We start from the raw sequence: 57,671 nt of genomic DNA, 5'->3' as shown, positions 1-57,671 counted from the left end.
TTAAGCAGTGTCGGTTCCGCCAGACATTGTGGCGCTTCGATAGCGACTTCGCTGCGGATCTTCTTGGCGCGCGCGGGCAGGCTGTTGGCTATCACAACATCATTCACTAAGATTTTCAGATCGACAGCCACGCTCAGCGCGGGCGCATCCGCCAGTTTGCGGTTGTAATCGAGCAGTTGCTCGATGAGCGTTTGCAGGTGACGGCTGCTGCTGTTAAGTATCGCCACTACGTCTTTCTGATCCGGCGTCAGCGGCCCGGCGACTTCATCGGCCAGCAGCTCCGTGCCTTCGCGCATGCTGGCGAGCGGCGTTTTGAGTTCATGGGAAATGTGACGTAGAAATTCGTGGCGCTGTGATTCCAGCCACGCCAGGCGTTCACTCAGCCAGACGATACGCTGCACCAGAGAACGGATTTCGCGCGGGCCTTTAAACCGCGTGACGTCCCCCAGATTACGCCCTTCGCCCAGCCGGTTGATCATTCTCTCCACGCCTTTCACCGGCCCGATAATCATGCGGGTAAACAGCACCACCAGCGCGCCGCTGAGCAGAAACAGCACCAGCGCCTGCCAGCCAAAGAACTGGCCGCGTTCGGCAATCGCACGCTGAAGTTGCTGGCCGCGGGAAAAGACCACTTCACGGGTCGCCTGAACCATTTCGGCATTCGTGCGTGAGAAGTTTTCCAGCCGCGCGGAAGCGTCATTATCCGGTGCGTTATTACGACAGGTAGGTTCGGTCAGTTGCGTCAGCAACGTGCGCAGCGTCTGGTAATAACGTAAATCCGGCAGGACAGAAGCGTGCGCATCCAGCAACTGCGAATATTGTTTATGCTGATTCTGATAAAGGCGGGAAAGCGTCGGATCGTCGAGAACGCAATACTGGCGATAGCTGCGTTCCATTTCCAGCGCGATGCTGGACATGGATTCGCTGCGACGCGCATCGCTTAATGTCGTGCGGTTAATGTGTGCCGCCTGTCGGCTGAGCTGGTCAAGGCTGTCATAAGCCTGCCAGGCCAGCACCAGTAACGGCAACAGGACTAACAGGAACGCCATCAATACCAGCTGGCGTAAAGAACCGGGGAATAAACGTCCTCTTTTCAACGCATTCATCTCATTTTCCGCAGATAAACCATGCTAACTGACAACGGTTTGAACAGCCAGTGTGTCACGGAGATAGTGAAAGAGGATTTGAAAGAAACAGGAAGTATTCGAAGGAGTGGTGTTGCTGGATATCCTGATGGATATCCAGCAAACCGGAAGAGGTGGTGCCTCACTCAACGTGTCGTTCGATGTTTGATAACGTGCTTGCGCAACGATTATCGGTCGGGTGAACGATAGGCACCGTTTCTTTGGCGTCATTCGGGCATTATGAGCATATCAACGCTTTCGCGTGTGCAAGTCATAATCAGGTGAATGAGCAACTGCCAGAATATAGCACAAACCGTGCCAGTTATAACATATAAATTACATTGCACTGATAAATAACAACTTTTATTTATCAGTGCAGATCTCATTCAAAAAATGGCTGCGATCTCTGCATAAAAATCACGCTTGCTGTCGTCATTTCCCAACATGTTTTTTACTTAAATATAAAGTTGTTTTTAATCAGCTGCTTAAATGTCTCCAAATGACGACACACCAAACCGCATCTGTCGCCATTTAATGACATCACGTTATCAGTGATTTATTAAGAGCCTGTCAGTGCTCGCTGAACCCCAGTGAATTCGGGGTGGGTACCGGTTGTTCACAGTCTGCCGGATTGTCTGCTTTCGCCGGGTCACACATCGTGGCCTGCGGTGGCAGGAAGATATGGTCAAGAATGGCACGCGCCGTCGGCCCGGCGACCACGCCATCGCCCCCGCCATTTTCCATAATCAGCGCCATCACCACCGTCGGATGTTTATAGGGCGCAAATGCTGTATAGAAAATATGGTCACGCAAGCGGACAGGCGTCATTTTAGCGTTATAGACCTGATTCTCGCGCAGGCTGAATACCTGAGACGTCCCTGATTTCGCGGCTATCTGATAAGGCGCGGTATGGAAGAGTTTATAACCGGTACCGTTCGGGAAATTCGCCATTCCGAACATACCGTTCTTCACTATTCCCCAGATTGGCGATTTGCCATCGGCAATTTGCTGCGTCGGCGGCATTTTATAGGGCGTGATCACTTTGCCGCTTTTTGAAGAATAGAGCAGATGCGGCGTTTCGAGTTTGCCGTTATTCACCAGCGCGCTGAGCGCACGCACCATCTGGATTGGCGTCGCAACCCAATAACCCTGGCCGATGCCCACCGAAACGGTATCCCCCTGATACCAGCCTTTTTTATGAACCTTCATCTTCCATTCGCGGCTTGGCAGAACGCCATTATATTGCTCGTCGAGATCGATGCCGGTGGACTGCCCGTAACCGAACTTGCTCAGCCAGGTATGAATGCGGTCGATGCCCATTTCATATGCCACCTGATAGAAGAACGTATCGGCGGATTCTTCAATAGCTTTGGTGACATTCAGCAAGCCGTGGCCGGTTTTCAGCCAGTCACGGTAATGACGCTCGGTGCCCGGCAGTGTCCAGGTCGGTGCGCCGAAGAAAGTGGTTTGCGGTGTAATCACCCCTTCAAATAAGGCAGACGTTGCCATGAACGGTTTCACCGTCGAGGCCGGAGGATACAACCCCTGCGTCACGCGGTTAATCAGTGGCAGATCCGGGTTTTTCAGCAACGCGCTGTATTCCTTACTGGAAATTCCGTTCACAAACGGATTCGGATCATAACTCGGGCTCGACACCATCGCTTTGATGCCACCATCCCGCGGATCCATCACAACTACGGCGGCGCGCTGCCCTTTCAGAACTTTTTCGATGTACTGCTGTAAACCAAGATCCAGCGTCAGGTAGATATTTTGCCCGGCCTGCGGTGGCACTTCTTTGAGAAGGCGCACGACGTGCCCGTGGTTATCCACTTCCACTTCCTGATAACCCGTGCGGCCATGCAGAATATTCTCGTAATACTTTTCAACGCCCTGCTTACCGATATCGTGGTCAGCCGCGTAGTTCTCCGAGATCCCTTCTTCATCGAGACGTTTCGCGTCTTTATCGTTGATTTTCGACACATAACCGACGACATGCGCCAGCTCCGCACCGTACGGATAACGCCGCTGCTGATAAGTGCTGATGGAAACACCGGGGAAATCAAACTGGTTCACCGAAAAACGGGCGACTTCGACGTCAGTCAGCGCCAGTTTTAACGGGATCTGCGCAAAGTGACGGCCATGGATCATCGCGTCATGGAAGCTGTCCAGATCGTCCTGCGTCAGATCGACAATGGGTTTCAGGGCATTCAGGGTCGCTTTGAGATCCGGCATTTTACCGGGGATCACCTGAATCTGGTAAAGCGTAATATTTTGCGCCAGCACCACGCCATTGCGGTCCATGATCAGCCCGCGGCTCGGGGCGATCGGCAGCATTTTGATGTCATTCTGATTCGAGCGGGTCTGGTAAAAATCATGCATTCCGACCTGCAGATGATACAGATTGAAGACCAGAGCAGCAGACATTAAGGCCACAACCAGAAACGCGATCACGGCGCGACGAACGAAAAGGACGGACTCGGCGGTATGGTCGCGGATTTCGTCGTTAAGTAAGGCCATAAGCGGGCAAATACCTTTATTGTCTGCTTCTTGAAGCGGGAGAAAAAAAGAAAAATTCGGGGCTGGAAAAGTGCGCAAGGATAGCCCGTCGGGAAACGGGCGACTATAAGAAGTGTGCTAATGAAGTGGCAGGAGTGTTTCTATTTATTTCGCTGTATTCACCTTGCAGTCGCCATACACATAACCTTCGGTTTGCGTCGCAACCACAAAGCTGTCTTTTACGTGGATATACATCAGGTTATCCTGCGCACCGGCTTTCATCGGCTGATTGTCTTTACCGATAATGTCCGTCAGTTCCGGGCTGGTCACCATTTTGCTGCCGTCCGGAGAAAAGCTGAACGTATTCCCGGCGTCATAAACACGCGCATCTTTATTCACCACTTCAGAAACATCATTGCCATCATCGGACTGCGTATGATGCGTTAAAACACATTGATACTGCGTAACAGCCGATGCTGAAAACGACGCCAGCGCCAAGACAACCGCCACACAACCGCCTAACCTGACCATCAGATAAATCCATAAAGTGAGCAAGAGTTCCATGCTATCACTTGGCTGCCCGATGAAAAGAGCCCGCAAAAGATATTTTCACGGGCTAAATACTTTAAGGCAAATTCGGGACTGTACGCGGTTTGATCGGCGATTATTTAGACAAAGCTGAAGCTTCACACAGATGTTCTGCTGACGGTTATCGCTACTGCAACCCTGCCGGAAGGGGGTGGGAATATTCCAAAATTTAACTGAAACAGAAATCTGATAAATGAATGCGTGAGCACTTCGCAGCAAAACTGATGGCTTTGTTCGTTTACTTGTTTTTTGTACTGCTGCCCAGAAAAATCCTGCCTATAATCCGCAGATTGCACTTGAGCAGTTAACAAAGGATTGAGATGAAATCTTTCAAAGTACCCGGAACGGAAATGATCTTACGTTTCCATGAGTTGTCAGGTCTGGGCGTTCCGCTGGTCTTTATCCACGGCCTGGGATGCGCGGCATCCTGCGATTTCCCACGCGTCGCGACCGATGCATCACTGCGCCCGCGCCGTTCGTTCCTGCTGGATTTAGCCGGTTCCGGTTTCAGTGATAAACCACAGGATTTCAGCTACAGCCTGCAGGATCACACGCTGTGCATCATCGCATTACTGGAAAGCCTCGGGGTGCCGCAGGTGAATTTAATCGGCCACAGCATGGGCGGCAGTATTGCCATCATGGTGGCGGCGCAGCGACCTGACCTGATTCAGCGCCTGATTGTTGCCGAGCCGAATCTCGATGCAGGCGGCGGAATATTCAGTCGTGCGGTCGCCGAATATTCAGAAGAAGACTATCTGGCTAAAGGCCACGCGCATCTGATTAATGTCGCCGTACGCAGCAATGATCCTGTCTGGGCAGGATCGATGAGCGTGGCGTCTCCGCTGGCCATTCACCGGCAAGCCGTCGGGCTGGTCAATGGCGAAGCGACGTCGTGGCGCGAACAGCTCTATAACCTGGAAATGCCGGCCACCGTTTTGTTTGGCGAGTTTTCACTGCCGGAACCTGATGTCGCGATTTTACCGCAGCATGGCGTGCATACCGCCGTGGTACCGCAGGCAGGCCATTCGATGATGTGGGAAAATCCCACCGGCGTCGCGGCAGCAATCAACGCGGCGCTGAATGCGGAAGTTTTATAAGGACGTATTACAAATCAGCCATTTCATTCTGATGCTCAAGCAGGTGTGCAAATTGCTTAACCTGTTTGGGCTCAGAAGAAGAACGTAACTGTAGCGCCAGATTGATATTTTCCAGGATGCAGGAACCTTCCACCCGAGGATCCCCGGCGGGTAATCTTCCCTCTGCAACCAGCCAGTCCACCACACTCTTCCAGCGCCAGAGCGGTGAGTTTCCTTTGAGCCGCTGAACAGGATTAGGGAAATTACGGGATCCGCGAGATCCGTCTTTCAATAATGCCACCGACTGGCGGGTCAGCCCGGTCAGCTCCGCAATATCGCTGAGCCCAACCAGCGTCGAATCGACCGACTCGACACGTGCATTCAGGCCCGCGGATTCAATATCCCGGATCGCCGTCAGCACCGCTTTCGCGAATGAAGTGCTTTCCCGGTCAAATTCCAGATAGACCGACGTTCCATAGAAAGAAATCAACGCGTCATCGCAGCCGCTCTCAAAGAGCGCATCTTCCAGTTTTTCTGTATCAGATGTAACGCCTGAAAGCGTCAGCGTGAAGTTAAAAGGTGCCACAAAACCTCGTTGTCCGGATAATTGCTAAAAAGGCGGTTTCCCGCCTTAGTGTTATGTCTTATCAGGAGAACAATGATCAACCCTTCTGATAATTTGCATGGCATGGTTTTCCGGATTTCGCGGGGTAGACCAGATGCTCATCATATGTTCGCGATGTGCAGGAATACCGCAACGAACCCGTCCGAAACAGTGTGAACTGCTGCCGCCAGCGACAAAATGCCAGCCTTTAGAAATGGCATATTCAACGGCTGCGTGAATATGCTTATTAGGATGCGCCTTCATTGGCCTCCTGTGGCTGTAGTATAATCACCCGTTGACATCCGTCAACAGCTATATGCATACGTCCTCATGCACGCCGGAAGTGTATCCCCGCATCAGGGGCGAAAACCTTGAAAAAATGACATCCGGAAAAATAAATATTCCTGCCTGATTTCGCCTTTAAAACTCTCCCGCGACAATCTTCTCCGCTTCCTCTGGCGTCAGCGGATAATCGAAGAACCGGCGGTAGAAATCCTGCGCCGCTTTCACAATATCCAGCGTCTGGAAAAGCTGCGGATGCAGTTTTTGTGCGACCCACTGGATCTGTAATGCCGTTTCCGTGCCGTAGCGATCCCACGGGAAAACGCCTGCCGGATTTCGCCACACACGCCCCGCTTTCACTGCATCCAGCAATGCAAACTGGCTGGCATAAGCGGAGGTTGAGATGTCCCCGGCGCTGGCCGCCAGAATGATCACATCCGGTTGCCACGCCAGCAGCTGCTCGGCAGAAACCGGCTGCATGTTGCCCTTCAGCCCTTCGGCGGCATTCCGGCCACCGGCGACGCGGATCCACTGGTCAATCAGCGTATCGCTGCCATCCACTTTCAGCGGATTAAGTGACTGAATGTGCAGCACCCGCGGGCGTTGCTGTTGGGTCAGATTTACCGTTTTTGCGCTGATGGCCTGAAGATTGTCGTCGAGATAATGAATGTAATCTCCGGCACGCTGCGCCGCCTGAGCCGTTCCCAACACCTGCGCGGTTGTGCGCAGGGAATGTTTCATTGAATCGAAATCGGTAAATTTCATTTCGACAACGGGTAAACCCGCCTGCCGCAAGGCCACTGCATCCCGGTTGCCTGCGCTGACAAACACCACATCCACTTTTTCCGCCAGCAAACTTTCGGCATTAAATGTTGTGCCTTTTACCAACAACGCCTGATTCAGCGAAGGCTGAACGCGGAACATCCACGGCTGGCTTTCCGGATGATTGACCGTCGCCACAATCTTGCCGCCCGCGCCCAGCGTCATCAGCAAAGAATGATGTGCGTACCAGGCGTCGGCGATCCGGTCAGTTTTCGCGGGCAGAATAACCTGATGCCCCGCGTCATCAGTCACTTCACGGATGGCGCTGTAGCCGCTCAGGCTTAACAGGCTCAGCGCACCCGCCAGAATCAAACGTGTCGGTAATTTCATTTTATCCTCAGAACTCGAGCTGCATGGAAACCTGCGCCATACGCGGTGCGCCCAGCTGGGCGGACGCATTGCCCGCGCCGCTGTAGCCGTTCAGGCCGCCCGGCACGATGTTGGTCCAGTAATGGCGGTTAGTCAGGTTGGTCAGGTCAAACCGGAACGTAGTGTTGGTATTGAACAGGCGCGTGCGGTAGCTGCTGCCGGCGTCAAAGACGGCGTAACTACCGACCCAGTTGTCGTTGGCATTGTCTGTCGGACGTTTGCCGACGTAATGCACATTGGTATCCAGATCCAGACCTTCGACGGCTGGCACACTCCAGACGGTCAGCAGGTTTGCAGTCACGCGGGATAACCCGACGATCTGTTTGTTATCGCTGGAAGAGGACGCCGTATCGCGCAGTTTCGGATCGAGGATCGTCACGCCGCCGTAAATATGCACGTCGCGGCTGACGTTGCCGTCGGCCATCAGCTCAAGGCCACGGTTACGCTGATTGCCGTCGTTGGCGAATTCGCCGTCTTCCAGCGTGTACGCAAACGGGCGATCAATCTGGAACAGCGCCGCTGACAGATTGGTCTTGCCGACGCGCAGTTTACTGCCGACTTCAATCTGTTTGCTGCGGTATGGCGCGGTGATTTGCCCGGCGTTGGTCGAGCCAGCCGGCGCCGTGTCGCCCTGCTGCAGGCTGTCAGCATAGGTTGTATAGAGCGTCAGATTTTCAACCGGCTTATACATCAGGCTGGCTGAACCGCTGAAACCGCTGTCGTTCGAATCGCTGGTGCGCTGACGGGTTTTGGCGTAGTTGGCAGAGGTGAGGAAACTTTCGCTGCCCGACACCAGCAGGCTCCATTTTGGCGAGAAGGTCAGCGTGTCGCCGACGGAAAACGCCTGCTGGGTGCTGGTTGCAGAGTGATAACGGTTAGAGAAGTCCGGATAGGTCGGTTCAGGGAAACTTTGCAGATTAGTAATGTTTCCGCTGCCCAGCGTCGCCGTTCCACCGTTGATCGGGTTATAGTTTTTCCACACAAAACCGCGCATACCAAAAGATAAATCATGCTGTAGCCAGCCGGTATTCACTGAACCGTTCAACGTCGCCATATAACTGTTGATCACAAAACGGGTCGCCGTGGCGCTGGATACCGTAGTTTTGTAATCCCCTTTATTGTTGACCAGCGTATTGGTCACCGCCGTCGACTGACGGTCAGCCACCTGATGCAGAAAACCGATATCAGACTGCCAGTTGCCATCAAAATCATGTTTAAGATGAGCGCTGTAAGTGCTGGTGTGGTTGTCATTCCCGGCATACGTTTGCCCCAGGTTACGCTGCGTCGGGTTCATGGCTTTCGGGAAGGCCACACCACTTGCCAGCGCAAACGTGCCCGGCAAGCCTTTATCCTCATAACGGTAATAGCTGAAATTGGTTTCCAGCACGGTTTGATCCGTCAACTGAAAATCCAGCGCCAGACTGGCAAGCTGACGTTTTTTGCGGCTGCCGGAGGTATAGCTGCCGCCCTGATCGTTGAGCAGATTCAGCCGGTAGCGGACACGTTCGCCATCATCAAGCGGACCGCTTAAATCCAGCGCCCCCAGACCGGAAATCCCGGTGCCCATTCCCAGCGTAATGCTGTTTTTAGTGGTATATCCCGGGCGTTTGGAAACGAAGTTAAACATCCCTGCCGGGTTTGCCGGGCCGTATAGCGATCCCGCCAGCCCGTTCAGCACTTCAATCTGCTGGAACTGCTCGACCGGATAATCTGTGGTGGAGACGACGTTCAGGCCGTCGATCATAGAATTTTGCACCACACTGCCCTGGATCCCGCGCGTCTGCGGACGGGCACCATCACCCTGTACGGACGGCAGATATTTATAAACGTCTTTGACGCTTTTTACCTGCTGGCGGGTAATGATACTTTCCGGCACAGAATGCACGGAGTACGGCGTATTCAGCACATCACGTTTGCCCAGAACGCCGACGGTCGCGGTTTGTGAATCTGAGGCCGAAGGGTCACCCGCCGCCGTTCCCGCATTTTTCGCATTGCCATTCACAGTTATCGTGTCGGACGTTACTGCGCCCAGCGCAGAACCTGCAGACAACAGAAGACCACAGGCGCCAGCCACTAACGGCGCTTTTATTTTTCTTTGCATTTGTAATCAATCCCTTAAGGAATAAAAAAACGATGTCCGCTGTTCAGGTCGATTTGTTGTACCTGTGCCTGATAAATGCGGGAAATCAGCGCGCTGTCCACGACATCGGGCGGCGCACCGTCGGCTATCAGCCGACCTTCATGCAGCACCAATGCCCGGCTGGCGGCCATCAGTGCGTGTTCGGGTTGATGTGTAATCATCAGCAACGTGTAGCCCTGCGAGGCGAGTGTTTTCAGTTGCGAAAGCAGATGCAGCTGATGGCCGTAATCAAGGCCATTCACCGGTTCATCAAGCAAAATCACCGGTGTGTCCTGCACTAATGCGCGGGTGATCAGCACGCGCTGGCGCTCACCGCCGGAAAGATGGGTGTAAATCCGCGAGGCCAGATGCGTAATACCGCTCTCTTCAAATGCATTTTCAACGCGGGAAATGTCCTGTGGCGAAGGGCTGCGAGCCAGGCCGTTCACCGGCAACCTGCCCTGCATCACGACCTGCCAGGCGGTAAACGGAAAATGCGGCTGATGATGTTGCGGCACATAAGCGATATGCCGGGCGATTTCACGGCGTTTCATGGTTTCCAGCGGTTTTCCCGCCAGCCGGAGACTGCCGCTTTCCGGTGATAACAGCCGCAAAAGCAGTTTCAGCAGCGTGCTTTTCCCGGCACCGTTAGCGCCGAGCAGCGCCACGCATTCCCCGGCATAAAGATTAAACGAGATATCGCTGAGCAGCGGGCGCTGAGGCAGTGAATAGCAGAGATTGCGGGCGGAGATAATCATAGCCAGCCCCGGCGGACGTATTTCAGCAAAGTAATAAACGCCAGCGCGCCGAGCAATTCGGTAATAATCCCCAGCGGGATTTCCCCCGGTGCCAGCGTGCGTGCCATCCCGTCACAGAGCAGCAAAAAACAGCCGCCGAGGCACACCGAAACCGGTAACAGCCAGACGTTACTCGCGCCCACCAGCAGCCGTGCCAGATGTGGGATCAGCAAACCGACCCAGCCGACCATGCCCGCAATGCTGACGGTCAGGGCAGATATCAGCGTCGCCAGCACGATAATGCCGTAGCGATAAAAACGAACCGGAATACCGAGGCTGTAGGCTTCATCTTCGCTGAGCGTCATGACGTCCAGCACCCGTCCGAACCCCGCGAGCAGCGCAATCGCGATAACCAGCACCGGCGCGGTCACCCATAGCGCGTGATTATCTACCGCACTCAGACTGCCCAACATCCAGTAAACAATGGTAGGCAGCTGATCCTGCGGATCGGCGACATATTTGACGATCGACAGCAATCCGGTGAACAACGCATTACTGATAATGCCGCCCAGAATCAGCATAAGAATGGACGGTGAAGCAAACAGGCTGGCAATCGCCACGCCCAGCATGACCGCCAGTAAACCGGCCACGCAGGCCAGCGCGGGGATCCACAAACCGTTCAGCCCGGCCACAATGCTGAGCGACGCACCAAACGCGCAGCCGCTCAGCACGCCGAGTAAACCGGGCGACACCAGAGGATTGCGGAATACGGCCTGATAAGCCGCGCCGGAAACGGATAAACCGGCACCGACCAGCACTGCAGCCAGAATGCGCGGCAGCCGAGAATCGAAAATGATGTTGTGCAACAGCCCATATCGCGGTGCTGATGCATCTGCGTGGAAAAAACCAATCAGCTCAGCAAATGAAATCGGATATCGGCCAATCGTCAGTGAATACATGATTCCGCCCAGTAACAGCAGCAGGCTGAGAATAAAAATCCGCGATGGCGTCAGAATACGGGCACGCTGAAAATGTGACGCGCCCGCCCGTTCCGCTGAAGAAGTCATTTAATTAGCACTGAAAGTAAAAAGTGGAAGTGCCGGAAGGGTACGACCAAATGACCGTGAGCACAACGTTATGTACCAAATGATACAACGAAAGGTTTGTAACAAAACTTGTGAGAATGCACGAAAAGGTTAATTGAAGGATTAGTGATCCAGATCAACTAAAATCCGCGCCCCGCAAGGGCTGCAGCCACGTTTTAAGTCCAATTTTAGGGCGTTTTTGGCGCAAAAATGGCGACTCATACCTCGTGAGATGCATTTCATTCCACAACTCATGCATCTCACGCCGCAAATGAACTGCGTTTATTCGCGGGGACTATCATAGCGACAGTTAATTGAATCTACTTCGCTCGGGAGAACCCGCTATGAGTGACAAATCTGGCATGCAGAACACCAACCGTACCCGCTGGCTGACACTGGTCGGTACCATTCTTACTCAGCTTGCTCTGGGTTCCGTTTACACCTGGAGCCTGTTCAACGGTCAGTTGTCCGAGAAGCTGGGCGAACCTATCAGCCGCGTGGCACTGACTTTCGGGATCCTGAGCCTGTGTCTGGCCCTCGCCTCTTCTGTCGCCGGTAAACTTCAGGAGCGTTTCGGTGTACGTACCGTGACCATCGCCGCCGGTTTACTGATGGCCGCCGGGTTCTTCCTGACCGCGCATTCTGACAATGTGATCATGTTGTACATCAGCGCCGGTGTGCTGGTCGGCCTGGCGGATGGCGCCGGTTACCTGCTGACACTGACCAACTGCGTAAAATGGTTCCCTGAACGTAAAGGTCTGATTTCTGCCTGTTCAATCGGGGCTTACGGTCTGGGCAGCCTGTTATTCAAATTCGTTTGCGGGCATTTACTGGCAACCGAAGGCCTGCAAAACACCTTCATGATTTGGGGTGGCGTGGCGATGGTGATGGTGATTGTTGGTGCGATGATGATGAAAGATGCGCCGAAACAGCAAACCGCCGATGTGACCCGCGAAGAAAACAGCCTGAACGACAACAGCAACGACAACCGAGATTTCACGCTGGCTGAAGCGGTGCGCGCTCCGCAATACTGGATGCTGGCGCTGATGTTCCTGACAGCCTGCATGAGCGGTTTGTACGTGATTGGTGTGGCAAAAGATATCGGCCAGAGCCTGGTTAAACTGGACGCACTGACCGCCGCGAACGCCGTAACCGTGATAGCGATTGCTAACCTGAGCGGCCGTCTGGTTCTGGGTGTTCTGTCTGACAAAATGCAGCGTATCCGCGTTATCTCCATCGCGCAGATTGTTTCCCTGGCCGGTATGAGCATGATGTTGTTCACCCACATGAACGAAACAATGTTCTTCATCTCCGTTGCCTGTGTGGCCTTCAGCTTCGGCGGCACCATCACCGTGTATCCTTCACTGGTCAGCGATTTCTTCGGCCTGAATAACATGACCAAAAACTACGGCCTGCTGTATCTCGGCTTCGGTATCGGCAGCATCTTCGCCTCTCTGGTGGCGTCTCTGTTCGGCGGCTTCGCGGTAACGTTCAGCATCATTACCGCACTATTGATCGTATCACTGGTTCTTTCTGCCACGATTCGCTTACCGAATAAATCAGAAGCCGGTCATAATACGCTCCAGCACGTGTAAAGCAGCAGCTGTACGCATCATAAATGATGAACGGGAGCATAATTTGCTCCCGTTTCTTATGAGTAAAGCATATAAAGCCGGCTGCTGATTCACGAAAACCCTATGAACAAATGTGAACAGACCGGACACCCGTTAATGAAACGCACCACCCTCGCTCTTTTCAGTCTTATGCTGGCGATGACCGCCATGAACAGTTTCGCCGTGTCTTACCCTTCCAGCGCACAGGAAGTGGCTTCTGAACTGAGCCGCAAAGCCAGCGAAAGCGGTTCCCGCCCGTCCACCACACTCGACTCCGGCGCGCACAGCAAACTGACTGCCCGCAGCGACTACCTGAAATAAGATCACAAAATCCGCCCGTACTCCGGTAAAGTGTCTAAAATTAGAACAGATAATTATCCATACGGATTATATGTTTGTTATAATCACGGCTCGAAACCGATCATTCGGGCGATTTATTCCGCAACACGCACAAGGAGTGTGAAATGAAGGCAACAGCATTTTGGTTAATCATGGCGGGCGGTTCTGTCGGAATCGGCTACGTGATGGCACTGATGATGGAACTTTTCTAATCCAGCAACGTTGAACACCACGGATAAATAAGGACATTTTATGGCATTTTACAGCCCCAAACGCATCATCCTCTACACCGCTGCGGCGATTGCGCTGCTGGTCATCGTCGGCCTGGTCACTTACTTCACCGTCGGCCACTTAGGCGCTTAACGCCTTTCCAAGGTTTTGCCCTGCCCGGTGGCGATACTTCGCGTATCGCCGCATAATTCTGCCATTCACTGTGACAAACGGAAGGGAAAATCATGACCTGGAAAGGATTAATGATTGTTGCTGCGGTTATTGTGCTGGCGAGTATCGGCTCTGAGTCTCTGATACAGAAGGGAATTGCGATGGCTGACGCCAAAATTGATCAGATCATTGGTCATTACGCAGACAAATAAGGCTTACATCTACTGGAGTAACATTACCGGACAATGACAAAACCATACACAGCGTTTGTTATCTTAAATCCATCAAATGTTGTGTGATGTTCCTGTGTTAAGTCCCTGTGTAATACCCCTGTAGAACCCTGTTATTTTGCCCGCCGTGTGCGGGCTTTTTTTTGGCTTTTTTTCAGGAAATTTTTAGATTTTGAAACACAGACACCGTAGCCAGTTCCCGAAATCATTTGGGTGGGATCAAGGCGGCAACGGAGCGAATCCCCGGGAGCATACAATAAGTAGGTGACTGGGGTGAGTGAAGGCAGCCAACGCAGAGCCAGCCCAAAGAATGAAGGGAATTTGCCGGTGCTTTCCCGGCTGTCACATTATGGCGTAAGCGTTCATCGTACACTCCAACATTACGCGGCCTGAGCGCGGCCTTGTCACAACAGAAAAAACGGCTAAATAAATAAAATAAGCGAACCGGCTTTTCTGTTGTGGCTCCCGAAATAATTTTGGAAGCTTTTAAATAATAAACCCCGGCGTTGGCCAGGGCTTATTTTTGTCATTATTCATGTCGATATTGAATTAATTATTCTGTCTGCTCCGGGTTATCCCATCTTCGCTATTGCAGAGTGATTACTTTCAATATCTGGCGACATTACAGAACGACAACGTTACCGGCTGATGGGCCTTTCTGACCTTGTTCGATGGTGAACTCAACGTTCTGACCTTCGTCCAGGGTTTTGAAATCATTGCTCTGGATTGCAGAGAAGTGAACGAACACGTCTTTGCTGCCGTCTGCAGGGCTGATGAAACCGAAACCTTTACCAGCGTCGAACCATTTTACTAAACCAGTCATTTTAGTAGACATAGGAAATACCTTCTTCGTTTTTATTTTATGATGCCATAGGGCAATAGAGGTCTGTTTTTATTTGAAATACTTATGGATGCATCAGAGAAGGAAATTCGTCGGAGAAAGGATTTGCTATATCACTTGAACCAGGAACTACTTTACTAAAATGTCTTACATAAATAGGTCTTAACTACAAACCGTTGACGCTATTTACACACAGGGGGATTTATTAAGCAAGCTTTTATTTCATCGCTATTATATTGACGCAATTTATATTCGTCGGGAAATAACGCGCAGCCCGCCGCTGACGGTGGCTACAGGCTGATGATAAAACATAAAGCCTGCCGGAAATCAGCAGGCTTTAAGATTATTCTCCCGGCGGATCACCCGGCAGATGCGCGTTTCATGCAATCCGCGCGGCGTCCGTCTACCCGTTTTGCGAACCACGCGGTGGTCAGCTTGCGGGTGATTTTCGGGCTTTCCAGCGTAATCCCCGGCAGCAACTCGCGGGGATTACGCTTACCGGTGGTTTTATCCGCCAGCGCATAAACCTGTTTGTACAAGCTGGTTTCCTCAAACTCCGGCTGCTCGCCCTTCTCCAGCGCTTTACGGATGGCGGAATGACTGATGTCCAGCCGCTTCGACAGCGTTCTCACCGCCAGCTCCGTGCCGCCCGGTTTATCGGTGCCGTAGTTAATCAGGTCACCGTCCAGCGCCAGCGGAATCCCCGTCACCTTGCTCACCGCGCTCTGGAAAGCCGCGTTCCGGCTGGCGTACCACCCGGCATTAAAATCAGCAAAACGGTACAGCGGCTGGGAATAACTGGCCGGATACCCCAGCAGATGCTTCACGCCGAAATAGACGCCACCGCGACGGCTGAACACTTCATTGCGGATTGTGCCGTCAATTTTATACGGATAGCCTTTGGCATGTTCTTCGGCAAACGCGATGCTGACCTGCATCGGCCCGCCGGTATGCACCGGATTCAGATTCCCGAACAACTTCTGCCCCATCGGCACCATGTTGATGAAATCATCAAAAATGGCGCTGAGCTGCTTCTCGGTTTTTACGTTATCCAGCCGTTCGCTGTAGGACTTTCCGTTAGGAGATTTAATTAGCAGCGCGGTGTGAACCAGGAAATTCGGCACATGAACCGCATCCGCGCGGCGATCGATTTCTTTCCACGCGATTTTTCCCAGCCCCGGCACCGGCGCATCGGAATTGAAATTTGATTCCTGCTGCGCCACCGCCAGCACCGAACAGATATTTTCCGTCGTCGCCGGAATACCCTGCGCGGTGAAAGCGGCGGTAATGTCCGTCGCCCAGCCTTTTCTGTCCGGTGCGGAAGACGGCATCAGCCGCACGATATCGGCTTTGACGTCACGGGGATTTTGCACCGGCGCTTCGGTTTTCTTTCCCGTTGTACATCCGGCGAGGATCATCACGGCCAGCATCACGGCAGATCGGTTAATTGAAAATCGCTTTGCGTTCAACGTTAAACATTCCCTGAATCAATGGCTTTGCCGAAGACGTTAACGAAGATATCGGCAACTATCTAGCAAAAAATAGCCTTTCTCAGTAAGGTTAGGATCCTGATAACGGAGCTTACGGAGCAAGGAATTTATGCACAACTCACACTTTAGCCGCGCATTTCTGATGCCTTTTATGCTGCTGATGATGATTTTTGTGGTCAGCGGGTGCGGCGACAAAGAACCGGCCCAGCGCAAAGCCTTCATGGATTTTCTCCAGTCCCGCATTCTGGACAAGCCGGTCTTAGCCGTCCCGCAACTGACGCAGGCACAAACCAAAGAGTTTGGGGATTACAGCAAAGATTACGCGATCATTACCGGCTTCCATCATCAGATGAATATCGAGCTGGATTCCTCGCTGGTGCCGGTTTTTGCCGGAATGAACGGCGTTAACAGTGTGAATAACCTGCTTGATCAACGCGACGACCTGAAAAAAATGGCCGACAGCAGCGCGAACTGGAAAGAGAAAATCGTGCTGCTCAAAACGCAGGCCGACACGCAGCACGCGGCGCTCAAGCAGCCGGACGATCTGAAAAAAGTGTACGACCAGGCGTATGAGAAAACGATAAGCAAACCGGCCGCCGTCACAGAACAGGTCTTTGATTTGCTGCCGCAGGTGCTCAACCTGATTGTGGCAAAAGCCGACTTCATCAAGAGTCAGGGCAAAAATGTCACCATTACCGGCAATCGCCTGCAATTTGCCAACCAGAAACAGCTGGATAAATACAACGCCATCCAGCAGCAGCTGGTACCGCTGAATGCGCAGCTGATGCAACTGAGCCGCCAGATGCAGCAAATGGTGCGTTAAACCGGCAGACATTCCCTTTGCCGCCGCAAGGCGGTTTTTTCATGCCGGTGCTTTTGCTATGGTGTGCGGCAATTAAATAAGGAGACACCCATGAACGACGAAACCCTGACCAAACGTGTAGACCAGCTTGAACGCGTAAACCGTGAACTGCTGGTGCAGATTTCCGCCATGCGTCTGCTGTTTGGCAGCGTGGGCAACGTGCTGAACGCCAGTCAGGAAAATGCCTTTACCGTGGCCGTCAATCAGGCGCTGGAAGCTAACCGTGCCGACGTCGCCAATCAGGCCGATCTGGACGACGCCTCGCGGAAATTCCGTGAAGATGTCTTCAAATGTGCAGAATCGTTGCTGCCTGGCAGCCGCTAAGCGATACGCAATAAAAAAGGCCAGGTCAAAAACCTGGCCTTTTTACAGTAACCTTACGACAACGCCCTTCAACACATTAACGGCTCACCACGCGGTTCCGCCCGTCATTTTTCGCCTGATACAATGCCTTGTCCGCCGATTTCAGCGCGCTGTCGATGTTCACTTTTGCGGGATTGAAATGGGTTACGCCCAGCGAAATCGTCACGTTACCGGCACCTTCAAAATTCTGCCCGGCGACCTGACGCCGCAACCGTTCCGCCAGCTGAACCGCACGTGTCAGCGAGGTGCCCGGCAGCAGCAACAGAAACTCTTCCCCGCCCATGCGGCACAGCAAATCGTCATCGCGCGAGTTTCCCAAAATAAGACGCGAAAGCTGCGTAATTACGCCATCCCCCACGTCATGGCCAAACGTATCGTTGATCATCTTAAAGTGATCGATATCGATTGTGATCACCCCGATCTGCGACTCCTCGCCGAGCAATTTATCCACCTGTTCATACAACCCGCGCCGGTTCAGCAGGCCGGTCATCGGGTCGGTATGCGCCTGCGTACTGAGCTTTTCAATACGCTGATGCAGCAGGCGGATACCCTGCAACATTACGCTTTTCAGCTTCGACGCTTCGTAATACCAGGCATTAATCTGCTGAATTTCTGCCGACACATCTTGTGAATCCATGGTGTCGGCTTTCGACGCGAGCTGGCGCAGCGGGCGGGAAATGTAGCGCGCCAGCAGCCAGATCCCGATAAACACCAGAAGCACAAATGGCAGGGTATAAATCAGAACCTGCAACATCACGTGGTACAACAACATGACGTCGGCGCGCGCCGGATGCAGCACCAGCACAGTCCAGCCCGCAACTTCCATCGTGGAGAACCCGGCCAGAGAATCTTCTCCCTGCAAATTTTTCATGTGCAGGAAACCCTGATCGCGGCCTTCGAGCAGCGCTTTGTTCACGTTTCCCTGCGGCGCACTTTCCGTCCAGCCGTCAGCGGCGCGGTACAACACGTCGCCTTCGTTGTCGATCACGTAGATATACGCATCTTTGCGGTAATTCCGGGCGTTGATCAGCGAATCAATAATACCGCCCTGATGCAGGGTAATTTCCGCCACCAGATAGCCAAGATACTTTCCCCGCGCATTACGGATCGGTACGGACATGGCAATAATGTGATTGTTTTGTGCGGTGCGGAAAGGAGAACTGATCACCGGATTTTGCGTGGCCAGCGCCTGCGTGTTGGCGTCTGATACCAGCCTGAGACCGGTCATATTGGCGGAGTTTCTCGACGCCGCGCGAACCACGCCGGATTTGTCCACCACCAGCACAGAGCTGTAGCGCTTGCTCTGGATTTGCAAACGATCCGCTTCTTCGGCGACGGCGTAAAGATTATCGAACTCTTCACCCAGCAAACCGGCGCTGAAGATCAGCTGCTTTTGCGCCGCATTGAAGAAAAGATCCGCCGTCAGGGAAAGCCGCGCCGCGTAGGACTGACTGGCGCGCAGCGAGGAATCGATAAGAAGTTTTCTCTCGACCTGAAAAATTGCCAGATAGCTGCTGAGCAAAATGATGAGCGTACTCACCAGAGCCAGAAGCAATATCAGTCGTTTAAGATTAAATGCAAACCGCCGGGGCTGATCCATTCTCTGTCCGTTGAGCTGATGACCATGAATACTACAGAGGATAGCAGCATGTTCAGCCGGAAATTTGATATGTCTCAGTCAGGGCGGTCTTCTTTGAATTTGCAGACAGCAATCTGTCCTAATTATGACACCCGCACATCACGGCTTGCGGATCAGTTTCTGTAAACGCGCTTTCTGCCAGCGTTCGACGGAGCCGCGAAACACAAAAATCCCCAGTCCGCGGATCAGCAAAATACCGCCCCAGATACACAGCGGCCAGACGAACCAGAGGGTATCGGGCGAGGTGTAATGATTAATTGCAAACAAACCGATATTAATCACCGCCCAGAAGACCACCGAACGGTAAAACCCGCTTTCTTCCTCAACCTGCTTTCTGGCTTTTTCGATTTGATCGTCCAACGCCTGTTCGGGCGTCGCCCCAAATTGCGGATCGTTTTCTGTCAGTTCTGAGACCTTGATATCGAACGCTGCCGCAATCGCCCCGAGCGTTTCAAGACTCGCCTGTTCACCGTTTTCGATACGCTGAACGGTGCGCACGCTGAGTGAAGAAAGTTCTGCCAGCTGTTCCTGCGACCACGCGCGGGAGATCCTGAGTTGTCTGATTTTGCTCTGATTCATATTCTTACCTTTCAGTGAATGTTGAACACAGAAACAGCATGCAATACGTGACCGGCGACCAACACGTCAGCAACCTGACGCCCACACGACATCTACCTGACAACTTTTACTAACAACAGGTTAGCGGATCAAAATGCGGTATCTGAGGGATTTCTACACCGGGCACCGCAAGGCCAGTTCCGGGATTTCAGGGAAAACCCGCTCGCTGAGAAAGTCGATCAGCACCCGCAGCTTCGGGGTCATATATCCCCCCGACGGCCAGAGAATGAAAAAGTCGGCGCTGCGGCTGACATACTCATCGAGCACAGTAACCAGTTGCCCCTTTGCCAGCTCTTTGCGGATGCTGAAATCCGGCAGACACGTTATGCCCAGCCCCTGCAACGCGAAACACTGGCGCGTCTCAATATTATTACAAACCATCGAAACCGGCAGCGCCAGATCCTGATATCCGGAAAGCGGCCAGGTTTCCAGTTTTCCGCTGTTTGGGAAACGAAAATGCAGACACCGGTGCGCCATCAAATCAGGCGGTGAAGCCGGAACGCCATGCTCTTTGAAATACGCCGGGGAGCCCACCAGCAAATGGTGAAACGTCCCCAGTTTACGCATCGACAGACGCGAATCCACCATCTGACCGGTGCGCACCACGGCGTCAAACCCTTCGTCCACCACATCCACAATGCGGTCGGTAAAATCCAGATCCAGTTCGATATCCGGGTAACGCCGCATAAATTCGCCCAACACCGGTAACAGCAGGGTACTGACCTGCGGCAGGCTCAGCCGCAAACGGCCACGCGGGGATTCGGAAAGCTGCAACAACTCGCTTTCCGCCGCTTCCAGCTCCGCAACAATCCGGCGGCTGCGCTCGAGAAACAGTGCGCCTTCTGCCGTCAGCGTCACGCTGCGGGTGCTGCGGTGAAACAAGCGAACATTCAGTTTGGCTTCCATGCGCGCAATTGTTTTGCCCACCGCTGAGGCAGAAACGCCCAGCAGGCGACCGGCCGCGACAAAACTGCGGGTTTCCGCCACGTGTACAAACACATTCAGGCTGCTCAGACTTTCCACTGCCACCTCTCATTGCGGACGTTGGTGTCCGTATATTCTGGAAATCTACCCTACTTTTTCCGTACTGAGGAGTTCTCTATCGTGATTTAACACATTCAGAAACTGAGATAACACCATGAAAGAATTATGTGGCACAACTAATAAGGTGAAGTCATGAATCAGATACCGAAAAAGACGCCGCTTCCGCTCTCTGCCTTGCTGGCGATGGCGCTGACCGGTTTTATTGCCATCATGACAGAAACGCTGCCCGCAGGATTACTGCCACAAATTGCCGGTGGCCTTGACGTGTCGCAGGCCATGGCAGGTCAGATGATTACCGCGTATGCCGCCGGTTCGCTGATGGCCGTGCTGCCGCTGGTTGCCCTGACGCGGGGCTGGAACCGCCGCACGGCGCTGTTGACGGCCATCGCCGGTTTCCTGGTTTTCAACACGCTGACCACCTTCTCGACGAATTTTGCCCTGACGATGTTTGCCCGCTGGATGGCCGGTGCCGCCGCCGGTCTGGCGTGGGGCTTGCTGGCCAGCTACGCGCGGCGCATGGTACCCGCGCATCAGCAGGGGCGCGCGCTGTCGGTTGCGATGCTCGGCGCGCCGGTGGCGCTGTCGGTGGGTGTGCCGCTGGGAACCTGGATGGGTACGTTGCTCGGCTGGCGGATGGCCTTCGGAGTGATGTCCGCGATGACGTTGCTGCTGGTGGTCTGGGTGCTGCGCAAGGTGCCGGATTATCCCGGTCAGGAAGCCGGAGAGCGACAGTCGCTGCGGCAGGTCATTATGATGCCGGGGGTGCGCAGCATTCTGGCGGTGATCCTGCTGTGGATGCTGACCCACAACCTGCTTTATACCTACATTGTGCCGTTCCTGCGGCTCTCCGGTCTGGCCGGTCATGCGGATCAAATCCTGCTGGTGTTTGGCATTGGCGCACTGGCGGGTATCGGGCTGACCGGCATACTGGTGGATAAACGTCTGCGCCAGACATTGCTCACCAGCCTCGCGCTGTTTGCGTTGATCTCACTGGTGCTGGCGCTCAGCAGCCATTCGGCGCCTATCGTGACGCTGTGCGTTGCGGTTTGGGGGCTGACATTCGGCGGCGCGGCGACCTTACTGCAAACCGCGATTGCCGATGCCACAGGTGAACACGCAGACATGGCGCAATCGATGGTCGTGGTGGCCTGGAATCTGGCCATTGCGGGCGGCAGTTTGTCCGGCGGAATACTGCTGGAAACTGCCGGGATCGGCGTCTTCCCGTGGGCGATGCAGATTCTGCTGGTCGCCGGTTTACTGATTGCCTGGCGTGCCAGAAAACAGGGCTTCAGGCCCGGCCCGCGGCATTCTCACGCGCATCAGGCGCAGGATCAAAGTTTCGGAAAGGCACAAAAGGTATAATTTCTTAAACCTTTCCCGAACCAGACGCCTGAATTCTTCCCGGATCCCGGCCTGTTCTGGTAGAGTAAAAAACAGGCAAATCAGAAATAATGAGATCCATGGAAGCGCGTAAAAAAGCGGGTTTGTTCTTAACCGTTCTGGCCACAGCAGCCCTGCTGCTGATGGCCTTCGAATGGCTCGCCGATCAGACGGTGCCAGAACTCAAAGAGCATGTTGTTCACTATGTCGATCAGCATATGGCGGGCTAAATGCCCCCCAAAACAGGGAGGAAAAATGGTGACAAAACGGATGATGGCCAAACACTGGAAAATGGTGGTGGTGCTTCTTTGCATCTGTGGTGCGCTGATGCTCCTCCGCTGGGCCGCCATGATCTGGGGATAATCTCCCCGGACAGGTTGTCCACACTATCAATTTGAGTTAAGTTATTTCCCGTGTGAATACAAGGAGGTAACGCGGCATGTTCCGTGTGGCAGAAGTTCTGTTAGTCCTGATCTTGATTGTCTGGGGAATGGTTTTGTTTGATATCGGCAGCATCAGCCTGCGGATCAGCCAGTTCTTCATCTATCTGGAAGAAATGCGCCGCCCCTGACTTTATCCCGTATTTCAGTTTTCGCTCCGCCCTTCCTGCCCCAATATCTTACCCTGATTCAGGCTAACCGCTGCAGTTCTGAACGTCCGCCAGTCAGGTCTTACTGATTAAATAAGCAACAAATCGGCCAGCGGGCTTGAAACCTGATGCCGTGCAGGCGAAAATATCCCCCGTGATGTTTAAGAGCCTGACCGTCTGCTTATGAATAACCGCAAACCGCGTCGTCCTCACGGGCGATGGACCTATTACATTATGTTCGAAGACATTCTGTGGCCCTGCCCGGTTCGCTGGGAGTGGGAGAATGGCTACGGCGGCTGGCTGCCTTTTTACTACTCGCCGACGCTGGAGTTTGTTGCGGGCGATCCGCACAAAGCCACGAAAGTCGCGGGCCCGAAAGCCCGCCCGCTGCGTAAAGCGGCAAAAATGCACGAGTACGAGTTTTAATTAATCAGCCCGCTGGCGCGCAGCACCCTGCGCTGAACGGCTTCCGGCAGCACCGCGTTAATTCCCCCCATACATCCCAGACTGAACCAGTGACGTGCACGGGTAATACCGGTGTAAATCAGCTCGCGGGTCAGGATCGGGCTGAGATTCTCCGGCAGCAGCAGCGCCGTATGGGTAAATTCAGAGCCCTGCGATTTATGCACCGTCATGGCAAACACTGTTTCGACCGCCTGTAAGCGCCCCGGCATCACCCAGCGGGTGTCCTGAGTGCCGTCGCCGGTCAGGAATGCCACGCGCAGCACCGACACCACGGAACCGTCCGCCAGCCGGTGAGGAATTTCGAGCGTGATACCGATATCGCCGTTCATCAGCCGCTGGCTGTAATCGTTGCGCGTCACCAGCACCGGACGCCCCGGGAACCAGCCGACCGACGCTTTCAGCAGCCCGTCTTTAAACAGAATTTCCGCGATCCGCAGGTTCAGCCCTTCCACGCCCCAGCGTCCGCCGCGCAAAGCGCACAACAGCTGAAACTGACTGTACGCCAGCAGCACTTTCGCCGCCCAGGCGCTGAATGCTTCCGGCGGCGCATCATCGGCCGGACGTTCATGGGTCATCACGTTCAGATAATGGCGGTAACCCACCGGCGGCTCGACGCCTTTGCGGCTTTGTGCAGCCGGAAACCGCCCCGCCGCGCCGTTAATCACCCAGTCGCGCAGTTCGGTATCGTCATCCGCATTAAGCGTAAGCTGAGCCAGATCGGCGTAACCCTGTTTCCAGACCTGTTTCAGCGCTTTAACGTCGCCGTCGTTGACCGCTTCTGCCAGCTGTCCGATGCCGCTTTGTGCATCAAAACGGTAGCTGTGGCGCAGCATTACCACGGCCTGATCCATCGCCGTTCCCGCCGGGTCGACCAGCGCATCCGGGATTTCTTCCCCCGTCACGCTTTGCAGCCAATCGCGGGTTTGCGGCAGATAATGCCCGCTGGTGGCACGCTGACATAACTCGCTGAGCAGCGCACCGGCTTCCACCGAGGCCAGCTGATCTTTATCGCCGAGCAGGATCAGCCGCGCGTTCTGCGGCAGTGCGGCCAGCAGCGCGGCCATCATTTCCAGATCGACCATCGACGCTTCGTCCACCACCAGCACGTCGAGCATCAGCGGATTGCCCGCATGATGCCGGAAATGCCGGGTATCCGGCCTGCTGCCGAGCAGACGGTGAAGCGTCACCACGTCGGTATTAATGCTATCGCGCACCGCATCGCTGTTGTTCAGCGCGTGCAGATCTAACCGGGAAACCGCGCCGGCCACCGATTCGTTCAGACGCGCCGCCGCTTTACCGGTCGGCGCCGCCAGCCGGATACGCAGCGGCTGGCCGTTTTCTTCCAGCGCAAGCGCCTGCAAAAGCGCCAGCAGACGCACCACCGTGGTGGTTTTCCCGGTGCCGGGGCCGCCGGTAATAATGCTGAACGCACTCCCCGCCGCCAGCCCGCATGCCAGTTTCTGCCAGTTCACCTGCCCTGCGTTTCCGGCCTGCGGGAACAGGGCATCGAGTGACGCGCGCAGCGATTCCGCGGGCAGCGCATTCAGCTGCGTACGGCTCAGACGCTGTTCAATGGCCTCACGCACATTCTGCTCGTACTGCCAGTAACGCCGCAGATACAGGCGATGCCCGGCGAGCACCAGCGGCGAATTACCGTCGCCGCTGCCCACCAGCTGCGGGTTCACCAGCGCCGCCATCCACTCTTCCAGGCTCAGATCGTCAAGCACCGCCGACGGACGGGAAATTGCGCCATCGGAGTGATCGCCATCGGGCGGAAGCGAGAGCGAAAATGCGCTGTCCGCCAGCGTGGCCTGCAAATCCAGACACACATGGCCGCGCCCCAGCTGGTAGCTGGTCAGCGCCGTCGCCAGTAATAAAAGCGGGTGTGCATCCGGTGCTTCTTTTGCCAGAAACGTCACCAGCGCGCGATCCAGTTCGCGCAGCCAGCCGCACTCCACCCAGCTGGCCAGCAGTTTTAAAATATCTTCACGGCTGTTGATTTTCATGCGCGTTCCTCAGTGCGGCTGAAAAGAACGTCGAGTTCTTCCATTAATGCTTTATCCGGCCGCTGGACGCAGACCCCGTTGCCCGGCGCGTGGCTGCCGCGCAGGAATAAATACACCGCGCCGCCGATATGGCGATCGTAGTCGTAATCCGGCAAACGGGATTTCAGCAAGCGATGCAGCGCAAAAAGATAGAGCGTGAACTGCAAATCGTAACGGTGATCCCGCATCGACTGCGTCATGGCCGTCTGGTCATAACCGGTAGCGTCATCGCCAAGCCAGTTGGATTTGTAATCCAGCACGTAATAGCGCCCGTTGTGCTCAAACACCAGATCGATAAAGCCTTTCAGCATGCCGTTAAGTTCTTCCGCCAGCAGCGGTGCGCGCTCTGCGCCCTCAAGTGTGAAGTGCTGAACGACAGTATCAAGACGCCGCGTGGACACCTGGGACAGTGAGAACCAGAACTCCATTTCCACCTGATACGGCGGCAGTGCGGCCAGCGTGAAACTCTCTCCGCCCGGCAACGCCAGCGGCTGTGTCAGCAACGCCGTCAGCCAGCCGGTCAGCGGAACAATCCACTGCTCCCAGCCACGCGTATTACAGCGCCGCGCCACCTGATCGGCGATTCGCTCCGGGTTTTCCGCCAGTGCGGCAAAACCTTCATCGCCCGCCCATTCCAGCAAACCGTGCAGGAAATTACCCGGCGCAGGCCCGCGCGGGAAAGCATATAAATTCTCACCGGTCATCGGCTGCAAAAGCCCGTCGGCAGGCTCTTTGTTCTCCGACTTTTTATCTTCTAAATAGCTGTCCTGCGCGGCACTTTCGATTTCAACCGGCGGTTCACGGTTCAGCGCTTCCGGCACGATATAAGTACCGGCAGGGGCGATTTGCAGACCGGAGAAACTCGATACCCACCAGCGCGGGCCTTTGTGCGTGCGCAACAGCGGACGCGGTCCGAGCTCCGGCAACGCCTGCTCGCTGCGGTACACCACGCCGACCGGCACCGGCAGCGGCCACGCCTGAATATTTTCTGTTTCCAGCGCCTGCAAACTGGCGGGCAGTTCTTCAGCCTCAACCGGTTCACCGCCGTGGAAAAGGTAACCTGGCGCGCTTTTCTCAAACTCTTTCAGCGGCGCCATGCCGAGCCACAGCGCGTACCGCGAGCGGGTCAGCGCCACGTAGAATTTACGCAGATCTTCGCCCAGACGTTCGCGGTCTGCCAGCCCGCGCTGCTCTTCGGTAGCGCTCAGCGCGATTTCAAGTTCACCTTCCGGCGTATGCCATTTCAGCGGCGAATCCTGTTTTTTCACCGCGCGGAATGCACAGGCAAACGGCAGGAACACCAGCGGATATTCCAGCCCTTTGGATTTATGCACGGTAACCACTTTCACCAGCGCCGCGTCACTTTCCAGACGCAGCTTGCGCGCATCGCCGCCCTGATTTTCATCCTGACACTGCTCCGCCAGCCAGCGGATCAGTGCGTGTTCGCCATCAAGCTGCACGCTGGCCTGTTGCAGCAATTCGGAAAGGTGCAGCAAATCGGTCAGCGCCCGTTCGTCGCCGTGCGCGAGCAGATGACGCGGTACGTCAAACTCCCACATCAGACGCCGCAGCATCGGCAAAATGCCCTGCTTGCGCCAGCACAGACGCAGTTGCTGGAACTGCTGAACGTAGCGTTCCCACTCGTTTTCATCCTGATTCAGGCGGTCCAGCGCTTCCCAGCTTAAATGCAGTGAAGGCGTGCCCAGCGCGGCGCGCAGAAGACGGTCATTTTCCGGCGCGGCGCAGGCCGCCAGCCAGAACTGCAATTCCCCTGCCTGCGCACTTTGAAAAATGGATTCTTTGTCAGAAAGGTACACACTGCGCACGCCGCGTTTGGTCAGCGCCGTGCGGATCGCCGCCGCTTCCCGTCCGGTATTCACCAGAACGGCAATGTCTCCCGGCGCGACCGGTTTAAACGGTTTTTCCGGCTGGCTGAAACCGGCCGCGCCCTGCTGCCCGAGGCGCAGCAAACGGACAATTTCCGTCGCGCAGCCTTCGGCCATCAGCTGGGCGTATTGCGTTTTCGGCAGTGCATCGGTCTGATTTTCCGGATACCACAACGTCATAGCCGCGGCTTCTTTTCCGTCAATCTCCCAGGTTTCTTTGCGTCCCTGAGCGTCCACCGGCAGGAACGGCACCTGATTTTCATCGCCACGGCGGAACAGGAATGCACCTTCTCCGGCAGTACGGTCTTCGGCCAGCGAAAAGACGCTGTTCACCGATGCCACCATCGCACGGGTAGAACGGAAGTTGGTCGCCAGCGTGTAGTGACGCCCTCCGGTGTCGCGGCGGGCGCGCAGATAGGTATAAATGTCGGCACCGCGGAAGGCATAAATTGCCTGTTTCGGGTCGCCGATCAGGATCAGCCCCTGCTCCGGCGCGTTTTCGGCCACGCGGTAAACGGTGTCGAAAATCCGGTATTGCAGCGGATCGGTATCCTGAAATTCGTCGATCATCGCCACCGGGAATTGCGTGCGGATAATCTCCGCCAGCCGTTCGCCGTTATCGCTGCGCAGCGCGGCGTCCAGGCGGGTCAGCAAATCGTTGAAGCCCATCTGCGCCCGTTTTTTCTGTTCGACGTCAAAACGGTTTTCAATCCAGCGGCAGGCATGTTGCAGCAGGCCGCTGCGGGCATCGGGCAACGTTTCCAGACGCGCTTTCAGCGTTTCCATTGCCGTCAGCGCCGGATGCGCAGGCGGTTCGCCCTGTGTCCAACATTCAGCCAGACCGTCTGGCGTCAGGCGCTCCCAGCCGGTGTTCAGCTCAGGAATGAGCTCATCGCTGGTCGCCCAGGCATAAAGTTTCTCCAGCCACGGATTAAAATACCGCGCCTGAATTTTCCGGCCGTTCACGACTTTTGCCGCCACCGCGCCTTCGAGGAGGGTACGCAGTTCCTTCGTCCATTCCGGCCAGCCCGCTTTCAGCTCGCTCAGCTCTGCGGCTTTTTGCTGATTCACCGTCTCAAAAATGACAGCAGGGGTTTCGTCGGTACCCAGCATTTCAGCGTATTCCAGCAGCGGAGAGACATTCTTGTGCAGGTCTTCCGGCGAACGCCACCACGCGCGCAGCGTCCTGATGTCAGGTTCCGGCAGGGAAAAATAGAAGCTGCGCCAGTAATCGCGCACCACGTTCATCAGCAGTTCGGTCTGGTCAGTTTCCAGCGTCTGGGTAAACAGGCTGTCGCTGTCAAAAGCATGTTCACCGAGCATACGGTTACACCAGCCGTGAATGGTGGAGACCGCTGATTCATCCATCCATTCCGCCGCCAGTTGCAGCTTACGCGCGCATCCCGCCCACTCTTCCGGCGGGTATTCCGCACGCAGGTTCAGCAAAAATTCGTCGCCCGCTGACGGCTCATCCGGATCTTCCAGAAAGCACGCCGCCGCTCTGGACAAGCGTTCGCGGATCCTGTCGCGCAGCTCTTTGGTGGCGGCATCCGTAAACGTCACCACTAAAATTTCCGGCGGCGTCAGCGGGCGGCCGAACGCGTTCCCGCCACCGTGGCCGAGCACCAGCCGCACATACAGCGCGGCGATGGTGAAGGTTTTACCCGTCCCGGCGCTGGCCTCAATCAGGCGGCTGCCGGTCAGCGGGAAATTCAGTACATTCAGCGCAGAGGGAAAAATGCGTTCCTTCATTCTTTCGCTCCTTTTTTGCTGCTGCGGGAAAGATGATTTTTCAGCGGTGCCAGCAGTTTATCCGCCAGTTCGGCGAATTCGCCGCCGGACCACAGCGTGGCGAAATCCGGCCACGCGCGCGCCAGATATGGGTTGCTGTCGCGTTCACCAAATTTCATATTGGCGGGATCGTGATTTTCATAGGCGTCGCGGGCCGCAAGCCCGGCATCGCTGTCCGGCGGGCTTTGCGCGGTGCCGTCTTTTTTCAGCCAGACAAAGGCCGTTTTGACCGCCAGCGGCAACGGCCTTAATTGTCCCTGTTGCCAGGTTTCGATCAGTTGCTGCCAGAGCGCCTGCGCGTCGGCAATCTTCAGCGGCGGTAATTCTGCCGTCCCGTTTTTACTGATAATAATGCTGCGCATCTGCTGTCCGCCGAGGTGTCCGGCCAGATGCGCAACCCAGTAAGGAAGCAAACGGTCAAGGCGGTAATTGCGGTCCTTGATGATGCCGATGCTTTCCAGCACCACGCGGGCGCGATCCCCGCTGGCGTTCGCACGTAAATCACCGAGCCAGTCAGAGACAATCACACCTTCGGTTTCAGCGCTCAGCGCTTCGCTGGCCAGCGTCTGCGGCCATTCATCGAGCACGCTCTGATAACTGGCGAACAGCGTTTCCATCGGCTCGGCGAGATCTTCACTCAGCACGGCGGCGAATTCGCCCGGTGCCAGTTCACCGCGCCGTTCGATGCGTTCAAGCTGCTGACGCAGAATATCCTGACGCGACTCTCCCGCTTCCAGCGCCCATTTCTGCGCGCGGATCAGTTCATCCTGCAAACGCCAGTTTTCCAGCGCATTGATATCAAACGGCTCCTGATCTTCACTTCCCGCATCTTCCAGTTCGAAGTAAATATTCAGCCGCTGGCGGAAGAAACTGCGCACCGGATCGGTCAGAAAATCCGCCAGCTGACGCAGCGTAAGCGTCCCTTCCTGCTCCACCGGCGGCAATGGCTGCGGGGCATCAGCGCTGATATCCGCGTCCAGACCGGCGCGCCATTCGTGGGCGTAGCTGAAAAGCCCGCTGCCCTTGCTGAAGTAATCACGGTTAAACGGTTGCAGGCGATGTTCGGCGGTGAGTGCATGAATCAGATCGCCGTCGTTTTGCGCTTTCCAGCCCGCGGCCAGATGGTCGCGCAGTTGCGCCACCAGCACCGACGGCGGCCGTTCGGTATTATCGTGAATGCTGCGCCCGACCCAGCTGATATGCAGACGTTCGCGCGCCGACAGCAACGCTTCGAGGAACAGATAACGGTCATCTTCACGGCGCGAACGGTCGCCCGGCCGGTAATCACGCCCCATCAGGTCGAAATCCATCGGCACGCGGTTGCGCGGATAATCGCCGTCGTTCATCCCGAGCAGGTAAACGTGACGGAACGGAATGGCGCGCATCGGCATCAGCGTGGCAAACGTGACGGCACCGCCAAAGAACGGCTGCGTCAGGCCGGACTGGTCGAACTGCGCCAACCAGTGTTCGCGTACGACAGACAGCGGCAACTCGGCCTGAAGATCGACGCTTTCACAGGCTTCAAGCCAGGTTTCCAGCTCGGTATGCAGACGCACTAAAATAAAGCCGTCATCGCCGTCATCTTCGGCAAAATAACCGCTCAGCAACGCCTGCAAACGTTCGCCCCAGACGGGCGGCGACGCGGGTTCACACAGCTGACGCCAGGTTTCATCAAGGCAATTTAAGAGATGCGACAGCGGGCCAATCAGCGCGGCTTCCAGCCCGCCGATTTCATCCAGCGGTTCAATGCCCTGCCAGGCGTCACCGCTGCCGACGGCGTAACCGAGCAGCATTCGTTGCAAGCCGAAGAACCAGCTGTTTTGCTCCGGCGATAACGGCAGTTCGAGACTCTGACGCTGTTCCGCATGCAGCCCCCAGCGCACGTTGGCGGCGCTAATCCAGCGGTGCATCAGCGGCAACTGTTCTTCGCCGATGCCAAAACGCTGACGAACCGACGGCACATCGAGTAAATCCAGTAAATCGCTGACGGCAAAACGCGACTGCGGCAACGTCAGCAGACTTTCGAGCGCGCCGAGCAGCGGGTTATTCTGACGCGGCCCCTGATCGGCCACGGTGAACGGGATATAGCGCGGATCGCTGCGTTCCATCAGGCCAAACACCGCCTGAATGTGCGGCGCATAGCCATTAATATCCGGCACCATCACGATAATATCGCGCGCTTTCAGGGTCGGATCGGCGGCCAGCGCGGCCAGCAGACGGTCGTGCAACACTTCCACTTCCCGCTGGGCACTGTGCGTTATCGAGAAACGCAGGGATTCGTCATTCAGCGCATCAATCTCAGGCCATTTTTCCTGCGTTTCCACCAGCGGCCGCAGTTGCAGAATATCTTCCTGCAACTGATGCAATAAAGTGTCTTCGCCGTTGGAGGTGAACAGGTCAATGCGCGGGATCACCGGCGCGAGCGTGGAGGCGTAGGATTCGTGGTTGTCATATTCATTGAGCAGGCCGATGTAATCTCGCCCCTGTTTGCCCCACGCTGCCAGCAGCGGATGCGCGTGCTGATGTAAATCGCCTTCGGCAATCACCTGCGGCATACCCGGTTTACGCCGCTGACGCGCACGTTCGGCACGCAGCAGATCTTTATCGGCAATAATATCGCTCCAGTCGTGCTCGCACGGGTTATGCACACACATAAAAATGTGCGTCCAGCGGCCCAGCACGGCCAGAACTTCTAAGGATTGTTGCGGCAGCGAAGAGATTCCGAAGACAATCAGGCGCGCAGGTAGGCCGGCCGGACGCTCGTCTTCAGGAATGGTTTGGGCATGTTGCAGAAAACGCTGATGCAGCGCGGCGCGGCTGGTCCCCCGTTCGCTTTCAGGCACATCGGCCAGCAAAGCGCGCCACAATTGCGGCTGCCACAGCAGGTTTTCCGGCAACGGCTCGCTGCCTTTGCGGCTGGTGCGCAGCACGTCCAGCCCGTTGCCCCAGTCTTCCAGCCAGTCGGCGCGGTAAACCTGATACTGATCGAACAAATCCGCCAGACGCTGCGCCAGCTGATGCAGCTTACGCATATCGCCGTCGTCTTTTAAGAAACGCGCCAGCGGAGCAAAAACCGGTTCAGGCAGTAATTCCGGCAACAGGCGGATCAGCCGCCAGGTCAGCAGCGGGCGGTCAAACGGCGAGGAATCCGGCACCTGATCTTTACCCAGCACCGCGCGGTAAACCTGCCAGAAAAAGCGCGCAGGCAATTTAATATCCAGCGCCGCCGCAATCCCGCAGCCGCCTTCGGACACATCGCGCGCCAGCGCCAGTTTCAGCCACTGATTAATCCCGTTGCTTTGCACCAGAATCACTTCGTTTTCCAGCGGAGACAGCGGATGCGCCGCCATCCACGACACCAGAATATCCCTCAGCGCCTCTGAGTGATTTCCGTGTAACACCATCAAACCTGAATTCACGCCCGCATCCCTTATTGTCGCCGCTCAAGAAGACAGATTTTGCGTTGATTTGGAACGGATTGAAAGCAAAAGAGGCCGGTTCTGCCGGTGCGGAAAAGTCGTCACCTTATTTTCGGAATAGCGCTTGCTGGTAACTTATTTAATTGGCTTATCAATATTAAAATATCGTTCATTAAATAAAATCCGAACCGTAAATAAGATTTTTCCGGTCAGAAACTTTTTTAGGCGTTTTTTCAGAAACAACTTTGAACAATTAATCGCTTCCTGATATAAAGCGATTAAGTTTATCTCATTTCATAATTTAAAATAATAGATTCGTAAATAAGGATATTTACAGTGAATGTTAAGTTCTCATTTCTGGCAATAGTTTTTGCCGGATTTTCTGTGCATGCCGCTCCGCTCAGCCCGGCGGACAGAGATTCGATTGAGCAGCAACAACGCGGGCGGCTCCAGCAGGAACAGCTGCAACGTGAAGATCTCGAACGTGGCCAGCCGCTCTCTGCGCCCGTACAAAAACCCGCAGAACTGAACGACGCTCACTGTTTTACCGTTTCTACTATTACCGTTTCCGGGGCGGGACATTTGCCTGCGCGTAAAAAAGATGCGCTGACCGCGCCGTTTATTGGAAAGTGTTTAGGCATTAAGAATATTACCCAACTGGTGCAGGAAATATCTGATGAGTATATCAGGAAGGGTTATATCACCAGCCGCGCCTACCTGCCGGAGCAAGATCTCTCGCAGGGGCAATTAAATATCCGGGTGATGGAAGGAAAGCTTCAGGATGTTCAGTTAGATCATCGCAATGACCGTATGCTGGCCATGGCGTTTCCCGGCCTGAAAGGCAAAATTCTTAATCTGCGCGACATTGAACAGGGAATGGAACAAATCAACCGGCTGCGGCAAAACCCGGTGCAGATTGAAATTTTACCGGCGGAGCAGCCGGGCTTTTCCGTGGTGAATCTGACGGCAACGCCGGAGTTCCCGGTCACTGCCGGTGCAGGGTTTGATAACAGCGGCCAGAAAAGTACCGGAACCGGCCAGATGAACGGCTCGCTGACGGCCAGCAATGTATTAGGTCTGGCGGATCAATGGTTTGTCAGCGGTGCGCGCAGCAGTGATTTTTCCATCTCTCACGATGCCCGCAGCGTGCAGGCGGGAATGAGCGTGCCTTACGGCTACTGGCTGCTCAATTACAGTTACAGCTACAGCGATTATCTCAGCACAGTCAGTTCGCGCGGCTTTGGCTGGCGCTCTTCCGGCGATTCGCAAACGCACCGGGTGAATCTTTCCCGCGTCCTGTTCCGTAACAGCGATATCAAAACCGGCGTTTCGCTGGGCATCAGCAACAACATGGCGCGCAATTATCTTAATGATGCACCGCTTGCCAGCAGCAGCCGCAAACTCAGCAACGTGAATGTCGGGATTAATCACAGCCAGAAAGTGTTCGGCGGCCTCTCGACGCTCAACCCGACCTTCTCACGCGGCGTGCCGTGGTTAGGGGCGGAAAACGATCAGCATAAACCTGCGGATGCGCCCAAAGCAGAATTCTCCAAATGGTCGGTTTCCGGCAGTTTCTACCGGCCGGTCAGTCAGAAAATCACCTTTCTTTCGAGCGCCTACGGCCAGTGGACCGGCGACCGTCTGTACGGCAGCGAACGTCTGACGATTGGCGGCGAAAGCTCGGTGCGCGGCTTCAAAGAACAATACCTGTCCGGCGATAACGGCGGTTACTGGCGCAATGAACTCAATACCGCGCTGTTCACCGCGCCGCTGTTCGGGCAAATCACCGCCGTGGCCGCCATTGACGGCGGCTACCTGCATCACGATAACCACGATGTCAACGCAGCGGGCACGCTGTGGGGTGGCGCGGTCGGGCTGAACAGCAGCGCACGTTATTTTTCCAGCCAGTTTACCGTCGGCTGGCCCCTGCGTTATCCGGGCGATTTAGCCCCTGACCGCGTTGCCGTTTATTACCGCCTGAACTTCGTGCTGTAACCCCGATAAGGATATCGACCGTGAAAAACTCTACGTTACCGCCCGTTTCTGCGTGGCGTCGCCTGACCACTTATGCGCTCAGTTCGCTGCTTGTTTTCCAGCCTGTAATGCCCGCGCTGGCCGCCGGTGTACAGGCGGCAACCGGGGCGACGCAGGTCGATCAGGCCGCCAACGGCGTACCGGTTGTTAACATCGCCACGCCCAATCAGGCGGGCGTTTCGCACAACCAGTACCAGAATTTCAACGTGGGCAGCGAAGGGTTAATTCTCAATAACAGCACGGACCGCCTCACCCAAAGCCAGCTCGGCGGTTTGATTCAGAACAACCCCAACCTGAAAGCCGGTAACGAAGCCAAAGCCATCATCAACGAAGTCACCTCGGCCAACCGCTCGCAGCTCAACGGCTACATGGAAGTCGCGGGCAAAAGCGCCAGCGTGATGGTCGCCAACCCGTACGGGATCACCTGTAACGGCTGCGGGTTTATTAATACGCCCAATGCCACGCTGACCACCGGCAAACCGGTTATAGGTGCCGACGGCAACCTTCAGTCCCTTGACGTCACGCAGGGCGCAATCACCGTCGAAGGCAAAGGGCTGGACGCCAGCCAGACCGGCTATTTCTCGCTGATTTCCCGCGCCACGGAAATTAACGCCAAACTCAGCGCCCGGGATCTGACCGTGATCGCCGGGGCCAACCGCGTCGATGCGCGCGGTAACATCACGCCGGTTGCCGGTCAGGGCAATGCCCCGCATGTTGCCATCGATACCGGCGCGCTCGGCGGAATGTACGCCAACCGCATCCGGCTGGTTTCCAGCGAAACGGGCGTGGGCGTCAACCTCAATAATATCAACGCCCGCGAAGGCGATATGCAGCTGGATGCCAGCGGAAAACTGACGCTCAGCAACAGCGCCGCGGCGGGCAATCTCACCGCCACCGCACAGGAAATCCAGCTCAGCGGCAGCCATAAGGCACAGTCGGTGGCGCTCACCGGACGAGGTGACGTTCAGCTGCAAAACGCCACGATTGCCAGCAACGAAAATCTTACCCTCACCAGCGGCGGCAAGTTAGTGGCGAACGGCGCGCAGATGACAGCGGGCCAGAACGTGCGCCTTGCCAGCAGCGAACTGACTACCGATGCCGCAACGAAAATTGATGCACAGCGCGACGTCGAACTGGCGCAGAGCAAAAACACCGACTGGAAAGGTCAGCTCACCGCCGGGCAGGATGTCCGCATCAGCAGCCCGACACTGACGAATCAGGGCAAGATCGCCGCCAACCGCAGCGTAACCCTGAGCGGAACGACGTTTAACAATCAGGGTAGTGTGCAGGCACAAGGCGATCTGAACCTGAATCTGGACATGTTTAATAACAGCGGCCAGATCCTTACAGGCAACTCTCTTACGCTGAACGTACAAGATTTCCTGCTCGGCGGAATTCTCAGCGCACAGCAGGATCTGACGTTTTCCGGCAACACGCTGACGGTGGCAAACACCGGGCAACTGCTTGCAGGCCGTAATCTTATTCTCAACACCGGTTCGCTCGCACTCGCGGGGATGGCAAAAGGCGGCCAGCGCGTTTCACTCAACGGCGACCGTTTTACCAGCGCTAACGGCAGCTTACTCACCAGTGACGGCGACATCGCCCTGACCCTGACTGACGCGCAAATCGACGGACAACTCGCCGCACTGGGCTCACTGACGCTCAGCGCCGACAACCGCGTTATCACCGGCAAAACCGCGCAGTTGCAGGCGCAAAAAGACGTGTCTCTGACCGCAACCCAATCGGCGGATTTACAAGGCACGCAGGCCGCCAAAGGCGATATTACGTTTCACGCCGCGACGTTAACGCACAGCGGCCAGACCGCCGGACACAGCGTCGCCCTGAACGCGCAGCAACAGATCAGCAACGACGGCAACGTGGTGGCCGATGACATCCATCTGACGGCGAAAAACCTCATCAATAACGGCATATTGCAGGGCAACCGCGCGCTGCAATTTGATACCGGCACGATCAGCAACCTGAGCCACGGGCAGATTGTCAGCGGCGGCCTGCTGAACCTGACGCTGCCGCAGTTCACCAACGCCGGTCTGGTGCTGGCGGATGATTTTATTCTGAGCACGGAGCGCCTCGAGAATACCGGCACCATTCAGGGAACCGGCGGTCTGGCGATCAGCGCCACGACGCTCAGTAACCAGAGCAGCGGACGACTGCTCAGCGGCCAGTCGCTGACGCTAAACGCCAGCCAGATCAGCAATGCAGGTATTGTTCAGGGCGACAGCGTCACCCTGACCGGCAACGCGTTCAGCAATCAGGGCAGCGTACAGGCCAGCGTGCTGGATATCCGCAGCGCCGCGGTGACCAATAGCGGCACGCTGATCGGGCTGAAAACCCTGGCCATGAATCTGTTACAGGATCTGAACAACACCGCGCAGGGCTCGGTATTGTCGCAGGGTTCACTGTCCGTGACGGCCAGAAACGTCAGTAACGACGGCGTCTGGCAGGGATCAAACGTTCTGCTCAATGCGCAGGACTTCACCAATACCGGCACCGTACAAAGCGCCGATGCGCTGACGTTCAGCCTCGCCAATACCTTCATCAACAGCACAAGCGGCAAACTGATCGCGAACGGCACAGCGGCTATTCAGGCGTTATCGGCGGGTAATCAGGGACAATGGATCGCCAGAAACCTGACGCTTACCGCCGGAACATTAACGAACAGCGGTGAAATCACCGGCGTCGACAGCCTGACCGCCACCCTGCAAAGTAACCTGGCGCAACAGGCGTCCGGCAAACTGCAAAGCAACGGGCTGACCCGCATTGATGCCGTAACCGTGGATAACGCCGGGCAAGTACAGACCCGCGCACTTGCGTTGCACGCCGGTACGCTCGCCAACGACGGCACGCTTCAGGCCCGTGAAACCGCCAGTCTGGTGCTTTCCGGTCTGGCGGATAACCGCGCCAGCGGCCTGATGCTCAGTGACGGCTCGCTGAGCCTGAGCGCCGCCAGTTTCACTAACGCCGGCATCGCCCAAGGCACAACGGACGCTACGTTCAACCTGTCCGAAAACGTGAATAACCTCGGACGCCTGCTGTCCGGCGGAGTACTCATCCTCAGCGCCCCGCAATTCCTCAACAGCGGATGGCTGCAAAGCGACAGCCAGAACCTCAATGTCGCGGGCACACTGACCAACAGCGGCACCCTGATTGCTCAGGGAAAATCACTCTTCACCGGCGGGAACCTAACGAACACCGGCTCCGTTCAGGCCGGGAATTTATCGCTGAATCAGTCCGTTATCGATAACCGGGGCACACTCTTTGCCACGCAAAGCCTGAGTATTCAGTCGCAAAACCTCAGCAACAGCGTCGCAGCTAAACTGTTCAGCGCCGGTGATATTACGCTTAACAGCCGCGTCCTGACCCAGTCCGGTCAGATTGTCGCGCTGGGCAATATCACCCTCACCTTGCTGGATGCGCTGGCTCAGAACGGCACGCTGGCGGCGGGAAATAATCTTTCCGTCAGCACGGAAGGCGATTTCACGCAAAACGGCACATTGCAGGGGCAAAGTGTTGCCCTGAGCAGCGGCGGGATGTTCAGCAATCAGGGCATTCTGACCGGCGGCAACGGTGCGTTTACGGTAAATGCGGGCAGCATCACTCAGGCCAATAACGGCAGCCTGCAATCGGGCGGCGACGTCAGCCTGACAAGCCGCAGCGACATCACTAACAACGGCTTTATCGGCACCACCGGCGACCTGCTGCTCAGCGCCGCCAGCACGCTGACCAACATCGCCCTGCTCTATTCCGCCAGCGACATGACGCTGCTCGCGGACGCCATCCGCAACCTGAAAGGCGACATTCTGGCGGGCAACAGCCTGTGGATGATGAAAGATGCCCGCGGCAGCGCCAATACCGAAGTCGTTAACCGTTCTGGCAATATCGAGACCACTCGCGGTGATATCAGTATTTATACCGGGCATCTGCTTAATGAGCGGGACGGGCTGACTTTCTCCAAAGAAACCCACAACTATGTTTCCGGCGATCAGGCTTATATCGACGTGTTATGGCGGGATCTCGACCCGGATTCCCTAAGTTTTGATAAAGAAACGCTGTGCGGCGGCGGCGTGAACGACCACTGTACAACCCGGTACTACGTTGTGGTCAGCCCGACGCTGGCCGACCAGAAAGTATTAGTCAGTGATGAATCTCTCACAGCACACGCTGATGGCAGCGCGGGCAGAATTGCGGCAGGCAGGGATCTTGCGGTTCAGGCCAGCGTGCTGGATAACAACGCCAGCGATATTCTTGCGGGCGGTAACATGTCGCTGAGCGGCGGCCAGCTGAACAACAACTCTCTCGAGACCGGCACGGTTTCGAAGTACCAGACTTATTCCTATACGTGCACGAAAGCTTCAGGCTGCCGTGAGGGAATTTCAGCCTCGGAATACGGTAATCAGTTCGCCTCCTCCGGCACGGTGCGGTTTGAGCTTTCCGGCGCACCGGTTTATGAAACGAGCAACGGCGGATATTCCTACCGCGCCGTCATTCAGGCCGGTGGCAATCTGATGGCTAATTTCGCCAGCGACATCAGCAATACCACCACCACCGCCAGCGCGGGCAGCATCAGCCATAATCTGGTGGCTCCGGCGCTCAGCACCCTCAGCGCACCGACGGAATTTGCCGGTGAAAAAGCGCAGGATTTATCGCAGACCTCCGGCACGGATATCAATTCTCCGCAGTGGCGCGACCACGTTGCCGATGCAATTCAGGCACTGGGCGGCGGCACGGCGCTCAATACCGGTGATTACCCGCTGCCGACCAGCAACAACGGTTATTTCGTCATTAATGCCGATCCGAAAAGCCCGTATCTGATCGTTACCAACCCGAAACTGGACGGACTCGGGCAACTCGATAACAGCCTGTTCAACGAAATCTATGCCATGCAGGGCATGACGGCGCCGGTTGTCCCGCGCGAGACCGGACGCCAGTACACCGATGAAAACAGCTTTATCGGCTCGGCGTATTTCCTCGACCGCCTCAACCTTCACCCGGACTACGATTACCGTTTCCTGGGCGATGCGGCTTTCGATACCCGTTACGTCAGTAACGCATTAATCAACGCCACCGGCAGCCGCTATATCAGCGGTTTCGGATCCGATCTGGCGCAGATGCAGTACCTGATGGACAACGCCGCCAGCGCACAGCAATCCCTCGGGCTGGCATTTGGCGTCGCACTGACCCGCGACCAAATCGCCTCGCTGGATAAAAGTATCCTGTGGTGGGAAAACGCCGTCGTAAACGGCCAGAACGTGCTGGTACCAAGACTGTATCTTTCCCCGAAAGATGTCGCGCCAGCCAGCGGCAGCGTCATCGCCGGGAACAACGTCGGGCTGGCCGGTGGCAGCATCACCAACAGCGGTTCAACCCTGCAGGCCAACAGCGGCCTTTACGTCTCCAGCCAGAGCACAATTGACAACCTCGACGCGGGCCTGATGAAAGCCGGTGGCGATCTCAGCCTGTTTGCGACGGGCGATATCAGCAACATCGGCTCAGGTCTCAGCGGTCAGGGCGTACAGCTTATCAGCTACGACGGCAGCATCATTAACCAGACGCTGACCGACCAGTGGAGCATTAACGGGAAATCCGGTCGCGACAGCCTTGCCTTCTCGCACACCGACATCGGCGATATTGCCTCAATATCCGCAGGCGACTCGCTGACGATGTACGCCGGTAAAAACATCGATATCACCGGGGCAAACCTCACTTCAGGCGGCGATCTCACCCTGCAGGCGCTGGGCAATATCAATATCACCGCGCCTGAAACCCGTGACCTCGAACAGCACAGTTCACGCGGTAAAAATACGCTGACCGAAAGCAGCGACACGCAGGCCAGCCAGATTTCGTCCGGCGGCGATCTCGCGATGCAGGCCGGTCATGACCTGAATATCAGTGCCAGCCAGGTCACCGCAGAAGGCGATGCTGCGCTCAAAGCCGGGAACGACATCAACCTGCAAACGCAGGAACAGAACGCACACAGCAAAACCAACAAGACAGAACAGCGTCTCGATCTGGTGGATAACACCACGATTACTGCGGGCGGCGATTTAGCGCTGGTCGCGGGGCGTGACCTCAACTCTCAGGCAGCCAGCATGAAAGTCGGGGAAGACGCCACGCTGGCCGCCGGTCGCGATATCAATCTCAACGCAGAAGAAATCAGCAGCTACAGCGAATCGCACGGCAACAAAAAGCAGCAGGACGAAGAGACGATTCGCCAGCAAAGCACCGAACTGGCCAGCGGCGGAAACACCCGTATTCAGGCGGGCCAGGACGCGACGTTTAACGGCGCACAGGTCGATGCCACGGGCAATCTGGCGGTCACCGCCGGGCGCAACATCACCCTTAACAGCGTCACCGAAAGCGATTACTCCTTCTTCGAACAGACCAAAACCTCGGGCGGAATGTTCTCCAAAACCACCACGCATACGGTGCGCGAGGATTACGCCACTCACGAGAAAGGCTCGGAATTTGGCGGCGACAACGTTTCGATGACCGCAGGCCATGACCTCAACGTTAACGGCTCGGGCATTATCGGTGACCACAACGTCAGCCTCCTGGCGGGTAACGACATCAACATTCTGGCCTCCACCGAAGAGCAGTCGTCCTATCGTCTCGACGAGAAGAAAAAGAGCGGCCTGTTCAGCGGCGGCGGTCTGGGATTCACCATCGGCACCACTGAAACCAGCCAGCGCGTCAACGAAGACGGCACCACGCAAAGCCAGAGCGCCAGCTCCGTCGGCAGCCTTGGCGGCGACGTCACGATGATGGCGGGCAACAATGTCCACGTCAGCGGTTCAGACATTATCGCCAGCGAAGACATGCTGATCAGCGGCAAAAACGTGCAGATCGACCCCGGTCAGGACGCGCTTCACCGCAAAGAGACCTTCGAGCAAAAAACGACCGGCCTGAACATTACCCTCGCGGGTACCGCCGGTGGCGCTGTAAACAGCGGCTACACCGCCGCCCAAAGCGCCAGTGACGACGACAGCGGACGCATGGCAGCACTCGACGGCATTAAAGCCGCGCTGAACGGTTATCAGGCGTATCAGGGCACGCAGCTCGACGGCAACAACGGCGGCAATAACAGCTTTATCGGCATTGCCGCGTCCATCAGCCATCAGGAAAGCCGCTCCGAGCAGATCACCGATCAGCACGCCGCCACCGGTTCCACGGTGATGGCAGGCGGCAACGCCACGATCGAAGCGCGCGACGGCGACCTCAACGTGACCGGCAGTAAAGTCAAAGCCGACGGCGACCTGAACCTGTTCGCCACCGACGATATCAACCTGCTGGCTGCGGATAACACCCAAAAAACCACCGGTAAAAACTCCAGCGCCGGTGGCGATATCGGCATCAGTTTTGGCGTCAGTAATGACAAGGCGGGGATCAGCGTCTTCGCCGACGTCAACGCCGCCGCTGGCAAAAACCACGGCGACGGCACCACCTGGACTAACTCGGAAGTGGGCGCAGGCGGGAACCTCAACATCAGCGCCGGTAACGACCTGAATATCAAAGGCGCGCAGGTGTCCGGTGAACAAATCACCGCCGACATCGGCCACAACCTGACCATTGAGAGCTTGCAGGATACCGACCACTACGACTCGAAGCAGCAAAGCGCCGCCGCGGGTGGCAGCTTTACCTGGGGCGGCGGCGGTGGCAGCGGCTACATCAGCCTGTCGCAGGACAAAATGAACTCGGACTACGCCAGCGTCACCGACCAGAGCGGTATGTTCGCGGGCAACGGCGGGTTCGACATCACCACCGGCAATCACACCCAGCTCAACGGCGGCGTCATTGCCTCCGGTGCCAGCGCCGACAAAAACCGCCTCGACACCGGCACGCTCGGCTGGAACGACATTCACAACGAAGCCAGCTACAGCGTCGACAGCAGCAGTATCAGCATGAGTTCAGGCGGCAACTCAGCGTCGCAGTTCATGGGCAACATGGCCAACGCCATGCTCGCCGGGCTCAACGGCGACGGTTCCGCCTCCAGCACCACCGGCTCCGCCATCGCCGGTGGCACGATTGTTATCCGCGATCAGGACGCACAAAAACAGGATGTCACCAGCTTAAGCCGCGACACCGACAACGCGCACAGCACCCTCGCCCCGATTTTCGACGCCGCAAAAGAACAGCAGCGCATCGACGAAAACCGCGCCATCGCGCAGATCGGCTCGCAGGTCGCGGACATCGTGCGTACCGAAGGCAAAATCGCTGCGCAGGAAGCCGCCAAAGAGCAGCTGGCAAAAGAAGGCAAACTGCCGCCAACGCCGGTCAAAGGCGCGGAGCAGAGCGAGTGGGACGCCTACAACAAAACGCTGGAAAACACCGACGCCTATAAAACGGCGATGAATGAATACGGCACCGGCAGCAACAAACAGCAGGCGATTCAGGCCATCACCGCCGCCATAAAGGGCCTGACGGGCGGCGACTGGAGTTCCGCCGTCGCCGGAGCCGCCGCGCCGTACATGGCGGAGTTCATCAAAAACAACACCGCCGAAGGTGCCGAACGCATCATCAGCCACGCCCTCGCCGGCGCCATCGTCGCCGAAATGCAGGGCGGAAGTGCGGCAGCCGGGGCGGCAGGCGCGGGGCTTTCCGCCGCAGGCGCGAAATATATCGCCGACCAGCTCTATCCGGGCAAAGACATCAAAGACCTGACCGAGGAAGAAAAACAAGGCGTTGTGGCTCTGGCGACATTAGCTTCAGGCATCGCAGGCGGCGTTGTTGGCGGCGACGTTAACTCGGCGATTGCTGGAGGTAAGGCTGGGAAGAATGAGGTTGAGAATAATGCGCTGGCAGTGATTGCAGCGGAAGCCGCTGCAAATACGGCGGCGGCAATGGCTGGGGCGGCAGGAAATGCTGGAAAAAACACTGTAAATGATGATGAGTGGGACACAGGAGATAACTGTGAAGGAACTCGGGAACAATGCTCAGTACGTGATGGTAACCGCGGGCCGGGTCATGCCATTAATGGTGATGGTCAGAATGGTGAAGAAGGGCCGAATATTGGTAAAGATTTGTCGGACGCTGATAAAGCCGAACTGGGTGGTACAGGTTCTGGAACGCCGGGTGGCTGGGGGCCAGAGGATGAGGAAAATGCCAGGAATAGTGAATCTAATTCCTCTAAACCTAGTAATTTTGACGACAAATTTAAAAAAGATGATCTAACATCGTCAGCAAATGAGCCGATTAATGAACAGGGATTATCGTCTGCCGCACGTGCTTGGGAAAAACATGCTGGTCGATCTGGTGGCACATTCGATCCACTAAAAGGAAATATTAGTCAGAAAAATGAAGCTGCAAACCAGTTTGTGAATGAAGTTTTAAACAATACTAATACTATCAGAACTGATTTATCTCGAGGAGGTGTTGAATATCGCTTACCAGATGGTAAAGGTATCCGCTATAACTCGGATGGTTCTTTCTCAGGATTTTTAGATCCTAAAAGGTAAAAATATGGTTAAGACATTTGACGTTGATTTTTTTAGCGATTCTCGTTTTGAAGAACTAACGGCTGAAATTTCTTATAAAGGCCAAATACTGTGTCAGTTGAACCAAGACAAAGGAAAACATGATATTGAAATTGAATTTTTTCCCGATAGTCGGATCCTCAAAGAGCGTGTAGAAATGAGGTTTCCTTTAGATCTGTTCCTAAAGGTACTTTCAGATACTAAATCCGAACTTATTTCATAATTCACTAGTGTTGTTTTTTTTACTTAGTGCGGTAAGGACAAACATACAAAGCCGCCATTAGCTGATAAAAACAACAACTAGCATTTATCAGGAAGGTGCGGGTAAAGTCGATAGCCTCATGTGGCAGTATGCAAAGGCAGATGCACGGGCTCAGAAAGACAGAGACATCCAGACCATTGCCACTAACTGGGGTGTCCGTGTCGAGACCGCTTCTACCCTCTATAACGGCATAACTGGAATACGCATCACCGCAGCGATAGGTAGCGCGGTGTAAGGGATAAAGGGGGAGAGTGTTCCTACTCTGAAAGGAACGACTTATCCTGAAAGGATCAACTTCAATATAAACCAGAAAAATCATCTGACTGAGTTTGATGGATTTCCACAAAAAAAAGGAATTAGCGGGACTCACAACCTTGATGAATTTAATCAGGCAGCATCTGCTAATGGAGTGATAATTTTGAATACAACCCCTGGACCAGTTGAAGGAATTAGCCATGTTGAATACCAAATACCAGCAAAAGATCGAGCAGGGAATATCGTAGGCTACAAGGCAGAAACGTTCGAGAAAACAGTTTATGACCCGAAGATATTCTCCGACCAGAGGATGTTAGATCTTGGACAGCAAGCTGCGATGAGCGGTTACAAAACTGCTGTAGCATCAGGGGCTAGAGAATATACGGCAACAGCAGGTGGTGTTAAGTTCCAAGTCTTTTTGGATCAAAAAAACAGGCACTGTTACTAACTTTTTCCCGGTAACTAAATGATGAATGAGTATATTTTTGAACGAATTGATTACGATAATGATCCCGAGTGGGTTGTGAAAGATTTCTTTAACTCACTTAATCTTTCGCAGAAATTTGTTTGGGGGGTAGAGAAAGTACTCAATAAACATGGTTTTGTAATTAATGAAACCTATTGTCACTTTCCTGATTATGAAGACCCCGATCCTGAGTGTCATTTTGAAGGGATTATGTTTGGTGTCTGGGAAGGTGAAGTTATTGTTCCTGAGTCAGTTGGTTTTAATTATGCGAAACTGGCTTGCGTTAAATACCTTCAATTACATCCAGAAGATACCGAAAAAGTTAACTATTTACTGACTCAACTTCCTTAGCAAAAGCTCCCGGCCATCAAACCGCGATCTTACTTTGTAGCCTTACATCTCGGTCGTACGATTTTTCCATTGCGGAAAAAAATAAAATTCAACACACAAAATCTATTTATAAGGATATAAAATATCATGCTTCATGCAAAATACTTAATGCCGTTTGCTGTCTTGCTTTCAGGTTGTACCTTTAATCTAAACCCGACACCCGATGAATATACCGGTTCCGATGCGGCACATATCAGGGTTGAAGATTCCGGTGTGACAACTTTCAGAGTTTATAATAAAGTCGGAAATTGCTATAAAAAGACATCGGAAAAACGCCTGACGTCAGCGATTACACTCATTGGACTTCCGACGACTACCGGTAAAAAAATACCTGGGATGAAACCGTCTACTGATATTGGCGGATTAGCCATGAAAGAGTATAGCATTCAACCAGGACAACGGTTGTCAGTTGTACACTATTATGACGAGGTACACACCTACGGCACTTATCAAAAAAGTTTTTCAACTTCTTTTATTCCCGAGCCAAACCATGATTATGATTTGATCGTTGGCAATTACTCAATTAACATTAAAGATCTTACAACCCCAGATACAAAGGTTGAATCATGGAATGATAAGATTTGCGATTAGTTCCCTCCCAATATATTGACGTGACAATTAGGAATATCAAGGAAGAAACATGGATGCTAAAATATGTAAATTATGTAACGAACCCGTTACACACAATACTAAGTATTGCAATACCTGTGAAAATAAATCTCTTTCAAAAATCAACGGACTTCTTTACATACCGGCAATAAATGTCATCTTGTACCCTTTGATTATTTTTATCTCTTTATGTAACCCTTTATCACTAATTATACTCCCAGAGTATACATTTGAATTTACTTCTGAGTATTTCGGCGTAACTTTCGAAATTATAGGTACCATTCTGTTGTTTGCCCTGTCATGTTATACATTGAAAGTATTTTTCACTAAAAAGAAAAACGCACCCAGGTTTTTTATAATCATGTTAATGGCTTCCCTTGCCTACGATGTTGTTGACATTATCTGGGTGAGCGACCTCCTCAATATACCTCCAGAAACTGAAGATATAGTCTCACTATTCAAATCAGGGATATTCAGTCTGGTCTGGATATCCTATTTTCTTTTATCCGAAAAAGTGAAAAAGGTCTTCGTTAACTAGTCCAGAGCTCCCTTCATTCACTCTGCGTATCGGTTTACTCAGAGTGGATTAAAAAAAGCAGGCAGAAGGATCGCTTCTGCCTGTTGTTATTACCGCAATATCCTAGTGAACGTTAGCTGATGCTGTAACGCTCAAGCCAGTGGGCGTAAGGCGCGGGCAGAACCCAGGACGGATTTTCCACACCCAGCTCTTTTGCCAGCGCATACGGATAATGCGGGTTGGCGAGCATCGCGCGGCCAATCATCACCAGATCCATGTCTTCTTCGCTGATGCAACGTTCGGCGACGTCCGCAGACGCCACGCCCCAGGAACTGGCGACCGGCAAACCGGCTTCTTTGCGCACGCGGCGCGAAACTGGTGCCAGGAAGCCTGCGCCCCACGGGATCTGCGCTTCCCAGGTGGAGAAACCCACGCTGACGTTGAGCAGATCCAGCCCTTTCTCACGCAGGATGCGCGTCAGTTCGATAGACTCGGACAACGTTTCTTCATCGCGGCCATCGTATTCAATCACGCCAAAACGCGCGGTGATCGGCAGGTTTTTCGGCCAGACCGAGCTGACGGCGTCGAAGGTTTCAATCAGGAAACGGCTGCGACCGGCGAAATCACCGCCGTATTCATCCGTGCGGGTATTGGAATGCACGGAGAAGAAACTCTGCGCCAGATAGCCGTGGGCAAAATGCAGTTCCAGCCATTCAAAACCGGCATCACGCGCGCGTTTGGCTGCCGCGACGAAATCCGCCATAACGCGTTGGATATCCGCTTTTGTCATCTCTTTCGGAACTTTTGGCAGATGTTTGCCGAATGCAACCGCAGAAGGTGCGATAGTCGCCCAGCCGCGCGGATCGCCTTCTGCAATGTGGTCATCGCCTTCCCACGGCAGATTGGCGCTGGCTTTGCGGCCTGCGTGACCAATCTGGATCCCCGGAACAGCTCCGGCGGCTTTGATAGATTTAGCAATTTTCGCCAGTTCAGCGGCCTGCGCGTCGTTCCAGATCCCCAGACATCCCGGAGTGATGCGGCCTTCCGGCGAAACGGCTGTCGCCTCGACGATTACCAGGCTTGCGCCACCGCGTGCAAGCGTTGCGTAATGTACCTGATGCCAGTCGTTCGGCACGCCCTCAGTGGCGGAATACTGGCACATCGGAGGAACAGCGATACGGTTTTTTAACGTGACGTCTTTCAGCGTAAACGGCGTAAAGAGTGCGGACATAATTTTTTCCTTTCACAGGTTAATGTGATGAAGCGGCAATCAAAGTGTCGCCGGGGAACAATTAAAAAAGCTGGAAAGAGTATAGTGCGTGACGCATTTTGCCATAACTCAATGCGTGCCCTTCCCCGGCTAAACGGCATGCGCCATATGCAGTAAATCGCGCCACATCATGATATTTTCAAGGCTTCGTCTGCTTTTCACATATTAAAAAATGCGGCAATAAAACCGCGCACAGAAGGGTTATTCCATGGAAAAACGTCCGGCAGTGACCATCACTTATTGTTCCCAATGCAACTGGCTTTTGCGTGCCGCGTGGATGGCACAGGAACTGTTGAATTCGTTCAGCACCGATCTGGCGTCCGTCACGCTGGTGCCGGGCACGGGGGGAATTTACGAGGTTAAAGTCGATGACGAGCTTATCTGGGAACGCAAAAGAGACGGCGGTTTTCCGGATGCCGCACCGCTTAAACAGCGCGTGCGCGATATCTGCTTCCCCGACCGGGATTTGGGGCATGTGGATAAGAAGAAAATTCCAGAGGACGGACAAGCGTAATGCCGCGCGATAATCTCAACGATCTGGTGGCGTTTGTTACCGTTGCCCGCGAGAAGAGTTTTACCCGCGCCGCTGCACAGCTGGGTGTTTCACAGTCAGCGCTCAGCCATACCATTCGCAGTCTGGAATCGCGGCTCGGTATGCGGTTACTGACCCGCACCACCCGCAGCGTCTCGGCGACTGATGTCGGTGAGCGCCTGCTCGCTACGCTGGCACCGCGTTTTGATGAGATTTACAGCGAGCTGGCGGCACTCAATGACCTGCGCGATAAGCCTTCCGGCGTGATCCGCATATCCGCGACGGACTACGCCATTAATCAGCTTTTATGGCCTAAGCTGGAACATTTTCTGCATGAATACCCGGACATCACCGTCGAGCTTATCAGCGACTACGGGCTGACGGACATCGTCGCTAACCGTTACGACGCGGGTATCCGCCTGGGTGAACAGGTGACGAACGGAATGATTTCAGCGCGGATCGGCCCGGATTTGCGCTTTGTCGTGGTCGGCTCTCCGGCATATTTCGCCAGCCACCCGAAGCCTGAAACACCACAGGATTTACTTCAGCATCGTTGTATCAATCTGCGGTTGCCCACACACGGGGGTTTTTACGTCTGGGAATTTGCCAAAGACGGACGCGAGGTCAAAGCCCGCGTTGAGGGTCAGGTTATTTTTAACAGCGTGTATCAGATCCGTTCTGCCGCCGTTTCAGGCTTCGGTCTGGCGCATATTCCGGAAGACATTGTGGCGCCACTGATCGCTGAAGGGAAACTGATTCAGGTGATGGATGAATGGTGTCCGGTCTGGGACGGCCTGCATATTTACTACCCCAGCCGCCGGGAATCATCGCGCGCACTGGCGTTAGTCGTGAAGGCGCTGCGGGCGGGGATTTAGCGTAATTCGGCATAATTTATTTCATTGATGAGCCTGGCTCATGATGGTGTCCCATTTCCCGCTATTCATTAGCGGGAACGTTCTCCCTACACTTCCTGCTTCCTGTAACCCCCGATATCAACACGCACGGATACTCTTTCATGACGCAAACCTATCCTCAGAAAGCGGCGGCGGGATCCCCCGTTCACGCTCACTGGAGCGCCGTATTTTCAATTGCTTTAAGCGTAGTCAGTCTGGTGACTGCAGAATTACTGCCCATCAGTTTGTTAACGCCCATAGCTACCGATCTGGGTATCAGCGAAGGCATGGCCGGACAGGCAGTCAGCGCGACATCCATTATGGGAATGATCGCCAGCCTGTTTATCGCGGCGGCTTGCCGCAGAGTTGACCGCCGCCTGGTGCTGATGGGTTTCACGCTGATTTCGATTGCCTCCAATGTCATGGTGGCAGCTGCGCCGGATTACACGGTGTTGCTGATAGGCCGTTTATTACTGGGCATCAGTCTTGGCGGATTCTGGTCGATGGCGGCGGCAGTTTCAATGCGGCTGGTGCATAAATCGCTGATCCCGAAAGCACTGTCGGTTATTTTCGGCGGCGTTTCTGTCGCGATGGCCGTTGCGACGCCGCTGGGAACCTGGCTCGGCGATGTCGCAGGCTGGCGCGGCGTATTTCTGGTCACGGCGGCGCTGGGTATTATCACGCTTGTCTGGCAGTACAGCGTATTTCCTTCCATGAAACCGGCCGGACAAACGCGCCTGAGCACATTATTCGGACTGCTGAAAAGACCCCAAATCCGGCTGGCGATGGCCGGAATGGTCGGCGTATTTGGGGGGCATTTCGCCTTCTTTACCTATCTGCGTCCCTTGCTGGAAAACGTGGCGCATTTCAGCGTAAGCGGTGTTTCGGCCATTTTGCTGGGCTTTGGCATCGCTAATATTCTCGGGACGGCGGCGTCAGGCATGATGCTGCGCCGCAGCCTGAAAGGCACCCTGCTCTTCATGCCTCTGATACTGGCGCTGATGGCGGCGGTTTTGGTCAGATTCGGCGAAAGTCAGCCAGTGACGGCAATTCTGGTCACGCTGTGGGGATTTGTTTTCGGCGCCGTCCCGGTGGCGTGGACGACGTGGCTGACTTACGCAGTACCGGATGAAACCGAAAGCGGTGGCGGTTTGCAGGTCGCCTCAATTCAGCTTGCCATCACGGCAGGTGCAACATTGGGCGGGCTTTTACTTGATGCACACGGCACGCTGGGAACGGTCACCGGCAGCGGGATTATTTTGTTGCTGGCAGCAGGTTTGATTGGATTTATGCGCTGTAAGTCATAGCCCTGAAAGGGAATAAAACAATAAGGCAGAGATCTCCCTGCCTTATTGTTTCGCATCAACGCTGCGCTTTACGTGAAACGTGTTCTGCGGCGGCGCGGTTGGCTTTTGCCACGGAATCAGCCAGCGTTTTACCCTGCAAAAGTGACGTACACAACATGCCCATAAAGCAGTCGCCCGCGCCGTGCGTGCTGATCAGTTCGACTTTTTCAGCGGGCATGGACTGGCTGCGTTCACCGGTTTCGCACCAGGCGACGCCGTGTTCGCCCGCCGTGACGACCACAGCCGGATAATGCCCGCCAAGCCATTCGGCGGCGGCGCGGGCGTCGGATAACGTATTCACAGCAATTCCGCTCAGATCTCGGGCTTCGACGCCGTTGACCACCAGCAAGCTGACGGCGGATTGCAGCGCGCTGCACATCTCGCGCGCCGGAGCGGCGTTCAGGCAGACGCGGATGCCGCGCTGTTTTGCCGCTTCGGCGGCCGCCAGATTGACCGCTTCCGGCACTTCGTTTTGCAGGAGCAACATCTCAACCTGTTGCCAGACGGCGTCGTGGCTAAATTGCGCGGCGTCCACCCGGTTATTGGCGTTGGAAACAACGACCGCGCCGTAATCCCCTTCCGCGTCCATCAGCGCAACACTCATGCCCGACGGCACGTCAGCACTGACGGCCACAAAATCCGTATTCACGCCGTTTTCTTCGAGCACGGAACGCAGGAAATCACCCTGTGTATCTGCGCCAACCGCACCGGCAAAGCTGACCTGCGCGCCCGCTTTTGCGGCGGACACCGCCTGATTGCCACCTTTGCCGCCAAATTTGTACGAACAGCCGTTGCCCATTACCGTTTCGCCTTTTTCAGGGCGGTGATGCGCGTGGATCACGATGTCGTAATGAAGGCTGCCCGTGACTAAAATTTTACCCATTCTAGTATTCCCGAAGGTCCTGAACCGCCTGCTGGGTTTTCATCAGGTTTTTCTCCGCTGTCTTCAAATCCTTCTGCGCAATCGCCACAAATAAGGCATCCAGAATATTTAACTGGGCGATGCGGGCAGCGGCGTTTTCCCCGAGCAAGTGCGATCCCTGAGAGGTTGAATTGAGAACCACATGCGCATTGCGCGCAATAGGCGACTCGGCGTAATTGGTGATGGCGATAACTTTGGCGCCGTTGCGCGCCGCCAGTTTAATCGGGTCATTCACCGCACGGGTGGCGCCGGAATGGCTGATAGCGACCACCGCATCATCGTCCGACAAGACTGCTGCTGACATCAGCATAATATGGGCATCATCGTAGACCGTCGTTTTGATCCCGATTTTCAGGAGCTTATGCGACAAATCTCTGGCGACGGCGGCAGAACCCCCGACGGCATATAAATCGATGTGCCTGGCTTTAAAAAGAATGTCAGCGGCGCGGTTAAATTCCGACACATCGACAATAGATAATGTTTCTTCTATTGCCTGAATGGATGTGCGAAATACCTTTTCAAGTAATTGCTCCGACGAATCTCCCGGCTCAATTTCCGCATGTAAATTTGCCACTTCAGAATAGTTGTAATAAATCAAACTGCTTCTGAAATCTCTAAATCCTGAGAAATTTAGTTTCTTCGTCAATTTAACAATCATCGCCTCAGAAACATTATTTTCCAGCGCAATTTCTTTTAAAGAAGTTTGCTCAGAAAAATCAGTTTTAGACGTAATTGCATCGACGACTTTTCTTTCCAGTGGCGTCAGATGTGGCAATTTCATACGAATTTGAGCGCCTATGGCTCGCGGATCCTGATTCATTACTTGCCTCGTGTCGCCCGGTCAATCAACATCGCTATGATAATAATAAGGCCGGTGGCAAGCAATTGATAAAACGCCTGAATATTCAGAAGCGTCAGGCCATTTCTTAATGAACCCAAAATAACCGCGCCAATCAGCGTACCGATGACGCTGCCTTTGCCGCCCATCAGCGAAGCCCCGCCAATGGCCGCCGCGGCAATCGCATCCAGCTCCCATAAATTCCCCATCGTCGGCTCGGCAGCGCCCAGGCGACCAATCAGAATCAGTGAGGCCAGAGACGCCAGTACGCCGGAAATCACAAACACCGTAACTTTGGTTCTTTTGACCGGCACACCGGCAACGCGCGCGGCTTCTTCATTACCGCCGACGGCCAGAATGTATTCGCCCAGCGGCGTTTTATTCATGACCACCCACAGGATTGCCGCGATGGCGATAACAATCACAATCGGTGCCGGAACCCCGAATACCGTGCTGTTGATGACGGTCCGGAACTCCATCGGGATGCCGAAAATCGGGTTGCCGTTGGTGAAAATCAGCGCCAGCGCGCGGAACAGCGACAGGCCGCCGAGGGTGACGATAAACGGCTGCAAACCGGCATAGGCGACTAACATTCCGCTGAAAACGCCGCACAGCGCGCCGACGCCCAGCGTCGCCATAATCGCCAGCGGAACCGGCACGCCCGCCACCATCAGCGTCGCGCCGAGTACCGCAGAAAGCGCCGCCGTTGGCCCGACGGACAAGTCGATGCCGCCGGAAATAATCACCAGGGTCATCCCCAGCGCAATAATTCCGTTAATCGATGACTGCTGCAAAATATTCAGCAGGTTCGGCAGCGTGAAAAATACCGGCGAAAGAAAAGAGAAGGTGATCACAATAATCAGTAAACCAATCAGCGTACCGGCATCGCGAACATTGAATTTAAATAATGCCAGAGGGAAAGCCTTTGGCTGAACATTACCTTGAGTCGTCATAATAATGGCCTTAAAAAATCGGTAGGTGTCGGAGCGTATCGTTAAATTCAGACGGCTTTTTTCACATCATTAATGGCATAACGTGCGATATTTTCTTCGGTGATATCGTCGCCGTTAAGTTCTTTCGTAATTTGCCCTTCCCGCATGACCAGAACCCGATCGGAGATACGAATGATTTCCGGCATTTCAGAAGAAACCACCACAATGGCTTTTCCCTGCTGCGCGAGTTTTTCAATCAGATTATAAATTTCAGACTTGGCACCGATATCAATTCCACGGGTCGGTTCGTCAAAAAGAAACACCTTATTATCGGCGGCCACCCAGCGGCCAATAATCACTTTTTGCTGATTCCCGCCGCTCAGCGTACCAATGGTTTTTTCGATATTGAGCGGACGTAACCGCAAATCTGTCATCACATCCAGCGCGGTCTGGTTCAGCTGACTTTTTTTGAGCAGACCAAAGCGGGTAAAGCGCGCCATCGACGGCAGGGCCATGTTCATTTTGACGGCACGTTCTTTAATGATGCCTTCTTTTTTGCGGTCTTCCGGCACCAGGCCAATCCCGGCGCGAATGGCGGAACTGACGTTATGTTTTTTCACCGCGACGCCTTCTACTTCAATGTTGCCGCCGGTTTTGGCATCGATACCGGCAATCAGTTTCAGCAACTCGGTGCGCCCGGATCCCACCAGCCCGGCGATGCCCAGCACTTCACCGGCTTTAACGCTAAAACTGGCGTTACGCACGGCTTTGTCGCGGCTTAAATCTTCCACGCTCAGCACGATGCGTTCGGTGGCATACGAATGGTGCTGCACTTTTTCGATTTTGCGGCCCACCATTTTGGTCACGATCGTCTCTTCGGTTTCGTCGCAGATATTCACCACGCCGACCTGTTTGCCATCGCGCAAAATCGTGGCGCGGTCGCAGACTTTGAAGATTTCATTCATTTTGTGCGAGACGTAAATCAGCGAGACATTCATCGATTTCAGATCAGAAATCAGTTCAGCCAGGCGTTCAAATTCCGTCGGCGTCAGGCTCGACGTCGGTTCATCCATCGCAATGATTTTGGCTTCATCAAGCAGCGCACGGGCGATCTCAACGATCTGCTGCTGCGAGACTTTCAGGTTTTTGATCGGCTCATCCGGATTTATGCTCGGATCCAGACGGCGCAGGATCGCCACCGCCCGTTTGTACTGCGCCTTTCTGTCAACAAACAGCCCTTTCATTTTGGTCAGGGGCCGCCCGAGAAACATATTCTGGGCGACGGAGAGTTCAGGAACGTGCTGCAACTCCTGATGAATCATTGCGATACCGGCATGACGCGCAGACAGCGGGTTCTTCATCTGAATCACCTGCCCTTCCACCAGGATCTCGCCGGAATCGGCGGCCCGGACGCCTGACAGGATATTGAGCAACGTCGATTTTCCGGCGCCGTTTTCACCAATCAGCGCGTGGACTTCGCCCGGCCTGACGGAGAAATCAACCCCCTGAACCGCCGTCACGCCGCTGTAGCTTTTGCTGATGCCGCGCATCGTCAAACAATACTGTTCCATAAACTCTCCTCGCCCTGTTCTCTGACGCCAGACTTATTGTTGCTGCGCCAGCAACTGGCGAATCTTCGCGTTATCTTTGGTGGAGAATGCGTCGGCGTTGTCTTTGGTGATCAGCGCCTGCGGAGTGGACACCACGCGGGAGATTTTCTGGCCATTAATCAGGCGGACAACCACTTCCATCGCCACTTCACCGGTCAGCACCGGGAAGCTGTCAACCGTACCGGTCAGCTCGCCGCGTTTGATTGACGCGTACGCATCGGAAATCCCGTCGGTGCCAAAAACAGCAACCTGTTTCGATTTTCCGGCAGCTGCAACGGCTTCCACCACGCCCAGCGCCATGCCGTCGTTGTTGGCGTAGAAGCCAATCAGATCAGGATGTTGCTGTAAAATTGTCGCTGCGGCGTTGTACGCATTTTCGCGGCTCCAGTTAGCCGGAACGCTGGCGACCACGGTGAATTTCCCGCTGGCCTGAATCGTTTCTTTAAAGCCTTTGGTGCGCTGCGTTGCCGCATACACGCCCGGCTGGCCTTCGATGACCGCGACCTTGCCGCCTTCAGGGTATTTTTTGATAAACCAGCCCGCCACGCGCACGCCGTTATCTTTCTGCACATTGCCGACGTAATACGCCGCATTTGGCATCACGGCGTCATTGACGTTCACCACGGCAATGTTTTTGCTTTTGGCGGATTCATACGCCGGTTGCAGGTTGGCGTCGGTTTGCGGCGACACCAGCAGGCCGTTGAACCCTTGTGAAATCAGCGTTTCGGCGATAGACAGCTGGCCGAGCTGGTCGTCTTCATTGGCGGCGGCCTGATATTCCACGGTGAAGCCGTGTTTATCGGCAAAGTTTTTATAGCCCTGGCCGAGGGAGCGCCAGTATTCGTTGGTCAGCGTTTTCGACACGCCGCCGATTTTCAGCGATTTATCGATAGCCGGTAACGGGCCATATTTGGTGGTCAGTTGCGTCCAGTCGGTGCGATCCGGTTCGGTGTCGGATTGCAGGGGCGGTAAATCCGCCGCATAAAGGCTGGTGCAAAACAGTGTAGAGGTGAGTACAGACAGTAAGAGTTTTTTCATCATCTGGCCTTCGGATTGTTATTTTTATGGTTATCACAGCGACTCGCGCTGTGGCGGTCGCTTTTATTATTGCGCCAGCATCACGTTGTTCACGATTTGCTGAGAGGCGACGGCATCCTGCCTGCTGATGGCTTCATTCAGCGCCGGGTTGTTTTCGAGCTTTTCACACAGTTTCAGTAAGCGGATCACGGTCGCGATATTGGTTTCCGCTTCGCGAACCGGATCCAGGCCGCTGGCATCCGGGAACGTATCGAAGTAATACGCGCCTTTATAGCCGTCACGTTTCATTTGCAGCAGGAATTCCAGCGTGGCGCGCGGGTTCACGGAGCCAACCATCAGGCCGTCGTCACGTTTGCCCCAGCCGTCGTTGAGATCCAGCCCGAGCAGGCGAGAACGGCGCGCCACCATCGCCGCGGCAAACGCCGGGACTTCATTGGCAAACAGCACGTGCGCGAAATCCAGCGTGATCCCTAAATTCTTACAACCGGCTTCTTCAACCGCCAGCAGACAGGTGGTGGCATTCGGGAAGATGCTGTACGCGCGCGGTTCGTTAGGTTTGTATTCAATGCTGACGTCGAGGTCCGGCGCATATTCCGCCACTTCGCGCACCGCGCTGACCGCGTCTTCCCACATTTTTTTGTAGTCAGCCTGGAAGCAGTAATCGAAACCGTCCTGGCCCATCCACAGCGTCATGATGCTGGCACCGAATTCACGCCCGGCGTCGATGCCGCGTTTGGTTAACTCAATCGCCTGACGACGAATTTTGGGATCCGGGTTGGTAAATGCGCCGATTTTAAATTCCGGAGCATCCCAGCGCATTTGCATCCCGTTGACCGCCAGCCCGACTTCTTCGATTTTCTGACGCATGGTTTTAACGTCATCAGTCATGTGCTGAGGATAATTCAGGTCCAGATGTGTCAATCCTTTAACCGTAGCTGCACGTTCGATCATTTGCAGCACTGAAGGTTTGCCTTTCAGTTCCGGCCAGTAAAGATAAGCCCCCGAGGCAAACGAGTTCAGACGTGTGGCAAATTTAAGTTCTGACATGGGGTGTCCTTTGTAAACTGATTTGTAATGTACTTTCCTTCTTCACATCATTTCGTGAAGTAGTGCATTACTATCATCAGACGAAAAAACCCGCAAGATCCCCTGCGGGTTTTGTGATCAGATTTGAGAGGGGTTTCACGAAATTTCGGTAAAGCGTGGTGGGAATAGTGAGTTGGAGCCTGATGACGATAAATTTCACGCAGAAATAAAAAAGGGCGCTGTTTCTTCCCTATAAACCTCCGTTTTTCTGTGACACATCTCAAGTTTTTCGCTTTTCTGCCGTTATCTAAATCTTAAGATTCCTTCCAGGGAAACGCCCATGTTAAAGACCATCCGTTCGCGCATTATTACAGCCTGCATCGCCATTGTGGCCTGCTCGCTGGTGATCAATACCTTCCTCAGTTACACCGTTGCAGATAAATACAACAGTCAGGCGACAGATACCACGCTGAACGCCCTGACCTCCAGCCACACGCAAGGGATCAGCGATTGGGTCAGTTCAAAAACAGGGATGATTGTTTCACTTCAGCCAGTTGCGTTAACGGAAGATCCGGTTCCGGTACTTAAACAAATTGCCAGCGCGGGCGGGTTTACCAACGTCTACGTCGGTTATGCCAATAAAACCGCGAAATTCTCGGATCCGACGGGCGTGCCGTCCGATTACGATCCGACGGGGCGTCCGTGGTACAGGCAGGCAGCCGAAGCCGGGCATCCGGTCGCCACGCCGCCGTATATTGATGCGGGCACCGGTAAGTTAGTGGTCACATTCGCCGTACCCGTGATGGACGGCGGAACGCTGAAAGCCATTGTCGCCGGTGATGTCTCGATGGACAGCGTGGTGAATAACGTCAATACCATCCATCCGACGCCCGGCAGTTTCGGGATGCTGGTGGATAAGTCCGGTGTCATCATCGCGCACCCGGAC

At 54.8% G+C, this 57,671-nt stretch carries 46 protein-coding genes (2 of these 46 cut by a window edge); 22 read left to right on the top strand and 24 right to left on the bottom strand.

Features of this window, described 5'->3' with window-relative positions:
* The 3 genes from IV433_RS19095 to IV433_RS19085 form a co-directional block, all read right to left on the bottom strand.
* A protein-coding gene (locus tag IV433_RS19095) for a sensor histidine kinase (protein ID WP_195815488.1) crosses the window boundary here: on the bottom strand, positions 1-1,106 show its 5' portion. 331 nt of this gene lie to the left of the window's left edge; the window shows 1,106 of its 1,437 coding nt (coding positions 1-1,106); it begins with the start codon at positions 1,104-1,106; the stop codon falls past the left edge of the window.
* Positions 1,107-1,694: 588 nt separating this feature from the next.
* Positions 1,695-3,641 (bottom strand): penicillin-binding protein 2, encoded by a 1,947-nt coding sequence (mrdA, locus tag IV433_RS19090; protein ID WP_195815487.1) that lies wholly within the window; start codon positions 3,639-3,641, stop codon positions 1,695-1,697.
* Positions 3,642-3,785: 144 nt separating this feature from the next.
* Positions 3,786-4,184 carry a hypothetical protein gene (locus IV433_RS19085; protein ID WP_229893528.1) on the bottom strand — a complete coding sequence of 133 codons (399 nt, stop codon included), beginning with the start codon at positions 4,182-4,184 and terminating at the stop codon, positions 3,786-3,788.
* A 374-nt stretch (positions 4,185-4,558) separates the two neighbouring features.
* Between IV433_RS19085 and IV433_RS19080 the strand changes: the two genes are divergently transcribed.
* Positions 4,559-5,305: an alpha/beta fold hydrolase gene (locus tag IV433_RS19080; RefSeq protein ID WP_229893527.1), complete on the top strand. Its 747-nt coding sequence runs from the start codon at positions 4,559-4,561 to the stop codon at positions 5,303-5,305.
* Positions 5,306-5,312: 7 nt separating this feature from the next.
* Here the strand turns inward: IV433_RS19080 and IV433_RS19075 are convergent, their stop codons facing one another.
* From IV433_RS19075 to IV433_RS19050, 6 genes are all read right to left on the bottom strand, one after another.
* Positions 5,313-5,870, bottom strand: a complete 558-nt coding sequence (locus IV433_RS19075; protein WP_195815485.1) for a DNA-binding protein — start codon at positions 5,868-5,870, stop codon at positions 5,313-5,315.
* Positions 5,871-5,921: 51 nt separating this feature from the next.
* Positions 5,922-6,152 carry a hypothetical protein gene (locus tag IV433_RS19070; protein WP_195815484.1) on the bottom strand — a complete coding sequence of 77 codons (231 nt, stop codon included), beginning with the start codon at positions 6,150-6,152 and terminating at the stop codon, positions 5,922-5,924.
* 156 nt (positions 6,153-6,308) lie between these two features.
* The gene (locus IV433_RS19065) at positions 6,309-7,322 is read right to left on the bottom strand and encodes an ABC transporter substrate-binding protein (protein WP_195815483.1); all 1,014 of its coding nucleotides are present in this window, start codon (positions 7,320-7,322) and stop codon (positions 6,309-6,311) included.
* Positions 7,323-7,329: 7 nt separating this feature from the next.
* The gene (locus IV433_RS19060; protein WP_195815482.1) at positions 7,330-9,462 is read right to left on the bottom strand and encodes a TonB-dependent receptor; all 2,133 of its coding nucleotides are present in this window, start codon (positions 9,460-9,462) and stop codon (positions 7,330-7,332) included.
* Positions 9,463-9,476: 14 nt separating this feature from the next.
* A complete protein-coding gene (locus IV433_RS19055; protein WP_195815481.1) occupies positions 9,477-10,238 on the bottom strand; it encodes an ABC transporter ATP-binding protein in 762 nt (253 codons plus the stop codon).
* Positions 10,235-11,284 (bottom strand): FecCD family ABC transporter permease, encoded by a 1,050-nt coding sequence (locus IV433_RS19050; protein ID WP_195815480.1) that lies wholly within the window; start codon positions 11,282-11,284, stop codon positions 10,235-10,237. Before IV433_RS19050 ends, IV433_RS19055 begins: the two co-directional genes overlap by 4 nt.
* Positions 11,285-11,646: 362 nt before the next feature.
* Between IV433_RS19050 and IV433_RS19045 the strand changes: the two genes are divergently transcribed.
* The 3 genes from IV433_RS19045 to IV433_RS19035 all read left to right on the top strand — a co-directional run bounded on the left by IV433_RS19045 (position 11,647) and on the right by IV433_RS19035 (position 13,847).
* Positions 11,647-12,897, top strand: a complete 1,251-nt coding sequence (locus tag IV433_RS19045; protein ID WP_195815479.1) for an L-lactate MFS transporter — start codon at positions 11,647-11,649, stop codon at positions 12,895-12,897.
* 135 nt (positions 12,898-13,032) lie between these two features.
* Positions 13,033-13,236 (top strand): hypothetical protein, encoded by a 204-nt coding sequence (locus IV433_RS19040; protein WP_195815478.1) that lies wholly within the window; start codon positions 13,033-13,035, stop codon positions 13,234-13,236.
* Positions 13,237-13,709: 473 nt separating this feature from the next.
* Complete coding sequence (locus IV433_RS19035) at positions 13,710-13,847, top strand: hypothetical protein (protein WP_165058520.1); 138 nt, start codon at positions 13,710-13,712, stop codon at positions 13,845-13,847.
* Between the two features lie 640 nt (positions 13,848-14,487).
* On the opposite strand, the gene cspE is transcribed toward IV433_RS19035, so the two are convergent.
* Together cspE and IV433_RS19025 are read right to left on the bottom strand one after the other, a co-directional pair.
* Positions 14,488-14,700: a transcription antiterminator/RNA stability regulator CspE gene (gene cspE / locus IV433_RS19030; protein ID WP_101076387.1), complete on the bottom strand. Its 213-nt coding sequence runs from the start codon at positions 14,698-14,700 to the stop codon at positions 14,488-14,490.
* Positions 14,701-15,065: 365 nt separating this feature from the next.
* Positions 15,066-16,136 (bottom strand): DUF1615 domain-containing protein, encoded by a 1,071-nt coding sequence (locus IV433_RS19025; protein ID WP_195815521.1) that lies wholly within the window; start codon positions 16,134-16,136, stop codon positions 15,066-15,068.
* 169 nt (positions 16,137-16,305) lie between these two features.
* Here IV433_RS19025 and IV433_RS19020 point away from each other — a divergent pair, with 169 nt between their 5' ends.
* Positions 16,306-17,019 (top strand): DUF3053 domain-containing protein, encoded by a 714-nt coding sequence (locus IV433_RS19020; RefSeq protein ID WP_195815477.1) that lies wholly within the window; start codon positions 16,306-16,308, stop codon positions 17,017-17,019.
* A gap of 90 nt (positions 17,020-17,109) precedes the next feature.
* A complete protein-coding gene (locus tag IV433_RS19015) occupies positions 17,110-17,382 on the top strand; it encodes a hypothetical protein (RefSeq protein WP_165058524.1) in 273 nt (90 codons plus the stop codon).
* Positions 17,383-17,458: 76 nt separating this feature from the next.
* Here IV433_RS19015 and IV433_RS19010 read toward each other — a convergent pair whose 3' ends face one another.
* The 3 genes from IV433_RS19010 to IV433_RS19000 form a co-directional block, all read right to left on the bottom strand.
* Entirely contained in the window at positions 17,459-19,021 is a 1,563-nt protein-coding gene (locus tag IV433_RS19010; protein WP_195815476.1) for a sensor domain-containing diguanylate cyclase, read from the bottom strand.
* A 138-nt stretch (positions 19,022-19,159) separates the two neighbouring features.
* Positions 19,160-19,639 (bottom strand): 2TM domain-containing protein, encoded by a 480-nt coding sequence (locus IV433_RS19005; protein WP_195815475.1) that lies wholly within the window; start codon positions 19,637-19,639, stop codon positions 19,160-19,162.
* A gap of 153 nt (positions 19,640-19,792) precedes the next feature.
* The gene (locus tag IV433_RS19000; protein WP_195815474.1) at positions 19,793-20,701 is read right to left on the bottom strand and encodes a LysR family transcriptional regulator; all 909 of its coding nucleotides are present in this window, start codon (positions 20,699-20,701) and stop codon (positions 19,793-19,795) included.
* Positions 20,702-20,854: 153 nt separating this feature from the next.
* Here IV433_RS19000 and IV433_RS18995 point away from each other — a divergent pair, with 153 nt between their 5' ends.
* The 5 genes from IV433_RS18995 to IV433_RS18980 all read left to right on the top strand — a co-directional run bounded on the left by IV433_RS18995 (position 20,855) and on the right by IV433_RS18980 (position 23,117).
* Positions 20,855-22,084, top strand: a complete 1,230-nt coding sequence (locus IV433_RS18995) for an MFS transporter (RefSeq protein ID WP_195815473.1) — start codon at positions 20,855-20,857, stop codon at positions 22,082-22,084.
* Between the two features lie 98 nt (positions 22,085-22,182).
* Positions 22,183-22,332, top strand: a complete 150-nt coding sequence (locus IV433_RS18990; protein WP_165056865.1) for a hypothetical protein — start codon at positions 22,183-22,185, stop codon at positions 22,330-22,332.
* A gap of 25 nt (positions 22,333-22,357) precedes the next feature.
* Positions 22,358-22,465, top strand: a complete 108-nt coding sequence (gene yniD, locus IV433_RS18985; protein WP_095923072.1) for a small membrane protein YniD — start codon at positions 22,358-22,360, stop codon at positions 22,463-22,465.
* A 76-nt stretch (positions 22,466-22,541) separates the two neighbouring features.
* Complete coding sequence (locus tag IV433_RS26315) at positions 22,542-22,673, top strand: hypothetical protein (protein WP_255534104.1); 132 nt, start codon at positions 22,542-22,544, stop codon at positions 22,671-22,673.
* Between the two features lie 201 nt (positions 22,674-22,874).
* Positions 22,875-23,117, top strand: a complete 243-nt coding sequence (locus IV433_RS18980) for a hypothetical protein (RefSeq protein WP_195815472.1) — start codon at positions 22,875-22,877, stop codon at positions 23,115-23,117.
* Here IV433_RS18980 and recD read toward each other — a convergent pair.
* Genes recD through recC form a run of 3 tightly spaced genes read right to left on the bottom strand, consistent with a single transcriptional unit; the run spans position 23,114 to position 32,282 of the window.
* Positions 23,114-25,162, bottom strand: coding sequence for an exodeoxyribonuclease V subunit alpha (gene recD, locus IV433_RS18975; RefSeq protein WP_195815471.1), 2,049 nt, complete (start codon positions 25,160-25,162; stop codon positions 23,114-23,116). The two genes, IV433_RS18980 and recD, sit on opposite strands and share 4 nt — an antisense overlap.
* Positions 25,159-28,839, bottom strand: a complete 3,681-nt coding sequence (recB, locus tag IV433_RS18970) for an exodeoxyribonuclease V subunit beta (protein WP_195815470.1) — start codon at positions 28,837-28,839, stop codon at positions 25,159-25,161. The genes recD and recB overlap by 4 nt, the downstream gene beginning before the upstream one ends.
* Positions 28,836-32,282, bottom strand: a complete 3,447-nt coding sequence (gene recC, locus IV433_RS18965; RefSeq protein ID WP_195815520.1) for an exodeoxyribonuclease V subunit gamma — start codon at positions 32,280-32,282, stop codon at positions 28,836-28,838. The genes recB and recC overlap by 4 nt, the downstream gene beginning before the upstream one ends.
* A 351-nt stretch (positions 32,283-32,633) precedes the next feature.
* On the opposite strand from recC, the gene IV433_RS18960 reads away from it, so the two are divergent.
* From IV433_RS18960 to IV433_RS26425, 7 genes are all read left to right on the top strand, one after another.
* The gene (locus IV433_RS18960; protein WP_195815469.1) at positions 32,634-34,292 is read left to right on the top strand and encodes a ShlB/FhaC/HecB family hemolysin secretion/activation protein; all 1,659 of its coding nucleotides are present in this window, start codon (positions 32,634-32,636) and stop codon (positions 34,290-34,292) included.
* A gap of 20 nt (positions 34,293-34,312) precedes the next feature.
* Complete coding sequence (locus IV433_RS18955) at positions 34,313-43,801, top strand: hemagglutinin repeat-containing protein (protein ID WP_195815468.1); 9,489 nt, start codon at positions 34,313-34,315, stop codon at positions 43,799-43,801.
* A 4-nt stretch (positions 43,802-43,805) separates the two neighbouring features.
* Positions 43,806-44,042 (top strand): hypothetical protein, encoded by a 237-nt coding sequence (locus IV433_RS18950; protein ID WP_195815467.1) that lies wholly within the window; start codon positions 43,806-43,808, stop codon positions 44,040-44,042.
* A 277-nt stretch (positions 44,043-44,319) separates the two neighbouring features.
* The gene (locus tag IV433_RS18945; RefSeq protein ID WP_326838669.1) at positions 44,320-44,784 is read left to right on the top strand and encodes a CdiA family toxin C-terminal domain-containing protein; all 465 of its coding nucleotides are present in this window, start codon (positions 44,320-44,322) and stop codon (positions 44,782-44,784) included.
* A gap of 18 nt (positions 44,785-44,802) precedes the next feature.
* The gene (gene cdiI / locus IV433_RS18940) at positions 44,803-45,153 is read left to right on the top strand and encodes a ribonuclease toxin immunity protein CdiI (RefSeq protein WP_229893525.1); all 351 of its coding nucleotides are present in this window, start codon (positions 44,803-44,805) and stop codon (positions 45,151-45,153) included.
* A gap of 126 nt (positions 45,154-45,279) precedes the next feature.
* Positions 45,280-45,783, top strand: a complete 504-nt coding sequence (locus IV433_RS18935; RefSeq protein WP_195815466.1) for a hypothetical protein — start codon at positions 45,280-45,282, stop codon at positions 45,781-45,783.
* Between the two features lie 49 nt (positions 45,784-45,832).
* Positions 45,833-46,339 (top strand): DUF2569 domain-containing protein, encoded by a 507-nt coding sequence (locus IV433_RS26425; protein ID WP_195815465.1) that lies wholly within the window; start codon positions 45,833-45,835, stop codon positions 46,337-46,339.
* Positions 46,340-46,451: 112 nt separating this feature from the next.
* Here IV433_RS26425 and IV433_RS18925 read toward each other — a convergent pair whose 3' ends face one another.
* Positions 46,452-47,549: an NADH:flavin oxidoreductase/NADH oxidase gene (locus IV433_RS18925; protein WP_195815464.1), complete on the bottom strand. Its 1,098-nt coding sequence runs from the start codon at positions 47,547-47,549 to the stop codon at positions 46,452-46,454.
* Positions 47,550-47,796: 247 nt separating this feature from the next.
* On the opposite strand from IV433_RS18925, the gene IV433_RS18920 reads away from it, so the two are divergent.
* From IV433_RS18920 to IV433_RS18910, 3 genes are all read left to right on the top strand, one after another.
* Complete coding sequence (locus IV433_RS18920) at positions 47,797-48,102, top strand: SelT/SelW/SelH family protein (RefSeq protein ID WP_195815463.1); 306 nt, start codon at positions 47,797-47,799, stop codon at positions 48,100-48,102.
* Positions 48,102-48,995 carry a LysR family transcriptional regulator gene (locus IV433_RS18915; protein WP_195815462.1) on the top strand — a complete coding sequence of 298 codons (894 nt, stop codon included), beginning with the start codon at positions 48,102-48,104 and terminating at the stop codon, positions 48,993-48,995. The genes IV433_RS18920 and IV433_RS18915 overlap by 1 nt, the downstream gene beginning before the upstream one ends.
* 140 nt (positions 48,996-49,135) lie before the next feature.
* Positions 49,136-50,320: an MFS transporter gene (locus IV433_RS18910; RefSeq protein WP_195815461.1), complete on the top strand. Its 1,185-nt coding sequence runs from the start codon at positions 49,136-49,138 to the stop codon at positions 50,318-50,320.
* 55 nt (positions 50,321-50,375) lie between these two features.
* On the opposite strand, the gene IV433_RS18905 is transcribed toward IV433_RS18910, so the two are convergent.
* From IV433_RS18905 to IV433_RS18880, 6 genes are all read right to left on the bottom strand, one after another.
* Entirely contained in the window at positions 50,376-51,242 is an 867-nt protein-coding gene (locus IV433_RS18905) for a ribokinase (RefSeq protein WP_195815460.1), read from the bottom strand.
* Between the two features lies 1 nt (position 51,243).
* A complete protein-coding gene (locus IV433_RS18900) occupies positions 51,244-52,101 on the bottom strand; it encodes a MurR/RpiR family transcriptional regulator (protein ID WP_152324611.1) in 858 nt (285 codons plus the stop codon).
* Positions 52,101-53,072, bottom strand: coding sequence for an ABC transporter permease (locus IV433_RS18895; RefSeq protein WP_101076406.1), 972 nt, complete (start codon positions 53,070-53,072; stop codon positions 52,101-52,103). Before IV433_RS18895 ends, IV433_RS18900 begins: the two co-directional genes overlap by 1 nt.
* A gap of 47 nt (positions 53,073-53,119) precedes the next feature.
* Positions 53,120-54,622 carry a sugar ABC transporter ATP-binding protein gene (locus IV433_RS18890; RefSeq protein ID WP_195815459.1) on the bottom strand — a complete coding sequence of 501 codons (1,503 nt, stop codon included), beginning with the start codon at positions 54,620-54,622 and terminating at the stop codon, positions 53,120-53,122.
* A gap of 33 nt (positions 54,623-54,655) precedes the next feature.
* The gene (locus IV433_RS18885) at positions 54,656-55,699 is read right to left on the bottom strand and encodes a sugar ABC transporter substrate-binding protein (RefSeq protein ID WP_195815518.1); all 1,044 of its coding nucleotides are present in this window, start codon (positions 55,697-55,699) and stop codon (positions 54,656-54,658) included.
* A gap of 66 nt (positions 55,700-55,765) precedes the next feature.
* The gene (locus tag IV433_RS18880) at positions 55,766-56,746 is read right to left on the bottom strand and encodes a TIM barrel protein (protein ID WP_195815458.1); all 981 of its coding nucleotides are present in this window, start codon (positions 56,744-56,746) and stop codon (positions 55,766-55,768) included.
* A 319-nt stretch (positions 56,747-57,065) separates the two neighbouring features.
* Between IV433_RS18880 and IV433_RS18875 the strand changes: the two genes are divergently transcribed.
* Positions 57,066-57,671, top strand: the 5' portion of a protein-coding gene (locus IV433_RS18875; protein WP_195815457.1) for a methyl-accepting chemotaxis protein. Its footprint extends 1,182 nt past the window's final position; the window shows 606 of its 1,788 coding nt (coding positions 1-606); it begins with the start codon at positions 57,066-57,068; the stop codon falls past the right edge of the window.

The sequence above is a fragment of the Rahnella laticis genome, from assembly GCF_015644585.1.
GTDB lineage: Bacteria > Pseudomonadota > Gammaproteobacteria > Enterobacterales > Enterobacteriaceae > Rahnella > Rahnella laticis.
Note: the sequence above shows the minus strand (reverse complement) of the source record. Positions and strands in the feature narration are given on the sequence as shown.

What these genes read in the sequence shown, in the direction of transcription:
- mrdA (WP_195815487.1), bottom strand. Translation starts at nt 3,641, where the DNA reads ATGGCCTTACTTAACGACGAAATCCGCGACCATACCGCCGAGTCCGTC.
- IV433_RS19085 (WP_229893528.1), bottom strand. Translation starts at nt 4,184, where the DNA reads ATGGAACTCTTGCTCACTTTATGGATTTATCTGATGGTCAGGTTAGGC.
- IV433_RS19080 (WP_229893527.1), top strand. Translation starts at nt 4,559, where the DNA reads ATGATCTTACGTTTCCATGAGTTGTCAGGTCTGGGCGTTCCGCTGGTC.
- IV433_RS19070 (WP_195815484.1), bottom strand. Translation starts at nt 6,152, where the DNA reads ATGAAGGCGCATCCTAATAAGCATATTCACGCAGCCGTTGAATATGCC.
- IV433_RS19065 (WP_195815483.1), bottom strand. Translation starts at nt 7,322, where the DNA reads ATGAAATTACCGACACGTTTGATTCTGGCGGGTGCGCTGAGCCTGTTA.
- IV433_RS19060 (WP_195815482.1), bottom strand. Translation starts at nt 9,462, where the DNA reads ATGCAAAGAAAAATAAAAGCGCCGTTAGTGGCTGGCGCCTGTGGTCTT.
- IV433_RS19055 (WP_195815481.1), bottom strand. Translation starts at nt 10,238, where the DNA reads ATGATTATCTCCGCCCGCAATCTCTGCTATTCACTGCCTCAGCGCCCG.
- IV433_RS19050 (WP_195815480.1), bottom strand. Translation starts at nt 11,284, where the DNA reads ATGACTTCTTCAGCGGAACGGGCGGGCGCGTCACATTTTCAGCGTGCC.
- IV433_RS19045 (WP_195815479.1), top strand. Translation starts at nt 11,647, where the DNA reads ATGAGTGACAAATCTGGCATGCAGAACACCAACCGTACCCGCTGGCTG.
- IV433_RS19040 (WP_195815478.1), top strand. Translation starts at nt 13,033, where the DNA reads ATGAAACGCACCACCCTCGCTCTTTTCAGTCTTATGCTGGCGATGACC.
- IV433_RS19035 (WP_165058520.1), top strand. Translation starts at nt 13,710, where the DNA reads ATGACCTGGAAAGGATTAATGATTGTTGCTGCGGTTATTGTGCTGGCG.
- cspE (WP_101076387.1), bottom strand. Translation starts at nt 14,700, where the DNA reads ATGTCTACTAAAATGACTGGTTTAGTAAAATGGTTCGACGCTGGTAAA.
- IV433_RS19025 (WP_195815521.1), bottom strand. Translation starts at nt 16,136, where the DNA reads ATGCTGGCCGTGATGATCCTCGCCGGATGTACAACGGGAAAGAAAACC.
- IV433_RS19020 (WP_195815477.1), top strand. Translation starts at nt 16,306, where the DNA reads ATGCACAACTCACACTTTAGCCGCGCATTTCTGATGCCTTTTATGCTG.
- IV433_RS19015 (WP_165058524.1), top strand. Translation starts at nt 17,110, where the DNA reads ATGAACGACGAAACCCTGACCAAACGTGTAGACCAGCTTGAACGCGTA.
- IV433_RS19010 (WP_195815476.1), bottom strand. Translation starts at nt 19,021, where the DNA reads ATGGATCAGCCCCGGCGGTTTGCATTTAATCTTAAACGACTGATATTG.
- IV433_RS19005 (WP_195815475.1), bottom strand. Translation starts at nt 19,639, where the DNA reads ATGAATCAGAGCAAAATCAGACAACTCAGGATCTCCCGCGCGTGGTCG.
- IV433_RS18995 (WP_195815473.1), top strand. Translation starts at nt 20,855, where the DNA reads ATGAATCAGATACCGAAAAAGACGCCGCTTCCGCTCTCTGCCTTGCTG.
- IV433_RS18990 (WP_165056865.1), top strand. Translation starts at nt 22,183, where the DNA reads ATGGAAGCGCGTAAAAAAGCGGGTTTGTTCTTAACCGTTCTGGCCACA.
- yniD (WP_095923072.1), top strand. Translation starts at nt 22,358, where the DNA reads ATGGTGACAAAACGGATGATGGCCAAACACTGGAAAATGGTGGTGGTG.
- IV433_RS26315 (WP_255534104.1), top strand. Translation starts at nt 22,542, where the DNA reads ATGTTCCGTGTGGCAGAAGTTCTGTTAGTCCTGATCTTGATTGTCTGG.
- IV433_RS18980 (WP_195815472.1), top strand. Translation starts at nt 22,875, where the DNA reads ATGAATAACCGCAAACCGCGTCGTCCTCACGGGCGATGGACCTATTAC.
- recD (WP_195815471.1), bottom strand. Translation starts at nt 25,162, where the DNA reads ATGAAAATCAACAGCCGTGAAGATATTTTAAAACTGCTGGCCAGCTGG.
- recB (WP_195815470.1), bottom strand. Translation starts at nt 28,839, where the DNA reads ATGAAGGAACGCATTTTTCCCTCTGCGCTGAATGTACTGAATTTCCCG.
- recC (WP_195815520.1), bottom strand. Translation starts at nt 32,282, where the DNA reads ATGGTGTTACACGGAAATCACTCAGAGGCGCTGAGGGATATTCTGGTG.
- IV433_RS18950 (WP_195815467.1), top strand. Translation starts at nt 43,806, where the DNA reads ATGGTTAAGACATTTGACGTTGATTTTTTTAGCGATTCTCGTTTTGAA.
- cdiI (WP_229893525.1), top strand. Translation starts at nt 44,803, where the DNA reads ATGATGAATGAGTATATTTTTGAACGAATTGATTACGATAATGATCCC.
- IV433_RS18935 (WP_195815466.1), top strand. Translation starts at nt 45,280, where the DNA reads ATGCTTCATGCAAAATACTTAATGCCGTTTGCTGTCTTGCTTTCAGGT.
- IV433_RS26425 (WP_195815465.1), top strand. Translation starts at nt 45,833, where the DNA reads ATGGATGCTAAAATATGTAAATTATGTAACGAACCCGTTACACACAAT.
- IV433_RS18925 (WP_195815464.1), bottom strand. Translation starts at nt 47,549, where the DNA reads ATGTCCGCACTCTTTACGCCGTTTACGCTGAAAGACGTCACGTTAAAA.
- IV433_RS18920 (WP_195815463.1), top strand. Translation starts at nt 47,797, where the DNA reads ATGGAAAAACGTCCGGCAGTGACCATCACTTATTGTTCCCAATGCAAC.
- IV433_RS18915 (WP_195815462.1), top strand. Translation starts at nt 48,102, where the DNA reads ATGCCGCGCGATAATCTCAACGATCTGGTGGCGTTTGTTACCGTTGCC.
- IV433_RS18910 (WP_195815461.1), top strand. Translation starts at nt 49,136, where the DNA reads ATGACGCAAACCTATCCTCAGAAAGCGGCGGCGGGATCCCCCGTTCAC.
- IV433_RS18905 (WP_195815460.1), bottom strand. Translation starts at nt 51,242, where the DNA reads ATGGGTAAAATTTTAGTCACGGGCAGCCTTCATTACGACATCGTGATC.
- IV433_RS18900 (WP_152324611.1), bottom strand. Translation starts at nt 52,101, where the DNA reads ATGAATCAGGATCCGCGAGCCATAGGCGCTCAAATTCGTATGAAATTG.
- IV433_RS18895 (WP_101076406.1), bottom strand. Translation starts at nt 53,072, where the DNA reads ATGACGACTCAAGGTAATGTTCAGCCAAAGGCTTTCCCTCTGGCATTA.
- IV433_RS18890 (WP_195815459.1), bottom strand. Translation starts at nt 54,622, where the DNA reads ATGGAACAGTATTGTTTGACGATGCGCGGCATCAGCAAAAGCTACAGC.
- IV433_RS18885 (WP_195815518.1), bottom strand. Translation starts at nt 55,699, where the DNA reads ATGAAAAAACTCTTACTGTCTGTACTCACCTCTACACTGTTTTGCACC.
- IV433_RS18880 (WP_195815458.1), bottom strand. Translation starts at nt 56,746, where the DNA reads ATGTCAGAACTTAAATTTGCCACACGTCTGAACTCGTTTGCCTCGGGG.